Annotated in this window: 56 protein-coding genes (1 of these 56 cut by a window edge); 26 read left to right on the forward strand and 30 right to left on the reverse strand. The window is 68.8% G+C overall.

Translation table 11 applies throughout. From position 1 onward, the window contains the following. Nucleotides 1-571: the 3' end of a sulfate permease gene (sulP, locus tag AB0J62_RS24400; RefSeq protein WP_363875316.1), read on the forward strand. It extends 1,112 nt beyond the left edge of the window; only the last 571 of its 1,683 coding nucleotides appear in the window; its start codon lies beyond the left edge, outside the window; the stop codon is at nt 569-571. A gap of 43 nt (nt 572-614) precedes the next feature. Beyond that, nucleotides 615-794 (forward strand): hypothetical protein, encoded by a 180-nt coding sequence (locus AB0J62_RS24405; protein ID WP_363875319.1) that lies wholly within the window; start codon nt 615-617, stop codon nt 792-794. Here AB0J62_RS24405 and AB0J62_RS24410 read toward each other — a convergent pair. After that, a complete protein-coding gene (locus AB0J62_RS24410; RefSeq protein WP_363875322.1) occupies nt 791-1,705 on the reverse strand; it encodes an alpha/beta hydrolase in 915 nt (304 codons plus the stop codon). The two genes, AB0J62_RS24405 and AB0J62_RS24410, sit on opposite strands and share 4 nt — an antisense overlap. 113 nt (nt 1,706-1,818) lie before the next feature. Between AB0J62_RS24410 and AB0J62_RS24415 the strand changes: the two genes are divergently transcribed. From AB0J62_RS24415 to dhaK, 5 genes are all read left to right on the forward strand, one after another. Further along, the gene (locus tag AB0J62_RS24415; protein ID WP_134099693.1) at nt 1,819-2,379 is read left to right on the forward strand and encodes a DJ-1/PfpI family protein; all 561 of its coding nucleotides are present in this window, start codon (nt 1,819-1,821) and stop codon (nt 2,377-2,379) included. 81 nt (nt 2,380-2,460) lie between these two features. Further along, complete coding sequence (locus AB0J62_RS24420; protein ID WP_363875326.1) at nt 2,461-3,342, forward strand: class II fructose-bisphosphate aldolase; 882 nt, start codon at nt 2,461-2,463, stop codon at nt 3,340-3,342. After that, entirely contained in the window at nt 3,339-4,127 is a 789-nt protein-coding gene (locus AB0J62_RS24425) for an HAD-IA family hydrolase (protein ID WP_363875329.1), read from the forward strand. The genes AB0J62_RS24420 and AB0J62_RS24425 overlap by 4 nt, the downstream gene beginning before the upstream one ends. Beyond that, nucleotides 4,124-4,768 carry a dihydroxyacetone kinase subunit DhaL gene (gene dhaL / locus AB0J62_RS24430; RefSeq protein ID WP_363875332.1) on the forward strand — a complete coding sequence of 215 codons (645 nt, stop codon included), beginning with the start codon at nt 4,124-4,126 and terminating at the stop codon, nt 4,766-4,768. Before AB0J62_RS24425 ends, dhaL begins: the two co-directional genes overlap by 4 nt. Then, the gene (gene dhaK / locus AB0J62_RS24435) at nt 4,765-5,760 is read left to right on the forward strand and encodes a dihydroxyacetone kinase subunit DhaK (protein WP_363875335.1); all 996 of its coding nucleotides are present in this window, start codon (nt 4,765-4,767) and stop codon (nt 5,758-5,760) included. The genes dhaL and dhaK overlap by 4 nt, the downstream gene beginning before the upstream one ends. Here dhaK and AB0J62_RS24440 read toward each other — a convergent pair. Then, nucleotides 5,725-6,987, reverse strand: a complete 1,263-nt coding sequence (locus AB0J62_RS24440; protein WP_363875338.1) for a GAF domain-containing protein — start codon at nt 6,985-6,987, stop codon at nt 5,725-5,727. The genes dhaK and AB0J62_RS24440 overlap by 36 nt on opposite strands. Before the next feature lie 138 nt (nt 6,988-7,125). On the opposite strand from AB0J62_RS24440, the gene AB0J62_RS24445 reads away from it, so the two are divergent. After that, complete coding sequence (locus AB0J62_RS24445; protein ID WP_363875341.1) at nt 7,126-8,298, forward strand: heavy-metal-associated domain-containing protein; 1,173 nt, start codon at nt 7,126-7,128, stop codon at nt 8,296-8,298. Between the two features lies 1 nt (nt 8,299). Here the strand turns inward: AB0J62_RS24445 and AB0J62_RS24450 are convergent, their stop codons facing one another. Both AB0J62_RS24450 and AB0J62_RS24455 read right to left on the reverse strand, forming a co-directional pair. After that, nucleotides 8,300-10,465, reverse strand: a complete 2,166-nt coding sequence (locus AB0J62_RS24450; RefSeq protein ID WP_363875895.1) for a heavy metal translocating P-type ATPase — start codon at nt 10,463-10,465, stop codon at nt 8,300-8,302. Nucleotides 10,466-10,512: 47 nt separating this feature from the next. Beyond that, complete coding sequence (locus AB0J62_RS24455) at nt 10,513-12,510, reverse strand: cytochrome c oxidase assembly protein (protein ID WP_363875344.1); 1,998 nt, start codon at nt 12,508-12,510, stop codon at nt 10,513-10,515. Nucleotides 12,511-12,623: 113 nt separating this feature from the next. Here AB0J62_RS24455 and AB0J62_RS24460 point away from each other — a divergent pair, with 113 nt between their 5' ends. Next, entirely contained in the window at nt 12,624-13,136 is a 513-nt protein-coding gene (locus AB0J62_RS24460) for a DUF5134 domain-containing protein (RefSeq protein WP_363875348.1), read from the forward strand. Nucleotides 13,137-13,147: 11 nt separating this feature from the next. Here AB0J62_RS24460 and AB0J62_RS24465 read toward each other — a convergent pair whose 3' ends face one another. Beyond that, complete coding sequence (locus AB0J62_RS24465) at nt 13,148-14,482, reverse strand: NAD(P)/FAD-dependent oxidoreductase (RefSeq protein WP_363875351.1); 1,335 nt, start codon at nt 14,480-14,482, stop codon at nt 13,148-13,150. A 155-nt stretch (nt 14,483-14,637) separates the two neighbouring features. On the opposite strand from AB0J62_RS24465, the gene AB0J62_RS24470 reads away from it, so the two are divergent. Beyond that, complete coding sequence (locus AB0J62_RS24470; protein ID WP_363875354.1) at nt 14,638-16,107, forward strand: MFS transporter; 1,470 nt, start codon at nt 14,638-14,640, stop codon at nt 16,105-16,107. 19 nt (nt 16,108-16,126) lie between these two features. After that, nucleotides 16,127-16,864: an SDR family oxidoreductase gene (locus tag AB0J62_RS24475; protein WP_363875357.1), complete on the forward strand. Its 738-nt coding sequence runs from the start codon at nt 16,127-16,129 to the stop codon at nt 16,862-16,864. Here AB0J62_RS24475 and AB0J62_RS24480 read toward each other — a convergent pair. The 4 genes from AB0J62_RS24480 to AB0J62_RS24495 form a co-directional block, all read right to left on the reverse strand. After that, nucleotides 16,861-19,620, reverse strand: a complete 2,760-nt coding sequence (locus AB0J62_RS24480; protein ID WP_363875360.1) for an AAA family ATPase — start codon at nt 19,618-19,620, stop codon at nt 16,861-16,863. The two genes, AB0J62_RS24475 and AB0J62_RS24480, sit on opposite strands and share 4 nt — an antisense overlap. A gap of 98 nt (nt 19,621-19,718) precedes the next feature. Beyond that, nucleotides 19,719-20,390, reverse strand: coding sequence for an urease accessory protein UreD (locus tag AB0J62_RS24485; RefSeq protein ID WP_363875363.1), 672 nt, complete (start codon nt 20,388-20,390; stop codon nt 19,719-19,721). Next, nucleotides 20,374-21,081 (reverse strand): urease accessory protein UreG, encoded by a 708-nt coding sequence (gene ureG / locus AB0J62_RS24490; RefSeq protein WP_363875366.1) that lies wholly within the window; start codon nt 21,079-21,081, stop codon nt 20,374-20,376. The genes AB0J62_RS24485 and ureG overlap by 17 nt, the downstream gene beginning before the upstream one ends. Then, nucleotides 21,074-21,514 carry an urease accessory UreF family protein gene (locus AB0J62_RS24495; protein ID WP_363875897.1) on the reverse strand — a complete coding sequence of 147 codons (441 nt, stop codon included), beginning with the start codon at nt 21,512-21,514 and terminating at the stop codon, nt 21,074-21,076. Before AB0J62_RS24495 ends, ureG begins: the two co-directional genes overlap by 8 nt. Nucleotides 21,515-21,697: 183 nt before the next feature. Between AB0J62_RS24495 and AB0J62_RS24500 the strand changes: the two genes are divergently transcribed. Beyond that, nucleotides 21,698-21,859, forward strand: coding sequence for a hypothetical protein (locus tag AB0J62_RS24500; RefSeq protein ID WP_363875903.1), 162 nt, complete (start codon nt 21,698-21,700; stop codon nt 21,857-21,859). A gap of 44 nt (nt 21,860-21,903) precedes the next feature. On the opposite strand, the gene AB0J62_RS24505 is transcribed toward AB0J62_RS24500, so the two are convergent. From AB0J62_RS24505 to AB0J62_RS24525, 5 genes are all read right to left on the reverse strand, one after another. Further along, nucleotides 21,904-23,607: an urease subunit alpha gene (locus AB0J62_RS24505; RefSeq protein WP_363875369.1), complete on the reverse strand. Its 1,704-nt coding sequence runs from the start codon at nt 23,605-23,607 to the stop codon at nt 21,904-21,906. Further along, nucleotides 23,600-23,911, reverse strand: coding sequence for an urease subunit beta (ureB, locus tag AB0J62_RS24510; protein WP_363875372.1), 312 nt, complete (start codon nt 23,909-23,911; stop codon nt 23,600-23,602). Before ureB ends, AB0J62_RS24505 begins: the two co-directional genes overlap by 8 nt. Before the next feature lie 9 nt (nt 23,912-23,920). Next, nucleotides 23,921-24,223, reverse strand: a complete 303-nt coding sequence (locus AB0J62_RS24515; RefSeq protein ID WP_363875375.1) for an urease subunit gamma — start codon at nt 24,221-24,223, stop codon at nt 23,921-23,923. After that, nucleotides 24,220-25,881: a hypothetical protein gene (locus tag AB0J62_RS24520; RefSeq protein WP_363875378.1), complete on the reverse strand. Its 1,662-nt coding sequence runs from the start codon at nt 25,879-25,881 to the stop codon at nt 24,220-24,222. The genes AB0J62_RS24515 and AB0J62_RS24520 overlap by 4 nt, the downstream gene beginning before the upstream one ends. Nucleotides 25,882-25,982: 101 nt before the next feature. Further along, entirely contained in the window at nt 25,983-26,378 is a 396-nt protein-coding gene (locus AB0J62_RS24525) for a MarR family transcriptional regulator (RefSeq protein WP_363875381.1), read from the reverse strand. Between the two features lie 110 nt (nt 26,379-26,488). Here AB0J62_RS24525 and AB0J62_RS24530 point away from each other — a divergent pair, with 110 nt between their 5' ends. The 4 genes from AB0J62_RS24530 (at nt 26,489) to AB0J62_RS24545 (ending at nt 30,571) form a co-directional block, all read left to right on the forward strand. After that, nucleotides 26,489-27,535, forward strand: a complete 1,047-nt coding sequence (locus AB0J62_RS24530; protein WP_363875384.1) for a substrate-binding domain-containing protein — start codon at nt 26,489-26,491, stop codon at nt 27,533-27,535. A 71-nt stretch (nt 27,536-27,606) separates the two neighbouring features. Continuing rightward, complete coding sequence (gene lhgO / locus AB0J62_RS24535) at nt 27,607-28,803, forward strand: L-2-hydroxyglutarate oxidase (RefSeq protein WP_363875387.1); 1,197 nt, start codon at nt 27,607-27,609, stop codon at nt 28,801-28,803. 26 nt (nt 28,804-28,829) lie between these two features. Next, nucleotides 28,830-29,696 carry a P1 family peptidase gene (locus tag AB0J62_RS24540; protein WP_363875390.1) on the forward strand — a complete coding sequence of 289 codons (867 nt, stop codon included), beginning with the start codon at nt 28,830-28,832 and terminating at the stop codon, nt 29,694-29,696. A gap of 56 nt (nt 29,697-29,752) precedes the next feature. Further along, nucleotides 29,753-30,571, forward strand: a complete 819-nt coding sequence (locus AB0J62_RS24545) for an ACT domain-containing protein (RefSeq protein WP_363875393.1) — start codon at nt 29,753-29,755, stop codon at nt 30,569-30,571. On the opposite strand, the gene AB0J62_RS24550 is transcribed toward AB0J62_RS24545, so the two are convergent. From AB0J62_RS24550 to AB0J62_RS24560, 3 genes are read right to left on the reverse strand one after another with little or no spacing between them, the layout of a single operon-like run. Then, nucleotides 30,568-31,755 (reverse strand): acetate kinase, encoded by a 1,188-nt coding sequence (locus AB0J62_RS24550; RefSeq protein WP_363875396.1) that lies wholly within the window; start codon nt 31,753-31,755, stop codon nt 30,568-30,570. The genes AB0J62_RS24545 and AB0J62_RS24550 overlap by 4 nt on opposite strands. After that, entirely contained in the window at nt 31,752-33,827 is a 2,076-nt protein-coding gene (pta, locus tag AB0J62_RS24555) for a phosphate acetyltransferase (protein WP_363875399.1), read from the reverse strand. Before pta ends, AB0J62_RS24550 begins: the two co-directional genes overlap by 4 nt. A gap of 12 nt (nt 33,828-33,839) precedes the next feature. Then, complete coding sequence (locus AB0J62_RS24560) at nt 33,840-34,445, reverse strand: TetR/AcrR family transcriptional regulator (protein WP_363875402.1); 606 nt, start codon at nt 34,443-34,445, stop codon at nt 33,840-33,842. Nucleotides 34,446-34,536: 91 nt separating this feature from the next. On the opposite strand from AB0J62_RS24560, the gene AB0J62_RS24565 reads away from it, so the two are divergent. Continuing rightward, a complete protein-coding gene (locus AB0J62_RS24565; protein ID WP_363875405.1) occupies nt 34,537-35,286 on the forward strand; it encodes an SDR family oxidoreductase in 750 nt (249 codons plus the stop codon). Nucleotides 35,287-35,363: 77 nt separating this feature from the next. Here the strand turns inward: AB0J62_RS24565 and AB0J62_RS24570 are convergent, their stop codons facing one another. From AB0J62_RS24570 to AB0J62_RS24580, 3 genes are all read right to left on the reverse strand, one after another. Next, the gene (locus tag AB0J62_RS24570) at nt 35,364-35,753 is read right to left on the reverse strand and encodes a VOC family protein (protein WP_363875408.1); all 390 of its coding nucleotides are present in this window, start codon (nt 35,751-35,753) and stop codon (nt 35,364-35,366) included. A gap of 62 nt (nt 35,754-35,815) precedes the next feature. After that, nucleotides 35,816-36,550 (reverse strand): YafY family protein, encoded by a 735-nt coding sequence (locus AB0J62_RS24575; RefSeq protein ID WP_363875411.1) that lies wholly within the window; start codon nt 36,548-36,550, stop codon nt 35,816-35,818. A 74-nt stretch (nt 36,551-36,624) separates the two neighbouring features. Continuing rightward, entirely contained in the window at nt 36,625-37,251 is a 627-nt protein-coding gene (locus AB0J62_RS24580) for a VOC family protein (RefSeq protein ID WP_363875414.1), read from the reverse strand. A 126-nt stretch (nt 37,252-37,377) separates the two neighbouring features. Between AB0J62_RS24580 and AB0J62_RS24585 the strand changes: the two genes are divergently transcribed. Beyond that, nucleotides 37,378-39,090, forward strand: a complete 1,713-nt coding sequence (locus tag AB0J62_RS24585; protein WP_363875417.1) for a sodium:proton antiporter — start codon at nt 37,378-37,380, stop codon at nt 39,088-39,090. A 17-nt stretch (nt 39,091-39,107) separates the two neighbouring features. On the opposite strand, the gene AB0J62_RS24590 is transcribed toward AB0J62_RS24585, so the two are convergent. After that, entirely contained in the window at nt 39,108-40,508 is a 1,401-nt protein-coding gene (locus AB0J62_RS24590; RefSeq protein WP_363875420.1) for a sulfatase-like hydrolase/transferase, read from the reverse strand. Nucleotides 40,509-40,572: 64 nt separating this feature from the next. On the opposite strand from AB0J62_RS24590, the gene AB0J62_RS24595 reads away from it, so the two are divergent. The 3 genes from AB0J62_RS24595 to AB0J62_RS24605 are packed head-to-tail and all read left to right on the forward strand — an operon-like array spanning nt 40,573 to nt 44,737. Further along, complete coding sequence (locus AB0J62_RS24595; RefSeq protein ID WP_363875423.1) at nt 40,573-41,676, forward strand: ROK family transcriptional regulator; 1,104 nt, start codon at nt 40,573-40,575, stop codon at nt 41,674-41,676. Then, a complete protein-coding gene (locus AB0J62_RS24600) occupies nt 41,652-43,127 on the forward strand; it encodes a sulfatase-like hydrolase/transferase (protein WP_363875426.1) in 1,476 nt (491 codons plus the stop codon). Before AB0J62_RS24595 ends, AB0J62_RS24600 begins: the two co-directional genes overlap by 25 nt. Beyond that, complete coding sequence (locus tag AB0J62_RS24605) at nt 43,124-44,737, forward strand: alpha-L-arabinofuranosidase C-terminal domain-containing protein (protein WP_363875429.1); 1,614 nt, start codon at nt 43,124-43,126, stop codon at nt 44,735-44,737. The genes AB0J62_RS24600 and AB0J62_RS24605 overlap by 4 nt, the downstream gene beginning before the upstream one ends. On the opposite strand, the gene AB0J62_RS24610 is transcribed toward AB0J62_RS24605, so the two are convergent. From AB0J62_RS24610 to AB0J62_RS24630, 5 genes are all read right to left on the reverse strand, one after another. Next, the gene (locus tag AB0J62_RS24610; protein ID WP_363875432.1) at nt 44,727-45,296 is read right to left on the reverse strand and encodes a GNAT family N-acetyltransferase; all 570 of its coding nucleotides are present in this window, start codon (nt 45,294-45,296) and stop codon (nt 44,727-44,729) included. The two genes, AB0J62_RS24605 and AB0J62_RS24610, sit on opposite strands and share 11 nt — an antisense overlap. Further along, a complete protein-coding gene (locus AB0J62_RS24615; protein ID WP_363875435.1) occupies nt 45,293-46,891 on the reverse strand; it encodes a RecQ family ATP-dependent DNA helicase in 1,599 nt (532 codons plus the stop codon). The genes AB0J62_RS24610 and AB0J62_RS24615 overlap by 4 nt, the downstream gene beginning before the upstream one ends. Nucleotides 46,892-46,898: 7 nt before the next feature. Further along, nucleotides 46,899-47,546, reverse strand: a complete 648-nt coding sequence (locus tag AB0J62_RS24620; RefSeq protein WP_363875438.1) for a hypothetical protein — start codon at nt 47,544-47,546, stop codon at nt 46,899-46,901. Nucleotides 47,547-47,567: 21 nt separating this feature from the next. Next, a complete protein-coding gene (locus AB0J62_RS24625) occupies nt 47,568-48,143 on the reverse strand; it encodes a dihydrofolate reductase family protein (RefSeq protein WP_363875441.1) in 576 nt (191 codons plus the stop codon). A gap of 80 nt (nt 48,144-48,223) precedes the next feature. Next, nucleotides 48,224-48,955 carry a class I SAM-dependent methyltransferase gene (locus AB0J62_RS24630; RefSeq protein ID WP_363875444.1) on the reverse strand — a complete coding sequence of 244 codons (732 nt, stop codon included), beginning with the start codon at nt 48,953-48,955 and terminating at the stop codon, nt 48,224-48,226. A gap of 50 nt (nt 48,956-49,005) precedes the next feature. Here AB0J62_RS24630 and AB0J62_RS24635 point away from each other — a divergent pair, with 50 nt between their 5' ends. Then, on the forward strand, nt 49,006-49,566 hold the full coding sequence (locus AB0J62_RS24635; protein ID WP_363875447.1) for an HD domain-containing protein: 561 nt from the start codon (nt 49,006-49,008) through the stop codon (nt 49,564-49,566). 39 nt (nt 49,567-49,605) lie between these two features. Here the strand turns inward: AB0J62_RS24635 and AB0J62_RS24640 are convergent, their stop codons facing one another. Next, the gene (locus AB0J62_RS24640) at nt 49,606-50,253 is read right to left on the reverse strand and encodes a VOC family protein (protein ID WP_363875450.1); all 648 of its coding nucleotides are present in this window, start codon (nt 50,251-50,253) and stop codon (nt 49,606-49,608) included. Between the two features lie 177 nt (nt 50,254-50,430). Between AB0J62_RS24640 and AB0J62_RS24645 the strand changes: the two genes are divergently transcribed. Continuing rightward, complete coding sequence (locus AB0J62_RS24645) at nt 50,431-51,819, forward strand: alkaline phosphatase (protein ID WP_363875453.1); 1,389 nt, start codon at nt 50,431-50,433, stop codon at nt 51,817-51,819. Between the two features lie 96 nt (nt 51,820-51,915). Continuing rightward, a complete protein-coding gene (locus AB0J62_RS24650; protein ID WP_363875456.1) occupies nt 51,916-52,851 on the forward strand; it encodes a helix-turn-helix domain-containing protein in 936 nt (311 codons plus the stop codon). Here the strand turns inward: AB0J62_RS24650 and AB0J62_RS24655 are convergent. After that, complete coding sequence (locus tag AB0J62_RS24655; RefSeq protein ID WP_363875459.1) at nt 52,848-53,537, reverse strand: GAF and ANTAR domain-containing protein; 690 nt, start codon at nt 53,535-53,537, stop codon at nt 52,848-52,850. The two genes, AB0J62_RS24650 and AB0J62_RS24655, sit on opposite strands and share 4 nt — an antisense overlap. A gap of 170 nt (nt 53,538-53,707) precedes the next feature. Here AB0J62_RS24655 and AB0J62_RS24660 point away from each other — a divergent pair, with 170 nt between their 5' ends. After that, nucleotides 53,708-54,379, forward strand: coding sequence for a transglycosylase SLT domain-containing protein (locus AB0J62_RS24660; protein WP_363875462.1), 672 nt, complete (start codon nt 53,708-53,710; stop codon nt 54,377-54,379). 11 nt (nt 54,380-54,390) lie between these two features. Next, entirely contained in the window at nt 54,391-55,020 is a 630-nt protein-coding gene (locus AB0J62_RS24665) for a DUF1684 domain-containing protein (protein WP_363875466.1), read from the forward strand. On the opposite strand, the gene AB0J62_RS24670 is transcribed toward AB0J62_RS24665, so the two are convergent. Together AB0J62_RS24670 and AB0J62_RS24675 are read right to left on the reverse strand one after the other, a co-directional pair. After that, complete coding sequence (locus AB0J62_RS24670; protein WP_363875469.1) at nt 55,000-55,416, reverse strand: hypothetical protein; 417 nt, start codon at nt 55,414-55,416, stop codon at nt 55,000-55,002. The two genes, AB0J62_RS24665 and AB0J62_RS24670, sit on opposite strands and share 21 nt — an antisense overlap. 1 nt (nt 55,417) lies before the next feature. Further along, the gene (locus AB0J62_RS24675; RefSeq protein WP_363875472.1) at nt 55,418-55,927 is read right to left on the reverse strand and encodes a DUF2231 domain-containing protein; all 510 of its coding nucleotides are present in this window, start codon (nt 55,925-55,927) and stop codon (nt 55,418-55,420) included. Between the last annotated feature and the right edge of the window lie 86 nt (nt 55,928-56,013).

Raw genomic sequence — 56,013 nt, forward strand, 5'->3', positions numbered from 1 at the left:
GTTCCGCCGCATCGCCGCCTTCCGTCGCAGCGAGTTTTTGTTGGCAATGGCAACAACCGTCGGCGTGATCGCCCTCGACGTCCTGTACGGCGTACTCCTGGCCATCGCGCTGTCGGTCCTCGACGTACTGCGACGCGTCGCCCGGCCGCACGACGGCATCCTGGGATACGTACCGGGCATCGCCGGGATGCACGACGTCGACGACTACCCCGACGCGCGGCCGGTGCCAGGGCTCGTCGTCTATCGGTACGACTCGCCGCTCTTCTTCGCGAACGCCGACAATTTCCACCGGCGGGCGCTCGCGGCCGTGGACGATGCACCGACTCCGGCGCGATGGCTCCTGCTGAACACCGAGGCGAACATCCAGATCGACGTCACCGCGATCGACGCGCTGGACGCGTTGCGCGAGGAGCTGGAGTCGCGCGGCATCGTGCTGGCGCTGGCGAGGGTCAAGCAGGAGCTGCGCGACGACCTCGAATCGGCGGGCTTCCTCGATCGTTTAGGTCCTGGCCGCGTGTTCTACACCCTCCCGACCGCAGTCGACGCCTTCCGGGCAGAACAACCCGGCTAGCCTGGTTGCTGGATGCCTGACTCGGGAGGCAACGATGACTGTGATGACGAAAGCTGAGGTGCTGGCGATCATCCGCCGCGCTTACGGTCCTGGTGTTGCCGACTCCCTCGAGGACCGATTGCCGGAGCGGATCGACCCGGAGAACGACGCGGATGCCGAGTTCCTGACGACGCTCGGCTTGACCCGCGACGGACTGGCGAACGCCATGGGCGGGGAACTTTAGAGGAGGTCGCCGCAGAAGGAACGGATGGACCGATTGACCAACCGAGGACGTTCCCAGGGCAGAAAGTGTCCGGCGCCTTTGACCCAGAACGGGCCGACTCCTTCCGGGAAGGCCAGTGCGCAGCGTTCCTCGGCGTATTCGCCGACGGTGACCTGGTCCGCGCCGATCAGCACCAGGGCGCGTTGCCGCACCGGGCGATCGATCAGCTCCGGCGCTGACAGCGGCCGGGTGCCCATCAGCACCTCGTAGTCGGCGAACGACGCGCGCAGGCGGGCCGCGTCGCCGTACGGCTCGGTCAGGAACGCCAGGTCGTCCTCGTCGAAGGCGTCGGGCGGACACCAGAGGCGGTGCCCGTAGAACTCGCCGATGTAGCGCCGACGCCGTTCGGGGGTATCCAGCTCGGCGACCAATTCGTCGGCGTGGTGGCCCTGGCGGCGGTGGTAGTCGTAGACGGCCGGCTTGGGCCGGCCGGGCGGGATGCCGGCCGCCGCGAACGCGTCCGGCAGATCGGGCATCGAGTCGTCCAGGATCACCAGGCGGTCGACGCGCTCGGGGTGCCGGTTCGCCAGGTCGATCGAGATCATCGCGCCGAGATCGTGCCCGGCGACGACGGCACGCTCCCAGCCGAGTACGTCGAACAGCCCGGTCAGGTCGCTGTTGAACGCGTTGAAATCGTAGAAGTCGTCAGGCGCGAAATCGGAATCGCCGTAGCCGCGCAGGTCCGGGGCGACGACGTCGAACCCGGCCTCGGCCAGCGGGATCACATTGTGCGACCAGATCCGGCTCGTGCACGGGAACCCGTGGACCAGCAGCAGCGGTACGCCGCCCACGCCACGTCGCCGGACCGCGAGCCGATGCCCTGGACGTACCTCGATCCGCTCGGGTGCAACGACTTCAGCAGGAAGAACCATGCGTTCGGTCTACACGATCGCCCGGTCAAGCGGGCCTTGACCGGGCTTGACCGGGGTCGGCAGGGGGCAGAGGCTGGCTGGTGGACGGAGTGTCTTCGAGAAGGAGTGGCCTGATGGCGAAGGTACTGATTCTTACCGGCGACGCGGCGGAGGACCTGGAGGTGTTCTACCCCTATCAGCGCTTGCTGGAGGAGGGGTACGACGTCGACATCGCGGCGCCCGAGGTGAAGAAGCTGCAGTTCGTGGTGCATGACTTCGTGGACGGGTTCGACACGTACACCGAGAAGCTCGGGCACACCTGGCAGGCGGATGTCGCGTTCGCCGATGTGGATCCGGCGGAGTACGTCGCTGTCGTCATCCCGGGTGGTCGCGCCCCGGAGTACATCCGGAACGACGCGGACTGCCAGCGGATCGTGAAGCACTTCTACGGCGAGTCGAAGCCTGTCGCGCAGCTGTGCCACGGACCGCTCATCCCGGCGGCGGCCGGGGTGCTGAACGGCCGGAAGACGTCGGCGTACCCGGCGCTCGCACCGGACATCCGCGCCGGGGGAGCCGAGTGGGTCGATGGTGACGCGGTCGTGGACGGCACCGTCGTCTCCGGTCGCGCCTGGCCGGACCACCCGACCTGGATGCGCGCGTTCATGGCGATCCTCAAGGAGCACGCGCCGGCGTAATCGGCGGGGCCCCGACGACGCTGCAGCCTTTCTGCAGCGTTCCGAGGGGCAGGCTGGACGGAGCTACCGGGAGGAGTGAGCATGCCGGTCGCACCGTTGAAGGAACTCGTCGACGAGGCGTTGGCCAAGGGGTACGCCGTCCCCGCGATCAACATCGTCGACGAGTTGAGCCTGCGGGCCGTCGTCGACGCGGCCGTGGAACTGCGCTCGCCGTTGATCGTGCAGACGTCGGTGAAGACCGTGAAGTCGGTCGGGCGCGACGTCCTCAAGGCGATGTTCGACGCGACCGTCGGGCCCGAGCCGGTGCCGGTCGCGCTACACCTCGACCACTGCCCGGAGCGCGAGGTGATCAGCTCCTGCCTCGCGGCCGGCTGGAACTCCGTGCTGTTCGACGCCTCCGCGCTGCCGGTCGAGGAGAACCAGCGGCAGACCGTCGAGGTCGTCGCCGAGGCTCGTAGGTACGGCGCCCACGTGGAAGGGGAGATCGAGGGCATCACCGGCGTCGAGGACGGCGTCGGCTCCGACACCGAATCGGAACGCCAGTCCTTGGAGGTCGCCACGCGATTCGTGGAGACGACCGGGGTCGACGTGTTCGCGCCGGCCATCGGCAACGCCCACGGTATCTACCGCTCGACGCCTGAACTGGACTCGCAGCGGATCACCGACCTGGTCGCCGCGACCGGGATCCCGATGGCGCTGCACGGCGGATCCGGGCTGACGCCGGAGCAGTTCCGGGACCTGATCGGCCGGGGCTGCGCGAAGGTGAACATCTCCACGGCGCTCAAGGTCGCGTACATGAAGTCGTCGCTGAAGCATCTCGAGCAGGCCCGGGCGCAGGACAAGTGGGACCCGCCGACCTTGTTCCGGAACATCCACGCCGCGGTGAAGGCGATGGCCGTCGAATACATCGAGATCTTCGGCAGCGGCGGCCATAGCGGCGGCCCCAGCGGCGGACTCACATGACCGCGCTGATCTTCGACTGCGACGGGGTGCTCGGCGATACCGAACGCGACGGCCACCTGCCGGCGTTCAACGCGACGTTCGAGCACTTCGGCCTTCCGGTGCGCTGGTCGGTCGAGGACTACGGTCAGCTCCTGAAGATCGGCGGCGGCAAGGAACGCCTGGCCACGTTGCTCGACGATCCCGAGGTGGTGAAAGCAGCCGGCTCGCCGTCGACGGACGAGGAGCGGGCTCAGGTCGTCGCTGCTTGGCACCAGTACAAGACCAAGACGTTCACAGACCTCATCGCGGACGGAGTCGTTCCGCCGCGCCCCGGCGTACGGCGAATCATCACCGAGGCGCTCCGAGAGGGCTGGACCGTTGCCGTCGCGTCGACCTCGGCCGAGCCGTCGGTCCGTGCGGTGCTGACCGGAGCGGTCGGCGCCGAGGTCGCGGCGCGGGTGCCCGTGTTCGCGGGGGACGTCGTACCGCGGAAGAAGCCGGACCCGGCGGTGTACGAGCTGGCTGTGCACCAGCTCGCGCTGGTCCGGGATCACACGCTGGTCATCGAGGACTCGAGCAACGGGCTGCTCGCCGCGTCCGGAGCCGGACTGTCGACTGTCGTGACCGTCTCCGGCTACACGCGCGACGAGGACTTCAGCGGAGCGGCGCTGGTCGTCTCCAGCCTCGGCGATCCCGGTGGCGAACAGCTCGAGGTCCTCGCGGACCCCTGGAACATCGGCCCTGTCGGCGCGCTCACGCTGACCGAGCTCGCCGAACTGGCCGGTCGCAACGGAGGGCGAACATGAGTGACAGCTGGAGTGACGTCGACCTGGTGATGACCACGATCATCGACACCTGCCTCACCAACGAGAAGTACTTCGGTGACCTCGACTCGGTCGTCGGCGACGGCGACTTCGGGTACTCGCTGGCCCGCGGCTTCGAGAAACTCCAGGCGCAGTACGGCGAGCTGGACCGCACCGATATCGGCACGTTCCTGAAGAAGGTCGGGATGCTGGTGACGTCGCGGATCGGCGGGACCTCCGGACCGATCTGGGGAACGGGATTCCTGCGCGCCGGGATGACGGCGGGCGCGACGACGACCCTCGACGGTGCGGCCGTCGTCGCGATGCTCCGGGCCGCGATCGCGGGGATCATGGCCCGCGGCGGCGCCGAGCTCGGTGAGAAGACGCTCCTCGACGCGCTGGTCCCGATGACCGATGCCATCGAGGAGGCCCTCGCGGCCGGTGCGAGCAGCAACGAGGTCATGGACCGTGCGGCCGCGGCAGCCCGGTCGGCCGCCGACGCGACCATCGACCTGGTCGCCAAGCGCGGCCGGGCCGCCTACACCGGCGAGCGCAGCCGGGGATCGGTCGACGCCGGGGCCACCGCCGTCGCCGTGCTGATGGAGCAGATAGCAGAAAAGTGGAAGGCGAGGAACTCCGGATGAAGAAGTTCGTCAACGATCCCAAGAACTACGTGCCGGAGATGCTCCAGGGCATCGCACTGGCGAACCCCGAGACCTTGAGGTACGTCCCGGAGTACAACCTGATCATGCGCACCGACGCGCCGCGCGAGGACAAGGTCTCGATCATCCAGGGGTCCGGCTCCGGGCACGAGCCGGCACATGTGATGACCGTCGGCAAGGGCATGCTCGATGCCGCCTGTCCTGGTGACGTCTTCGCCGCACCGCCGATGGACTACGTGTACGAGACCACCAAGCTGCTCGCGTCGCCGAAGGGTGTGCTGCTCCTGGTGAACAACTACACCGGCGACCGGATGGCGTTCGACATGTCGCAGGAGCTCAGCGCCGCGGACGGCCTCAACGTGAAGACGCTGATCATCGACGACGACGTCGCGGTGAAGGACTCGACGTACACGGTCGGCCGGCGGGGTGTCGCGGGCAACTTCTTCGTGATGAAGGCGGTCGGCGCGGCCTCCGAGCAGGGCGCGGACCTGGACGAACTGGTCCGGATCGGCGAGAAGGTCAACTCGGTCACGCGCACGATGGGGATGGCGCTCACCGCGTGTACGCCGCCGGCCAAGGGCTCGCCGCTGTTCGAACTCGGGCCGGACGAGATGGAGATGGGTGTCGGCATCCACGGCGAACCGGGCCGGAGTCGCGAGCCCCTCGCGTCCGCGAACGACATCATCGACCAGATGCTCGAGGCGGTCCGCTCCGACCTCCCGTACGAGTCGGGCGACAATGTCGCGCTGATGATCAACGGCCTGGGAGGTACGCCGATCAGCGAGCTGTACCTGCTCTACGGCCGGGCGCACAAGGTGCTGACCGACCAGGGCATCAACATACGGCGCAACTACGTCGGGGAGTACTGCACGTCGTTGGACATGGCGGGCGCATCGGTGACGCTGGTGAAGCTCGACGACGAGATCGACAGCCTGTTGTCAGCGCCTGCGGAGATCGCGATCCGCGTGTTCTGACAAGCCGTAGTCCGCGCGCAACCGGCGTACTTCGGACTGGGTCGACGGCCATAGCGGGGAGGCCGGCGACAGCAGGGTCAGCTGGTGCTCCCAGGCGCTGAGGTCGTTCACGCCGGCGTACGAGCGGGTCCAGGCGACGACGAGATCGACGTCGTGGGTCCGCAGTACGTCGGCGCGCATGCGGTTCTCGAGCCGGTTCCGCGAGGCGACGACGCCGGGGGCATCGGACTGCGGGAGGAGCGGGCCCGCGTAGCGGCGCAGAGCCGACGAGAGCAGGTGGGAGTCGAGGTCGTCGGCCGTCTCGAGCCAGTCCGCGGCGATGTCGCGGCGGAACCTGTACGGACGGGAGTCGAGGACGTCCGCGCCGAGGAGTGCGCGAAGGCGGGTCATCTCGCCGCGCAGCGAGGAGCGGTGGTCGGCCTCGCCGTACAGCGCGTCGGAGAGCTCTTCGGCGGTGAGGCCTTCGGGGTGTTCGGCCAGCAGTACGACGATGTCGCTGTGACGCCGGCTGAGCCGGAGGTCGCGGTCGTCGACCCGTAGCTCGGCGTCCGGGCGGCCGAGGGCCGAGATCCGGATGCGATGGCCGGTGTGGCCGTTCAGTTTGCGAAGGACGGTCAGCCGCCCGAGCTCGGCCTCGGCCATCCGGGCGGCGGCCCGGACCAGAGCGAGCGACTGCGGTGAACTGGCGTCGGCGCCGCCGGTGATGTCGACGACGCCGAGGACGCGCTGCGTGTCCGGGTCGTAGATCGGGGCCGCCGCGCAAGACCACGGCTGCACCAGGACCGTGAAGTGTTCGGCCGATCGGATCTGGACGGGCGCGGTCACCTCGAGCGACGTACCGAGCGCGTTGGTGCCGACCTGCCGCTCGGCCCACCAGGCGCCCTCGCTGAAGTGGATGCCGTCGGCTGCACGCAGTACGTCGGGTCGGCCGCACACCCAGAGCAGGCGGCCGCCGCTGTCGCCGACCGCCATCACACAGTCGCTGTCCACGGCTGCTCGGCCGAGGACGTCGTACAGCATCGGGAAGACGGCCGACAGCGGATGTTCGGCCCGGTAGGTGGCCAGTTCGTTGCCTTGGAAGGCAAACGGTGCCGCCGTGTCGGCGTGCAGCCCCGCGGCGACCGAGCGGTCCCAGGACGCCGCGACGAGCCCGCGCACGGGCTGTTTCTCCCCACCCTCGACGAACTCTTCGTGTCGCCGGTGCAGCCATCGATCGATGGATTCCACCCTCCCAAGACAACTGCCGAACCCGGCGAAAGTCCAGACGCGCAGCGACGAGGATCCGACACGCGGAGTAATCGCGCGGGTCGGGGTTCGTTCCTAAACTGGGAGCGCGTGGATGACGGGTCGCCGGGGAGGTCGCGGATGGCGGGACTGCCGGGTGGCCGTTATGACCGCGCGGCCGCGGCCCGAGTGCTGGCCGAAGTCGCGGGTCCTGTTGCGTCCGGGCAGGCGAGTCTTGGTGGTCCGCGCCGGCTCGAGCCCGAGGTTGTGCCGCTCGACGGTCGGTTATCGGCGGCGCAGTTGGAGTACGTGCATAGCCGGATGCGGCCGTGTCCACCTGGCTTGGTGGTGAGCGCCGCCTCGAAGGTCAGCTGGCGAGACAGCGGCGGGGTTGCGAACGTCGCTCATTGTGGTCCGCTCGGGCCGATCGTGCCGGTGGTCGCCCGGGAGGCGACGCTGGCCATGTGGCAGGCGTTCGCAGGATCGGGTGCCGCGGCGTTGACGGATGACGATCGCGCGGTGATGGATGCGACGACGACCGACAAGGATCCGGTGGAGATCCTGCGGGTCGGGATCGATACGACGTCGCGGGCCCTGGTGCAGCACGCGTACCTTGCGGATCAGACGCCGTACCGGAGTGCCGCTGAGTTTGCGCGTGGGCTGCGGGACTCGGGGATCTTCTCGGTGGTGGCGAACACCTGGTTCTGGGGGCTGCAGTCGTCGACGTACCGGCGCGGGATGATCCCGGTGCGGCTGGTCGCGCAGGACGACGGGACCGTGCGGTACGCGGCGGAGACGGTCGAGGTACTGCGGGAGATGAAGCAGACCGCGATCGGGGACGCGCACGAGACGTTGCGCCGGGCAACGGTCGAGGAGGGGCTGACCGTCGGGGAGGCGCTGCGGAAGTACGACGTACTGCTCGGGCAGATCTCGCGGCAGTACGCGCTGCTGCCCGCGGGGGAGCAGCCGCGGTGCCTGGCCAACATGTCTGTGGGCGGGGTGCGGTTGCTGTCCGGGGTGGTGGACACGTTCGTGGAGACGTTCGTTCAGTTGCTCGAGTTGGTGGAGATTGGGGAGACCGGCATGGACCGTGTTGACGAGGCTGACCAGGTTGACGAGGTTTTCGAGGTACCGGACATGACGTGCTCGCACTGCACGAACACGATCACCGGGGTGCTGGAAGCGCTCGGGGTCCGGGTCGCGGGGATCGACCTCGACACGAAGGAGGTTGTGGCGGCGTTCCCGTCCGAGGAGGTTCGGGCGCAGAGCTTCGAGGCGATTCGCGGGCGCGGGTACACCGTCGTACCGCGGTGAGCTACTCGGTGTCGGGCTCGGTGCCGAAGTCGCGGAGGCGGAGGCTGTTGTACGTGACGAACAGCGACGAGAGGCTCATCGCGGCGGCCGCGATCAACGGGTTGAGCAGGCCCGCGGCGGCGATCGGCACGGCGGCCACGTTGTAGCCGAACGCCCAGATCAGGTTCCGGTGAATGGTCTGCCGCGTACGCCGAGCCAGCGCGATCGCGTCCGGGATCACCCGCAGGTCTTCGCGGACGAGAACGATGTCGGCCGACTTGAGCGCGATGTCGGTCCCGGTCACGACCGCCAGCCCGAGATCGGCAGTCGCCAGCGCAGCCGCGTCGTTGATCCCGTCCCCGACCATCGCGACCCGATGCCCGTCGGCCCGCAACCGCTCGATCACAGCCGCCTTGTCAGCAGGCAACACCCCCGCCCGCACATCCTCAATCCCCAACTCCGCAGCCACCCCCCGAGCCACAACCTCACTGTCCCCAGTCAACAAAACAGTCCGCAACCCCTGCCCATGCAACCCCTCAACCGCACCCCCCGCACTACCCCGCAACCGATCCGCAACCGAGAACCACCCCGCCACCCGCCCATCAACCCCCACATAAACAACCGACCCCTCGCCGCGTTCCTCCGCCTCCGGTGCGGTGATGCCTTCGGCTTCGAGCAGGGCGAGGTTCCCTGCTACCACGCGGTGGCCGTCTACTACGCCTACTGCGCCTTGGCCGGGGCGGACCTCGAAGTTGGTGACTGGTTGGGGTTCTACTCCGTCGGCGGCGGCTCGGCGTTCTACGGCTCGGGCTATGGGGTGTTCGGAGTTGTGTTCGATGGAGACGACGTAGCGGAGGAGTTCGGGGTCGATGTGGTCTACGACGAGTTCGCCGGTGGTGAGGGTGCCGGTCTTGTCGAGGACGATGGTGTCGATGACGCCGCTGGCCTCGAGGGCGTCCTGGCCCTTGATCAGGATGCCGAGGGTGGCGCCGCGGCCGATGCCGACCATGAGCGCGGTCGGCGTGGCCAGCCCGAGTGCGCACGGGCACGCGATGACGAGAACCGCGATACCTGTGCCGATCGCCTGCTGGAACGGCGCACCGGAGACGATCCACCCGACGGTGACGGCGATCGCGAGCGCGATGACCGCCGGCACGAACCACACGATGACCCGATCGACCGTGTGCTGGATGCGAGCCTTCCGCTCCTGCGCCTGCTCGGCGACAGCCGCCATCTGCGCGAGCTGCGTATGCGCACCGACCGCCGTCGCGGTCAGCACCAACCGCCCGTCCGTGCTGATCGTCCCGCCGATCACAGGATCTCCGGCCCGCACGCTGCGCGGCAGCGGCTCACCGGTCACGACGCTCGTGTCGACAGCCGCCGCGCCCTCGAGCACAGTCCCGTCGACCGGCACGATCTCGCCGGCCCTGACGACGACCACCTCGCCCTTGACCACCTGCCCGGTCGGTACGTCGACCTCCGCGCCATCTCGCAGTACCCGAGCCGTCGGCGTAGCCAACCGGCTCAGCGCACCGAACACATCAGCAGCACGCCGGCGCGACCTCGTCTCGAAGTACCGCCCCGCGAGCTGAAACACGGTCATGCCCGCCGCGACATCGAGATACAGCGCCCCGGTGTCGAGCGGGATCGACGCCAACCCCGGCCAATGACTGCCCGTGCTCGATGCCCCAGGCAACAACACCGACACCGCCGCCCAGCCGAACGACACGACGATGCCCAGCGAGACCAGCGTGTCCATGCTCACCGCGCGATGACGCAAGTTCCGGATCGTGGCGCGGTGGAAGGGGTACGCCGCCCACGTGACAACCGGCAGCGCCACGAGTAGCGAGACAATCTCCCAACCAGGAAAGCGCAGCGACGGTACTGCGGCCAGCACGATCGTTGCGTCCATCAACGGAATCGCGAGCAGGATCGCCACGATCAGCCGACGGCGCAGCGCGGTCACGCGCTTGATGGTCAGTTGCTCCGCGAGCTCGTCGGCGGACTCGGGATCGCGCACCGTCGCCTCGTACCCGGCCTTGTCCACCGCACTGGTCGCCCGGTCCGCGAGATCCGGTCCGGTCCCGGTGACGATCGCGCGCTCCGTCGCGTAGTTCACGCTGGCCGTCACACCGTCGAGCTTGTTCAGGGCTCGCTCGACACGGTTGGCACAGGCAGCACACGTCATCCCGCCGACCAGCAGCTCGACGGAACTCGTCTCGGTCCGGGTCAACGTCACCGAAGCTCCTTTGGCCGGTCCGCAGTTCGGTCGGCCGTTCGATCGGCAAGGCGCTCGAGCATCGCGTTGTAGGCGTCGTACGAATCGTCGAGCCCGCTGTCGAGGTGGCGATCGATGCGTTTGGCAAGCTTCCCGTCCTGGACCGCCCATTGCAACGCCAGCACGACGACGACGATCAGCAACGGGATCTCGCCGCCGGCCCACGCAATCCCACCCGCGGTGTGCTGAGTCGCCGCGAGATCGACCTTCCACGGCAGCTCGAGGTGCTGGTAGAACGAGTCGCCGATGATCGCGCCGTCAGACATCAGGATGACCCCGAAGAACGCGTGGAACGGCATCGCCGCGAACAGGAAACCGAGCTTCGCCAGCGATGGAAGCTTCCGCGGCGTCTGGTCGACTCCGATGACGAGCCCGAAGTACAGGCAACCGACCAGCAGGAAGTGGGCATTCATCAGTTGATGCGCCCAATGGAACTTCATCAGCGTGCCGAAGGCGTTGGTGAAGTACAGGCCGTAGTACGAGCCGATGTAGATGCCGAAGACAAGCAACGGGTGGTAGAGCGCCTTGAGCGGCCGGGAGTGCAGTACGGCGACGATCCACTCGTGCGGGCCGGGTTGTGCGTCCTTCGCCGCGGCAGGCAGGGCCTTGAGCGCGAGGGTGAGAGGTCCACCGAGTACGAGCGGAATCGGGATCAGCATGCTCAGCGCCATGTGCATCGCCATGTGGACCGCGAAACTTGCGCCGGAGTACTTCCCGATGCCCGAGCTGGTCACCACGACGATCAGCACCCAGCCGAGCGTCCAGGCGATGGTCCGGCCGACCGGCCACGACTCGCCACGGCGACGGATCCTGATGGCGCCGGCGAGATAGGCAGTGATGGCAGCGAGGGCTGCGGCCACGAAGAGCAGGTTCGGACGCCACTGGCTGACCAGCGTCGCGAACGCCGGCGGCTTGCTGAGGTCGAAACCGAAGAAGATCTGGCTGATCGACGTCGGCACGAAGAACTGGGGCGGGGGAATCCGGGTCATCGCGATGCCGCAGGCAACGAACGCCGCCGTGCCAGTGGTAAGGAGCACGGCGCCGCGCGGAAGCTTGCTGCGGGCAACGGAGTACAGGCCGGCGGCAACGAGTCCGAGCACGGCCAACCGGGCCAGCGTGAGCCAGCCGGTGGCCGAGGCGAAAGGCGATGAACCGGCCAGCTTGAACCACAGCAGAACGGCCTCGGTCACGACCAGCAGTGCGGCCCCGATCATCGCGACGCTACGCCAATGAGCGCGGTCGAAGACTCGGTTCCGGCGGCCAGTGGCAAGCCTGAGGGTCTGTACGACGGCCAGCCCGAGCAGCAGTTGCGCGACGACGGTCTGGTAGACGGCGGAGTCGCCTGCGAAGTCGTGCCGTGGGCCGACCAGCACCTGGCCCACGACGACCGGCGCGAGCGAGCCGACGAGCGCCGCCCAGAGCGCGATCAGGTACGCGACCCAGCGCACGGTCACCACGCTCGTGACGAGGACCACGATCGCCGCCAGGCAGGTGATCATCCAGGCGCGCCCGAAGTCGCCGGAGAACATCGCGAACCAGAGCGCGCTCGGGCTTGCGATCCGCCCGAGCGACAGGCCGTTCGAGTCGGCCGAGTCGAACGCGATCAGCAGGCCGGAGCTGATCACCCAGACGGCGGCAGCCCGGCGTACGACGATCGGCTCGAACCACTCCGCGATCTCCAACTGCCGGCGGGAACCCGACTCGCGCACCGGTCGCGCCTTGCCCGCGACAAGCGCCGACGCGAGCGCGCCGACCGTCACGAGCGAGGAGAGGTCGGCCACCGCACGGACGAAGGTCGTGACGAGCCCGGTCAGCCGTCCCGGGTAGTCGCGGGCGATCGGCAGATAGCTCGCCGAGCCCATCAGTGCGGTAGTGACCAGCGATGCGGCCAGAACGAGTACGCCGAGCAGGACGACGTACCCAATCAGCCACCGCCGGTGGCGCGTCGTACCCACGTCACTCCTGATCGATTGGTTGCCACAACCCCCAACCGGTGAATACGAGCGAGTTGTGGGAACAGTTCCCAGCAGCGGAACTTCTTTGCAACGGCTGGAGTTAGAGGGGCGTGGTGACTGGAGCCTGGACGATTGTCCTGACCGCGGTCTTCGCTGCGACGGGTCTGTACGGCGTTTGGCGGCTGAGCACGAGGCGCTGGCAGGGGATCGAGACCGTCGTCGACGTGAGCCATGCCTTGATGAGCCCGGCCATGCTCGTGATGCTGTGGTGGCCGATGGCGGCGACCGGCCAGTGGGCGCAGATGGCAGTCTTCAGCGGGCTCGCGGTCGCCTTCTTCTACCACCTGTCCGGCTTGGAGACCGTCCCCGAGCGCGCCGGTGCGATGGCTCACGCCGGCATGAACCTCGGCATGGTGTGGATGCTGGCGGCGATGCCCCGCCTGATGTCCGGCGAGGCCTGGACCACGCTGCTCAGCTGGTCCGCCGTCGGCCTCCTCGTCATCACCGCCATCTGGTGGGTCGTCCACGCCGCCCGCACCCCAGGCCACCGAGCCCTGTGCGGCTGCCACGGCCTCTCCTGCGCCGGTATGGCAACAATGCTCGCCCTGATGACACCAGCCCTCTGAGGCGGCGAAGCTCACTCGTTGGCTAGTTGGCGGAGAGCCTGGAGGAAGGATTCGGAGAAGGTGGGGAACGGCTGGATGACGTCGAGGAGGACGGGGATCGGGATCCTCGCGCGGATGGCGAGGGTAGCTTGCTGGAGCCATTCGCCGGCTTCGGGGCCGACCGCGTAGGCGCCGGTGATGACGGTTCCGTCGGAGACGAGGGTGAGGAAGCCCGGCTGCGTGTCGTAGGAGCGCAGGTACGTCGAGGTGCGCGGCACGCCGGACAACTGGATCGTGCTCGTGTACGGTCCCTCGGCATCACCCACCGACGCGGCCTGCGGATAGCTGTACACGACGCGCGGCACCGCCCGGTAGTCCGCGGTCCGCGGCCTGCCGAGAATGTTGCTCGCGGCAACGCGACCCTGGTACTCACCGACGTGGGTCAGCTGCCACAGGCCCGTGACGTCGCCGATCGCCCAGAGGTTGGTCCCGGCCGACAGTCTGTCGTCGACCGCGATACCCCGCGGATTCGCGACGATGCCGACGGTCTCCAGCCCGATGTCGTCGACGCGCGGCCGTCGGCCTGTCGCGACCAGGATCTGGTCGCCCTCGACCTGGGTCCCGTCGCTCAGCTCGATCACGTACGTCGCCCCGTCGAGGCGAGCGCGCTCCGCAGTGGTCCCCGTCCGTACGTCGACCTTGTCGGCCGTCAGCGCGACCGCGATCGCCTCGCCGACGGCCCGCGGTTCACGAGGCATCAGGTGGTCGTCGCGCTCGATCACCGTCACGGTTGATCCCATCCGCGCCAGCGCCTGACTCATCTCGATACCAGTCGCCCCACCGCCGAGGACGAGCAGCCGGTCCGGTACGTCGACCAGCCCGGTCACGTCCCGGTTCGTCCACACGCCAGGCAGCTCACGCAGCCCCGGAGCGGGCGGGATCACCGGATCGGCACCGCACGCGATCACGATGTGTTCGGCTGTGTGCGTCCGGTCGTCCACCGCGACCGTGTGCGGCCCCGCCAGCCGACCGTGGCCGCGGATAACCTCCAGGCCGACGCTCTTGGCCCACGACACCGCGCCGGCGTCGTCGTAGTTCGACACCATGAAGTCACGCCAGCCGAGTGCAGCGTGAGTGTCGAGCGATCCGGTGACGGCCTCCCGCGCCCCGGGAACGTCGAGAGCCTCGGCCAGCGCCTCGCCCGGTCGCAGCAGGGTCTTCGACGGGATGCAGGCCCAATAGGAGCACTCGCCACCGAGCAGTTCGCGCTCGACGATCGCAACGCTGGCACCGCCCTTGGTCAGCGCTGCCGCGCAGTGTTCTCCCGGAGCACCGGCTCCGAGGACGATCACGTCGTACTCACCCATCAGATTCGGGCTCCCTTCGAATGCATCCAGGCTCGCGCGGAGCACGCCGTGCGCGGGCCAGGGAGTGTCCCTGGTCTGGTGCGACCAGGGACCGGAACAGTGGCGCAACGCGGTCCGTCGGCTCGATCGTGGAGCAGACACGCCTGGGAGGTCGGATGAGTGAGCCTGCGGTGACCGGCTCGGGGCTGGTCGCGTTACGGGGGAGGGCCGGCGCTCTGCTTGTCGCCGCGACCGTGCTGGCGTCGATGGTCGGGTTCATCGACGCCTACATGATCAACGTCGCGATCCCGGCGATCGGCCGCGACCTGGAGATCGGTGTGAGCGAGCTCCAATGGGTGCTGACCGGGTACCTCGTCACCGTCGCGTCGCTGCTCCTGTTGGCCGGCGCCCTCGCCGACCATTTCGGCTGGCGGCGCATTCTCGTCGCCGGTCTGATCGTCATGCTGGTCGCGTCGCTGTGCTGCGCGGCGGCCCCTAACGGCGGCGCCCTGATCGCGGCGCGAGTGGTTCAAGGCGCCGGCGGGGCGCTCGTCGTACCGAGCAGTCTTGCGTTGCTGAACGGGACGCTTCAGTCGGCCGACCGCGCCAAGGGGATCGGTGTCTGGGCCGGTCTGTCGACCCTCGGTACGACGCTCGGCCCGTACGGCGGCGGCTGGTTGATCGACCACGGCTCGTGGCGGTACGTGTTCCTCCTGAATGTCCCGCTGATCGCGGCGGGATTGTGGGTCCTGCGCGGCGTACCGGAGGTTGCGCGTGAACGACGTCCCCTGTCGGTCGACGTCGCGGGTGCTTTGCTCACCGCGGTCGGGTTGGGCGGCGTGATCTACGCGTTGACGGCTGGACCGGCGTCAGGCTGGGCCAGTGCTCCGGTCCTGGTGTCGGCTGTCCTCGGCGTGGTCTGCCTGGTCGCACTGATTCCGGTGGAGAACAGACAGTCGGCGCCCATGCTGCGTACGGCGCTGTTCCGGATCCGGCAGTTCGTCGCGATCAACGCCGCGACCCTCCTCTTCTACGGCGCGTTGTCAGCCGCCAGCTACCTGGTTGTCCTGCAATGTCAGCTGCGCCTGGGCTACAGCGCCACCGAGGCGGGTGCGGCGCTGATTCCGGAGTCTGCTGTGTTCCTGCTGGTCTCGCCGTTCGTCGGCGGTCTGGTCGCACGGGTCGGCACGCGTTGGCCGATGGCCATCGGCATCCTGATCGTGGCCGGTGGGTTCGCCTGGCTGTCCGCTGCGCAGCCCGGCCAAAGCTATGTGCAGGCGATCCTCCCTGGCGCATTGTTGTGGGGTCTCGGCATCGGGTTGACGGTCGCTCCACTGACAGCCGGTGTGCTGGCAGCTGTCGACGATGCCGATCTGGGCGAGGCATCCGCGATCAACGATGCCGCGTCGCGCGTCGGCGGGGTGATTCTGATCGCGCTCGTTCCTGCGCTGCTGGGCGTGGGCAGCTCGGACGAGCTGGCCGGGCCGTTGGCGAACAGGTACCAGGCGGCCATGCTCGTGATGGCAGCGTTGAGCGTTGTCGCCGCGGTGATCACGATGGTGTTCGTCGCCCGCGGTCGCCCGTCCGCCGCTCAGCTTCCGGCGACACCTCGCGTGCACGGTTGCGCCGTACCGGTATCCAACTGATTCGAACTAGGAGAGCACGATGTCTGAGCCAACTACGAGTCTCGCCGGGCAGGTCGTGGTCGTGATGGGCGGCAGTGCCGGCATCGGGCTCGAGACCGCGAGGCTGGCCCGTGCGAACGGCGCACGGGTCATCATCACCGGACGTGACCGCGAGCGGCTCGAGAAGGCGGCCGTCGAAGTCGGTGCCGAGAGCGCGCTGACCGTCGACCTGGATGATTCGGCGGACGTCGAACGGGTGTTCGGCGAGCTGCCCGAGCAGCTCGACCACATCCTGATGGGCGGGAGCGGTCCGTTCTACGCGCCGCTCGCCGAGCTCGATCTGCAGGAAGCCGAGCGGTTCATCAACCAGCATCTGGTCGGCTCGTTGCGGATCGCCCGGTTGTGCATCGGCAGGGTTCGTGCGGGCGGGTCGCTGACGTTCATCAGCGGTACGGGCGCGCGGCGGCCGGGGGTCGGGCTGATGCTCGCTGCCATCGCGACGGCCGCGCAGTCCGCGATCGTGGCGAACGCGGCCGTCGAGATCGCCCCGGTCCGGGTGAACACGGTCGCCGCCGGCTTCGTCGACACGCCGCTGTCGGCGCGGCTGCTCGGAGACCAGCTCGAGGAGCGTCGCGCGCAGCTACGGGCCACCTTGCCGATCGGGCGAGTTGTCGGCCCCGAGGACGTGGCGGCGCTGGTCGTCCACCTGATGACGAACACGGCTCTGACCGGCGCGACGTACGACGTCGACGGCGGACAGCAGCTGATCCCGGGCTAGCCGGCTTCGGGGAGTGCGTCGCGGAGTTGGCGGCGGGAGCTGATCGAGAGCTTGTCGAAGATCTTCCGGAGGTGCCACTCGACTGTGCGGGGGCTGAGGAACAGGCGGGTGCCCACTTCGGGATTGGAGAGGCCGTCGCGGACGAGCAGGGCGATCTGGCGTTCCTGCGGGGTGAGCTCGTCGCCCGCGGTCGAGGCGGCCGCGCGCCGGCGTACCGTCTCGCCGGTCGCCTGGAGCTCGCGGCGGGCCCGGTCGGCGAAGGCGGTCATGCCGATCTCGGAGAACATCTCGTACGCCGTACGCAGCTCGGTCCGGGCGTCGCCGCGGCGCGTCTGCCGACGCAGCCATTCGCCGTACAGCAGGTGGGTGCGGGCGAGGTCCGGGCGCAGCCGGGTGCCGTTCAGGTGCTCGATCGCCTCCGAATACGCCTCCTCCGACTTGTGGACCAGCCCGCGGGCACGTGCTTCGACGCCGAGTCCCCAGGGTTCGTCCGTGCCGCGTGTCTTCTCCTGCAGGCGGGCGAGGGCGGCGGCCGCCTCGTCGAGGTGCCCGCTGTGTGCGGCGGCTTCGATCTGCTCGCTCAGCGCCCAGGAGGACACGAACAGTTCCGGTGTGTCCTCGGCGGCGAGAGTTGCCCAGGGCAACGCTTCGGCGTGGTGACCGAGTCCGTTCAGAACGACGGACTTCGCCCAGCGCGCGTACTGCGCCGCCGTACCCTGACCCTCGGCCGTCGTCCGCGCGATGGTGTCGTCGATCAACGGGAACGCGTCGTCCGGGCGTCCTTGCAGCGCGCTCAGCACGAGCGCGCCGTACGGCCCGATGTGGGTGCCGGTGGCCTCGCGTACGGCGTCTGCCTCGGCGCGGAGCGAGGTCGCTTCGGCGAAGTCTCCCGCCATCGCGAACACCTGCCCGAGCACGTTGACGCCGACCGCGAGTACGGCCAGCGCCCCGGCGCCTCGCGCTGTCTCCACCTGGCGGACGGATGCCGCCAGACAGGCTTCGATGTCCCACGCAGTCGCGGCCGCAGCCGTAGCCAGCCACCCCCAGCGCAGAATCTCCTCGGCCGAAACCTCCCCGTCGCCGAACGCGCGGGCAGCCCGCTTGAGCAACGGCACCGCCTCATCGCGCCCGGTCGCGAACAACAACGCGAACCCATCCAGCAACACATCAGAACTGCGCTCGGGCGCGTCGGGGCGCGGCGCGGCCATCGCGGCTTGGGAGACTTCGCGGAGGCCGGTGCCTGCCGCCAACTGGCCTGCGAAGAGCGCTGCGCTCCAGGCGTCGAGGTAGGTGTCACGGGCCAGGCGCGCGTCGAGGGGTTCGAGCGTGCGGGCGGCGCGCAGCAGCAGGCCAGGGGCGTCCCGGCCGCGCTGCTGGGCGAAGGCCGCCTCGGCGCGGAGCAGGTCGATCCGTGCGCGACCGAGATCGTCGAGCTGGCCCGCCTCCGCCGTCGCGAGCAGCTCCCAGGCGGTCCGGAACGCGCCGGCCTGCACGCTCGCCTGTGCTCCGGCGAGTGCGCGCTCGGTCCGGCGTACCGGATCACGCGTCAGGGCGACCGCCCGCTGCAGAAACGCCGCGGCCGCCGCGAACCCGCCGCGCGCCTGCGCGCGATCAGCGGACCGCTCCAGCTCGACGGCAACCGCCTCGTCGGGCCCGGTCGCGGCCGCAGCCAGATGCCAGGCCCGCCGGTCAGGATCAGCGACCGAATCCGTAGCGCCAGCGAGCGCCAGATGTACGGCGCGACGCTCCGTCACCGACGCCGACCCGTACAAGGCCGACCGCACCAGCGGATGGCGGAACGTCACCCGCTCACCCAAGCTCAACAGGCCGTCGATCTCCGCGAACGCGGCATCGATCCCGAGCTGATCGGCGGCCCGGCGTACCAGAACCGGATCGCCCACCGGCTCGGCCGCGGCGACCAGCAGCAGCCGTCGCGTCGGCGGCGGCAGCTCATCGGCCTGCCGCAGGAAGCTCTGCTCGATCCGCCCCGGCAACCCCTGCCCACCCAGCAGACCGAACCCGGCCGCCAACTGGGTCGCCGTCAGGCCCCGAGGCAACTGCAGCAACGCCAACGGGTTGCCACCGGTCTCGGCGACGATGCGGTCCCGGATCGGAGCGTCCAGCAGGAACTCGACCGCCGAGCCGAGTAACGCGCGCGCCTCGTCGTCCGGCAGCCCGTCGACCGCCAGGTCCGGGAGACCGTTCAGCTCCACACCGACCTCGCGCGCGCCGAACAACAGACCGACTGCCTCGTTCCCGATCCGGCGGGCGACGAACCCGAGGGTCTGAGCGGTCGCGGAGTCGAGCCACTGAGCGTCGTCGACGACGACCAGCACCGGCTGCTCGGCGGCGAGATCGGAGATCAGACTGAGTACGGCGAGCCCGACCATGAACCGATCCGGCGCGGGCCCGGGAGCAAGTCCGAAGACCGTCGCGAGCGCCCGGCGCTGCGGCTCAGGGATTCGCTTCATCCGGTCGAGCAGCGGCATACACAGCTGGTGCAGAGCAGCGAACACCAGCTCCATCTCCGACTGGACGCCGACCGCGCGCAGCAGCCGCAGATCCGGCGCCGAGTCGGTGGCGTAGTTCAGCAGTGCGGTCTTCCCGACACCGGCCTCTCCGCGGACGACGAGCACCTGGCTGCCGCCGTTACCGACATCGGCGAGTAGCTGGTCGAGTACGGCGCGTTCGGACCGGCGCCCGAGCAGCGCCGTCGGTTGTGGTCGTGCCGCCTCTGCTCCGCCGCCATGTTCCACCGTCCGTCCGCCCTCCCAGCGGTGAGACCACGACGAACTTCCGGAACGCCGCAGTTGCCGAACCGGTCCAGACTAAGTCCGCGGAGCCCCGCTGACCATCACACAGGCGTCTGGACGAGATCGCTCTCGTGTTGCTCGTGCAGCAGTTGCCGGGCGATCGAGCCGGATCCTTCGAGTTGGAGCGTGTGCGGCGTGTCCGGCAGGCGGAACCCGAGGGTGGTGACGGTATCGAGGCAACGGGCCGGTCCGAGGATCGCCCAGCCGCTGCGGGTCTCGGGGGACAGGTCGAGGTCTTCGGCGAGCAGGAGGTCGTCGTCGAGCCAGGCGCGGGTCGCCGTACGGAGTGTGCCGCCGACCTCGCCGTACCGTCCGAGGACGAGGGACTCGCGCAGCTGAGCGGTGCACCCGGTCTCGAGGCGTGCGGTCGTCGTGCGGGTGACGTCGGCGTCGGCGGAGACGACGAACGGTTCGGCGTACCACTGGAGGCTGGCGCCGTCGGTGAGGCGGATGTCTACGTCCCAGCGGGCGGAACCGCCGCGCATCGCGTAGGCGACAGTGCCGGCCGTCTCGACGATCTCGAGCCTTGTGGGACCGGAGACCGCGATCTCGATGCGTACTTCGTCGCCCGCGAGCAGGAGCGCGCCTGCCGCGACGAGGGCGACGCGGACCACGCCCGGCGGACCGTGCAGCCGCCGGGGCGACAGGTGGTCGGTCGTCAGCAGGCAGCGGTCGCGGACTGGGTCGGCCGTGACGTCAATGCGTGTGGACATGGGTGATCACGCTGCCGTCCTCGCCGATATGAGAGTGCGGCGCCATCGGACCGGGGTCGACCGGCGTGTGATCGCCGGTCCTCACGTGGGCCGTCATGTTCCGGACCCATTCCTTGAGCCTGGCGATCGAGGCGGGATCTTTTCGGGAGAGCGCGAGGACGGGTTTCCCGTCGCGGGCGGCCTCTGCGTCCTTCACCATCTGCTCGACGTCCACTTCGACGTACGGCGCGAGGTCGGTCTTGTTCACGACGAGCAGATCCGCCCGGGCGATCCCCGGTCCGCCCTTGCGCGCGACATCACCGCCGCCGGCGACATCGAGGACGAAGATCTGGGCGTCCACGAGCGCGGGGGAGAAGGTCGCGGTGAGGTTGTCGCCGCCGGACTCGACGAGCACGACGTCCAGCGGGGCGAAGTCGCGCTCGAGGTCCTCGACCGCGATCAGGTTCGGGGTGACGTCGTCGCGGATCGCGGTGTGCGGGCAGGCGCCGGTCTCGACGGCGCGGATCCGGGCCGGGTCGAGTACGCCGGCGGAGCGCAGCAGGCGGGCGTCCTCGTCGGTGTAGATGTCGTTGGTGATCACGCCCAGGCGGAGCTCGTCGGCGAGTTCGCGGCAGATCGTCGCGATGAGCGAGCTCTTGCCGGTGCCGACCGGGCCGGCGACACCTAGCCGGAAGGAGCGGGTCTCAGGCATGGAACAACCTCATTCTCTCGGTCGCGTGGTTCTGTGCGTGAATATCAATCAGCGGGGCGGCGTTGGCGGGGATCTTGTCGACGTCGGTCAGCGGCGCGACGTCGGCGACAAGCTCTTCGATGTCGTCGTGGAGGGCGGCGAGCCAGGTGGCGGCCTCGGCGGGGTCCACCGGCAGCAGCTTCAACGACGCGGAAACCACGGTCTGCGCATCGTCGTACGCACTAACCCGCGCCACCTGCTCCGCCGACATCCCCGTCACCGCCGCCACGACCCCCAACACAATCGGCCGCGCAACCTCCCGATCAGCCGGCAGATACTCGGTCACCCCCGGCCAAACCCGCCCCGCCAGCCGCAACAACAACCGCCCCTGCCGCCGAACCACCCCCCGCACCACATGCGAAGACGTCCGCCCAGCCCAAGCCCCCTCCACCACCCCCAACCCACCAAGCCCACCCGGCCTTCCACGCGGCCTTCCACCCGGCGGCTCGACCGCCTCGAGCCGGTCGGCGTCGAGTCGTGAGTTGGGGTTGTGATTCGGCAACCAGGCTTCACGACTCGGCGAAGGGGGTGTCGACCAATCCGCACGACTCGCTGGTGTGGCGGTGGTGAGGACTACGTGGCGGGCCAGGACGGCGACCGCGGCGTCGACGCGGGCGACTGTCCGGATCCGGTCGCGGGCGTAGGCCGGGACCTCGTACAGCTGCTTGCCATCGGCGCCCAGTCCGGCGCGCACGGCAGGCTCGAGGCCCGCCGACTGGGTGTGGCCGCCGGTCGGTAGGCGTCCGTCGGCGAGCATCAGCGCGACCAACTCCGCCGTACCCATCAGAACATCGCGTACAACTGGGCGAGCGGAAGCACCTCCGCGGGCGACGGCTCCACGAGCTCTCCATCGACCTCGATCGCGAAGGTCTCCGGATCGATCTCGATGCTCGGCAGCGCGCTGTTGTTCTTCATGTCCGCCTTGCCGACTTCCCGCGTCGGCCGTACGCCGAGCAGCCGCCGGCGCAACTGCAGCCGTTCGGCCAGCCCGTCCTCCAGCGCCGCGGGTGACACGAACGTGTACGAGAGATCCGCGCCGATCGCGTCGCCGAACGCCGGCCGCATCAGCACCGGCTGCGGCGTCGGGATCGACGCGTTCGGGTCGCCGAGCGCGGCCCACGCGATCGCGCCGCTCTTGATCACCAGGCTCGGGCGGACCCCGAAGTACCGCGGATCCCAGAGGGTGAGGTCCGCCAGCTTGCCGGCCTCCACCGAGCCGACCTCGTGGTCGATGCCGTGGGCAACAGCCGGGTTGATCGTGTACTTCGCGACGTACCGGCGTACCCGCTCGTTGTCGGCGGGAAGCTCGCCGGCGAGCGCGCCGCGGCGGTGCTTCATCACGTGCGCGACCTGCCAGGTGCGGGTGATCACCTCGCCGATCCGGCCCATCGCCTGCGCGTCCGACGAGGTGATCGAGAGCGCGCCGAGGTCGTGCAGGATGTCCTCCGCCGCGATCGTGGTGGCCCGGATCCGCGACTCCGCGAACGCGAGGTCCTCCGGGACGTCCGGGCTGAGATGGTGGCAGACCATCAGCATGTCGAGGTGCTCGGCGACCGTGTTCACGGTGTGCGGCAGGGTCGGGTTGGTGGATCCGGGAATGACGTGCGGGTACGCCGCGATCGAGAGAATGTCCGGCGCGTGACCACCGCCGGCGCCCTCGACGTGGAACGCGTGGATCGACCGGCCCGCGATCGCGCCGAGCGTCGACTCGACGTAACCGGCCTCGTTCAGGCTGTCCGCATGCAGCGCGACCTGCAGGCCCCACTCGTCCGCGGCGCGCAGTGCGGAGTCGATCGCGGCCGGCGTCGAGCCCCAATCCTCGTGGACCTTGTAGCCGGCCGCACCCGCGAGCGCCTGCTCCGCGAGGGCGTCCGCGCTGACCGTGTTGCCCTTGCCGAGCAGGAGGATGTTGAGCGGCACGGCGTCCAGCGCGCGATGCATCTGCTCGAGGTGCCACGCGCCGGGGGTGACCGTGGTCGCCTTGGAACCCTCGCTCGGCCCGGTCCCACCGCCGACGATCGTGGTGATCCCGGTTGCGAGGGCCTCGTGCAGCTGCGACGGGGAGAGCAGATGGACGTGCGAGTCGATCGCGCCGGCGGTGAGGATGCGACCCTCGCCTGCGATCACGTCGGTGGACGGGCCGATGCGAAGGTCGGGGTGTACGCCGTCCGCGATGTCCGGGTTCCCGGCACGACCCAGCGCGACGATGCGGCCGTCGCGAATCCCGACGTCGGCTCGCACGATGCCCCACCAGTCCACCACAAGCACGTTCGTGATCACGGTGTCCGGCGCACCCTTGGCCCGCGTCGCCGTACCCTGCGCCATCGACTCCCGAATCGACTTCCCGCCCCCGAACACCACCTCCTCGCCGCCGACGGTGAAGTCCTGCTCAACCTCCACCCACAAGTCGGTATCAGCCAACCGAACCTGATCCCCGACGGTAGGCCCGTACAACGCCGCATACGCCGCCCGCGAAATCTCAACCATCACGCTTCTCCTGAATCCCCGGCACCTGACGGTTACCTCTCAGTGCCACCAGATCCACCTCGCGTGACGCCCCGGGCTCGAAGCGCTGCGACGTCCCCGACGGTATGTCGAGCCGGAACCCACGCGCGGCCTCCCGGTCGAACGCGAGCGCGGTATTGGCATCAGGCAGATGCAGATGCGACCCGATCTGGATCGGCCGGTCACCCGTGTTCACGATCACCAAGCGCAACCGTTCTTCCTCCGACCGATCCGCATTCAACGTGATGGTCCCAGGACGAACGCGAATCTCACCCGGAGCACTCATATCTCTCCCTCAGATGATCGGATCATGAATGGTGACAAGCTTCCGGCCGTCCGGGAAGGTCGCTTCGACCTGTACGTCGTGCAGGAGTTCGGCTACCCCCGGCATCACCTGATCTCGAGTAAGCACCAGGCGGCCGCTCTCCATCAGGTCGGCGACGCGGGCACCCTCACGTGCCCTCTCGATCACCCACGTGCTCAGCAACGCCACCGCCTCCGGGTGGTTCAGCAGCACCCCCCGCGCCAGCCGGTCACGAGCAACTATGCCGGCCACGGAGAGCAGCAGCTTCTCAACATCAGCTGGAGTGAAGTTCACGATGGCAACGGTAAAACGTGGTCGGACACCTTGTCTGTGCTCAGGCATAGGGAGCAGACGGCGGCGGCGTGGGTTTGGCAGGCGGTCATGTCGGGGCGTTCGTAGTCCTGGCGGCAGACGTGGCAGGTGAGTACTTCGCCGGACGGGTTGCCGTGTTCGTCGTACATGGGGAGGTCGAGGCCGTCGTCGGGGCGGCGGAGGTAGTACTTGCCGCGGGTCATGATCGCGAGGACGGGCGGCAGGACCAGGGCCAGGCCGATCGCGACCAGTGGTGAGTACGGCTTGATCGTGTCGCCGAGGCCGCCGAAGAAGACCAGGATGGAGACACCCGCGGCCGCCGCCATCGAGACGAAGCCGACCGGGTTGACGGCGTACAGCATGCCGCGACGGAATTCGGGCGCCTTCGGCGACAGCTTCAGCAGGTACTTGTTGAAGACGATGTCGGAGGCAACGACCACGATCCACGCCATCCCGCAGTTCGCGTAGAACCCGAGGATGGTGTTGAGGAAGTCGAACATGTTCGCCTCCATCAGCACCAGCGCGATCACCAGGTTGAACCCGAGGAACACGAGCCGGCCGGGGTAGTGCCGGGTCAGCCGCGTGTACGAGTTCGTCCAGGCGAGCGAACCGGAGTACGCGTTGGTCACATTGATCTTGACCTGGCTGATGACCACGAGTACGACGGCCAGCGTCATCGCCAGCCATCCCGGCAGGAAGTCGCGGTAGATCTCCAGGAACTGGTGTACCGGCTGGTTCGCGATCGCGGTGCCGCCGTCGACTCGGGCGATGATGTAGACGGCGAGGAACAGCCCGATGATCTGCTTCAGCGCGCCGAAGATCACCCAGCCGGGGCCGGCGAGCAGTACGGCGGTCCACCAGCGGCGCGAGTTCTCGGGTGTCTTCGGCGGCATGAACCGCAGGTAGTCGATCTGTTCCGCGATCTGCGCGATCAGCGACAGGCAGACGCCGGCCGCGAGCAGCATCGATCCGAAGTCGGCGTCCGGGCCGTAGTCGAAGAACGTCGACACCGACGACGGGTGTGAGACGACCAGATAGCCGAAAGGCAGCACCATCAGGATCAGCCAGAGCGGCGTCGTCCACACCTGCAGCGTCGACAACACCTTCATCCCGTAGATCACCAGCGGGAAGATCACGAGTGTGGACACGGCGTACCCGAGCCAGAGCGGCACATGCAGCCCGAGGTTCAGGCCTTGCGCCATGATCGAGCCTTCGAGCGCGAAGAAGATGAACGTGAACGACGCGAAGATCACGTTCGTCACGACCGAGCCGTAGTACCCGAAGCCGCTGCCGCGGGTGATCAGGTCGAGGTCGATGTTGTACCGCGCGGCGTAGTACGCCAGCGGCAGGCCGGTCGCGAAGATGACCACCGCGAAGATCGCGATACCCCACAGCGCGTTGGTCGTCCCGTACGAGATGCCGATGTTCGCGCCGATCGCGAAGTCGGCGAGGTACGCGATCCCGCCGAGGGCCGAGACGGCGACGACACCGGTTGACCACTTGCGGTAGCTGCGCGGCGCGAACCGGAGGGTGTAGTCCTCCAAGGTCTCGCGGGTCGCGGTGTTCTGACCGGGAGAAGCGGGGCTGCCCTGACCGAGCGAGGGGTCGAGCGAGGGTTCGAGCGAGGGTTCAACAGTCATGGCGGAACTCCTGCGGCACCTTCGGGCGAGCGGTGCTCCGGCGTACCGGCGACGCTGCCGGCGGGGATGCACCCGAATGGAAGGAACCTAGGAACGCCGTGTTACCTGTGTGTTGCCGATCCGCTACGTTCGTGTATTTCCATCTGGAAGTAATCCGGGAGCTGGGCCTCGAGGGCGTGCTGCGCGGCGCCGAGGCGATCGGCGACGGTCGCGCCGACGGGGGAGAGGGCGGTGACGATGCGGCGCTTGTCGTCCGGTTGCACGCGGCGCAGCACGAGCCCGCGCTCGACCAGCTTGTCGACGTGCCGGGTCAGGCTCGCGGCCGGCAGTACGGCGGACTCCGCGAGCAGCGACATCGGCTGACCGGGCTCCTCGTGCAGCGCGGCCATGATCCGCCACTGCTCGATCGTCAGCCCGAATTCGTCGAGCAGCGGCGACAGGCCGAGCTCGATCTCCCGCTCGACCCGCTTCAGCAGCAGGAGCAGGCTCGACGCCATCCGCACCCCCTCGTCGGTTCAGGTGCTGGGAAATATAGCCGTTCGCTCGAAGTTCCGCCTCCGATTCGTTCACACTGAGGTCGCGCCCGTCCGGCGAGGAGGAGGTGATCGTGCGGCGTTCCGACGTACTGCCGATCGCCTTCGTGGTGCCGCTGCAGGGGCCGACCGGGATCTACGGGCCGTCCTGTCTCGCCTGCGGTCAGCTGGCCGTCGAGCAGTTGAACGCGCGCAACGGCATCGCCGGACGCCGGGTCGAGCTGGTTCAGGTCGATGCCGGTCGTTCCCCTGAGGTGGTCGCCGAGGAGGTCGGGCGGCTGGTCGACTCCGGACGGGTCGAGGCGGTGGCCGGGTGGCACATCTCCGCCGTACGCGTGGCGCTGACGCGACGGATCGGTGGACGGGTCGTGTACGCGTTCGCCGCGATGCACGAAGGGAGCGACGACACGCCTGGGGTGTTCATGCTCGGCGAGCGTCCGGTCAACCAGTTGTTGCCGGCGGCCCGCTGGCTCCGTGAACATCACGGCGCCCGGCGATGGGTTGTCGTCGGCAACGACTACGTGTATCCGCGGGTCACCGGATCCGTTGCGCAGGAGGCGTTGGACATCGTCGCGTCGGCTTATGTTGCCCTCGGCACCTCCGACTTCACCGAGGTGATCAACGGGCTCAAGGCAACAAAAGCGGACGGCGTGATCATGTTGCTGATGGGGCAGGACGCGGTCCACTTCAACCGTCAGTTCGCCCGCGCCGGGTTGAGCGAGGACCTGCTCCGCCTCAGCACGGCGATCGAGGAGAACACGCTGCTCGGCGCCGGCCCCGGCGCGAACCACGGTGTTTACGCGGCCGCGGCGTACTTCGACGGTCTGTCGACGGTGGAGAGCAGCGAGTTCGCCCAGCAGTACTACACCCGCTTCGGCCCGTTCGCGCCCGCGCTCAACGCGGTCGGCGAATCCTGCTACGAGGCCATCCGCTTCCTCGCCCGCCTCGGCGAGATCAGCGGCTCGATCGAAATGTCCGCCGCCCTCCCCACCGGCCACTTCTACGACAGCCCCCGCGGCTTACTCCGCCTCGACGGCAACCTCGTCGACCAGGACGTCTACCTCGCCGCCGCCGACGGCCTCGAATTCCGCATCGAGGAACAAATCGCCCACACGCACTAACCTCGAAGCCGGGGCCTCAGCCGGGCTCCCGATGGATGTATTTCTGGCGACCGGAGGGACCTCTTTACAGCGTGACGAGATCAGCGGTGGTGGTTGGTGGGGGGATTGTCGGGCTGGCGGTGGCGCGTGCCCTGCAGCAGCGTGACCCTGGTACGCCGGTTGTCGTGCTGGAGAAGGAGCCGTCGGTCGGCGCGCATCAGACCGGGCACAACTCCGGCGTCGTGCACTCCGGCCTGTACTACCGGCCCGGCTCGCTCAAGGCGCGGTTCGCCGTAGCCGGTGGGGCGGCGCTGAAGGAGTACTGCGAGGAGAAGGGCATCCCGCTCGATGTCCCCGGCAAGCTGGTCGTGGCGACGTCCGAGGCCGAGTTGCCGCAGCTCGACCGGCTGTTCGGCATCGGCCAGGAGAACGGCGTACCGGTTCGCCGGCTGACCCTCGGCGAGGTGGCCGAACGTGAACCGCACCTCCGCGTCAAGGGCGCGCTGGCCGTCGACTCCACCGGCCGCGTGGACTTCAAACTGGTTGCCGCCGCGCTCGCTGAGGACGTCAAAGCCGCGGGCGGAGAGATTCGTACCGGAATCTCGGTGACCTCGGTCGAGAATGCGGGCTCGACCGCCCGCGTGCGAACGACGGACGAGGTGATCGAGGCCGATCGCGTCGCCGTCTGCGCCGGACTGCACAGCGACCGGCTCGCGCGTGCGTCGGGCCTTGAGCCGGGAGTGCGCATCCTGCCGTTCCGCGGCGAGTTCAGCGAGATCGTTCCGGAGCGCGACTTCCTGGTGAAGGGCCTGGTCTATCCGGTGCCCGACCCCGACCTGCCGTTCCTCGGGGTCCACCTGACCCGCGGTATCGACGGAGGCGTCCACGTCGGCCCCAACGCCGTACCCGCACTGTCGCGCGAAGGCTACAGCTGGTCGAAGATCGCCCCGAAGGACGTCTGGGAGGCCGCTGCGTACCGAGGCACGTGGCGCCTGGCCCGCCGGTACGCGCGGACCGGCGCGAAGGAGATCGTCCGCTCCCTCACCGGCCGCGCCCTGGTCCGGGAGGCCCGTCGCATGCTCCCCGAGCTCGAGGTCAAGGACGTACGCCGCTCCGGCGCCGGCGTCCGCGCCCAGGCCGTCACCCGCGAGGGGAAACTCGTCGACGACTTCCTGTTCCTCCGCGACGGCCGCGCCCTGCACGTCCTCAACGCACCCTCACCCGCCGCAACCGCCTGCCTGGTGATCGGCATCCGCATCGCCGAGGAGCTGTCCGCCGACCGCGCTTGACCGCCTGATGTGCGAAGTTGGGTGTCATGGCGACGTTCGCGATACCCGGGGTCCGGGTCGGGCATTGGAGCGACTTCGACGGCCGCACCGGCTGCACGGTGGTTGATCTACCGGAAGGAACGGTCGCGTCGTACGAGGCGCGTGGCGGTGCGCCGGCGTCGCGGGAGCTGGAGCTGCTCGAGCCCGGCAAAGCTGTCAGCACGATCGACGGAGTCGTACTGACCGGCGGATCAGCGTTCGGACTGGCGGCCGCGGACGGTGTCATGCGGTACTACCGCGAACTCGGTCGCGGCGTGATGACGCCCGCGGGCGCAGTACCGATCGTGCCGACCTTGGCGCTCTTCGACCTCACCGCCGGCGATCCGTCGGCGGCGCCCGACGGAGACGCCGGTTATGCGGCGGCCCAGGCATGCAAGGGCGAGCAGATCCTGCAGGGTCAGGTCGGAGCCGGGGCCGGGGCGTACGTCGGTCATTGGCGCGGGCCGGACGGTCGGCGGCCCGGCGGGCTCGGGTACGCCGAACACCGGCTCGGCGAGCTCGTGGTCGCCTGCCTGGCCGTGGTGAACGCCTTCGGCGACATCGACGACGGCAGGGCGAGCGTGTCGTTCGATGCCGTCCGGGTGCTGGCGCAGCCGTTCGAGTTCAGCGAGAGCCGGGCGCACACGACGATCGGGATCGTCGTCACGAACGCCCGCCTCGACAAGGTCGGCTGCCGGGTCGTTGCCCAGGGCGCGCATGACGGCCTGGCGAGGGCGATCACTCCACCGCACACCCAGTTCGACGGCGACGGATTCGTTGCGGCTTCGACCGGGCAGGTCGAGGCTCACACCGACATAGTCCGGCTGCTGGCCCTCGCCTGTGTCACCGACGCCGTACGCAGCGTCGCGGGCTGAGAAAACGTCATACCGGGGCAACAGCGGGGCAACGTTGGTCAGCAACGCTGTGGCGTATGGATTCGTTGCGTACGACGCTCACCGGCGGGACAGCCTGTGACGTGTGTGGACGGCTGCCTCACCCCCGGCGGCTGCGGTTGACATTGGCGAAGCTCGTCGCGGTTGCTCCGGTCGAGCTGGCGCTGCACGCGGTCGTGCTTGCCGCGCATCCGCCGTATGTGGTGTCGGTTGTCGTGCTGGCGAGTGTGACGACCGCTTTGGTGATCTGGGTGGTCGAGCCGTCGACGATGCGTTTGCTCCGGTCGTGGCTGCATGCTCCGAAGGCGCTCCCGCGACAGGGGATCGGCACGTTGTGGCGGATCCGGGTGACACTCGACGATCGGGCGGGTTCGCTGGAGAGCATCACTCGCCGGCTCGCGGACCTGGACGCCAACATCCTCGGCCTGCACGTTCACCCGATCGACGACGGAGTTCGAGACGAGTTGGTCGTCGCGACGCCGGACGCGATCACCGCCGCGGACCTGGAGTCGGCGGTCGAGGCGGGTGGCGGTCGCAGTACCCACGTCTGGCCGACGACCGCGTTGGCGCTCGTCGACGGTCAAACCCGGGCGTTGAGCTTGTCGGCGCGGGTCGTCGCGGACCCGGCCGAACTCCCGCACGTGGTCGCCGAACTGCTCGGCGCTCAGCTCGTCACGGACCGGGCCACGCTGGCCGGACAACTTCCAGGCGACGTCCTGAAGGTGCCCTCACCCTGGACAGGCCTGTTCGCCTTCCATCGGCCGGGCGAGCCTTTCACCCCGGCCGAGTCCGCCCGCGCACACCGCCTCGCGGAACTCGCCGAAGCAGCCCTCACCATCGCCCCGGCTCGACGCTAGCCCTGGTGTACGACGGTCAGGGCTTCGCGGGCGATCTGCCATTCCTCGTTGGTGGGGATGACAAGGACGGCGACCGGGCTGTCGTCGGTCGACGCGAAGGTTTCGGAGCCGGCGTTGCGGTCGGGGTCGAGGTGGATGCCGAAGGCGTCCAATCCGCCAACGGCGGCAGCGCGGACTTCGGCGGAGTGCTGACCGACGCCGGCGGTGAAGACGATCGCGTCGACGGTCCCCAGTACGGCGTAATACGCGCCGATGTATTTCTTGATCCGTTGGCAGTAGATGTCGAACGCCAGCTGAGCCCGCTCGTCCCCGGCTGCACGGCGCCGGGCGATCTCGCGGAAGTCGTTCACACCGGTCAGACCCTTGAGGCCGGACTCCGAGTTCAACGTGTAGTCCGTCTCCTCGGCCGTACGTCCCGCGACCCGGGCGAGAAGTCCGTGGATCGCCGGATCGATGTCGCCCGAGCGGGTGCCCATCACGAGACCTTCCAGCGGCGTGAGGCCCATCGACGTGTCCACCGATTGCCCGCCGCGGATCGCCGCGGCGGAGCAACCGTTGCCCAGGTGCAGCACGATCACGTTGATCTCGTCCGGCGAGCGACCGAGCAGCCGCGCCGCCTCGGCCGAAACGAAAGCGTGCGACGTACCGTGGAACCCGTACCGGCGGACGCCGTACTTCTCCTGCCACTCATAAGGCACCGCATAGGTGTAGGCGTACGACGGCAGCGTCTGGTGGAACGCGGTGTCGAACACGGCGACATGCGGCAGATCCGGCAGTAGCCGCCGCGCGACCTTGATGCCCTCGAGGTTGGCCGGATTGTGCAGCGGAGCGAGCGGGACGAGTTCCGTCACCGCCGCGATCAGCTCGTCGTCGATGAGCGCCGGCGCCGCGAACCGGTCGCCGCCATGCACGACCCGGTGTCCGACCGCCACGATGTCCACGTCGGCAAGCGCGGGCCCTTGCGTCTCGAACGCCCGTACGGCGGCCTCGAGTGCGGCCTCGTGGTTGGCGATCGGCTGATCGTCGTTCCACTCGCCCTTCGGCCCGTGATGCACGTGGTGGCTGCTTTCCTCGCCGATCTGCTCCACGAGGCCCGTCGCGGCGGCCTCACCCGAGGCCGAGTCGACGAGGCTGTACTTGAGCGAGGACGATCCGGCGTTGATGACCAACACGTGCTCGATCACTTCGCGCCGCCTTGCTGGGCCTGGATCGCGGTGATCGCGACCGTGTTGATGATGTCCCGCACAGTTGCCCCTCGCGACAGGTCGTTGACCGGTTTGCGCAGCCCTTGCAGGACCGGGCCGACCGCGACCGCGTTGGCCGAGCGCTGCACCGCCTTGTACGTGTTGTTGCCGGTGTTGAGGTCCGGGAAGATGAAGACCGTCGCGCGGCCGGCCACGGGGGAGTCCGGAAGCTTGGTGCGAGCCACGGCGCTGTCGATCGCGGCGTCGTACTGGATCGGTCCCTCGACCGGCAGTTGCGGCATCCGTTCGCGCACGATATTCGTTGCCTTCGACACCTTTTCGACGTCGGTCCCGGTGCCGGAGCTGCCGGTGGAGTACGACAGCATCGCGACCCGCGCCTCGACGCCGAACGCGACCGCGGTCTCGGCGGACGAGATCGCGATGTCCGCCAGCTGCTCGGCGTTCGGATCCGGGTTCACCGCGCAGTCGCCGTACACGAGGACCCGGTCCTGCAGGCACATGAAGAACACCGACGAGACGACCGACGTGTCGGGCACGGTCTTGACCACCTCGAGCGCCGGCCGGATCGTGTGTGCGGTGGTGTGGACGGCGCCTGAGACCATCCCGTCCGCGAGTCCCAGCTGGACCATCATCGTGCCGAAGTACGACACGTCCCGGACCAGCTCGCGCGCCCGGTCGAGGTCGACGCCGCGATGCTGTCGCAGCCGGTGGTACTCCGCCGCGAATCGCTCGGTCAGCTCGCTGTGCTCCGGATGTACGACGGTCGCCGCGGACACGTCCACGCCGAGCGACGCGGCCTTCGCGCTGATCGTCGTCGGATCGCCGAGCAGGGTGAGGTCGGCGACACCCCGTCGCAGCAGGACGTCGGCGGCGCGAAGGATCCGCTCCTCCTCGCCCTCCGGCAGCACGATGTGCCGGCGGTCGGAGACCGCGCGATCGACCAGTTGATGCTCGAACATGAGCGGCGTCACGGCACTGCTCCGCGCGAGCGCGAGCTGGTCGAGCAGGGCTTGCCCGTCGACGTACTGGTCGAAGAGAGCGAGCGCGGTGTCGATCTTGCGCGGCGCATCCTTGGTCAAACGGCCGCGAACCGCGGTGAGCCTGGTCGAGACCGCTTGCGTGCCGAGGTCGGTCTCGATGATCGGCAGCGTGACGCCGAGCCCCTCGATCAGGCGTTGCACCTGCGGCGGCAGCTCGAATCCACCGTTGAGGATGACGGTCGAGATCTGCGGGAAGTTGCGGGAGGCGTGCGCCATCAGTACGCCGAGGACGACCTCCGGCCGGTCGCCCGCCGTCACGACCGCCGCGCCCTCGAACAACCGGTCGAGCACGTTCGGCATCGTCATGCCGGCGATCATCAGGCCGGTGACCTCGCGGTTCAGCAGTTGCGGGTCACCGCTCACCAGCCGGCCGTCGATGGGAGGCAGCAGGTCGGCGACCAGCGGCTGGTTCAGCAGCGGCTCCTCCGGGATCGCGAACACCGGCGCGCCGACGCCGTCCAGCGCGGCGACGAGCGGTCCGCCGTCACTCGCGCGGTTGACGATGACCGCGAACAGCGAGCCGTGATTCGCGGCGAGCTCGGCCGCGGCCAGGTCGGCGATCGTGCGTACGTCGTGGGGCGTACGGGTGAAGCCGTTGAGCACCAGCAGGACCGGCGCGCCGAGGTTGGCCGCGATCTTTGCATTGAACGAGAACTCGGTCGGAGTGCCGACGTCGGTGTAGTCGCTGCCGACGACGAGCACAGCATCGGCGTGCTCGGCGACCGCGTGGTACCGCTGCACGATAGTGTCGAGCGCGGCGTCCGGGTCGTTGTGCACCTCTTCGTAGGTGACCCCGACGCCATCGTCGTACGAGTGCGTGACCGCGTCCTGTGAGATCAGGAGGTCGAGCACGTAGTCGCGACCGCCGTGGGTCGCGGTGTCGGCGCGGACGATCGGCCGGAACACAGCCACGCGCCCGACCCGCCGCGACAGCTGTTGAAGAACTCCGAGAGCCACCGTCGACTTCCCGGTCGTTCCCTCGACCGATGCGACGTACACGCTGCTGCCCATGGGTGAACCCTACTAACGGGTCAAGGCGTGCAGATGGTCGATCATCGTGTCGACCGCGATCCGCAGTGGAGCGGGATCACGGCGTACCTGGCTCAGCAGCAGGCCGCCCTGCACGGCTGCCAGCATCGCGACGGCGAGCTCGGCCGGATCCGCGTCCGCGGCGAGCTCGCCACGCTCCTGCATCTGGACCAGGCCCTCGCGGATCAGCCCTTCCCACTGCGCGAACGCTCCGGCGAGCTGGATCCGGGCGACCGGGTCGCTCTCGGACAGATCACTGGCCAGCGAACCGAGCGGGCAGCCGCCGGCGCACTGCACGTCGGTGAGGATGCCGACCATCAGATCCCGCCAGTTCGCCAGCGAGTCGATGCTGTCGAGACTGCCCAGCCCGCTGTGCTGGATCTCCAGGACCTGCGCGGTCTGCTGCTCGATAACTGCCGACACCAGCGCGTCCTTGCCGGGGAAGTAGTGGTAGAGCTGCGACGGGCTGACGCCGGCGGCTGCCTGGATGTCCTCGATCGTGGTGCGGGCGACGCCCTGCTCGATCATCAGCCGGGCCGCGGCCGCGACGATCCGGTCGCGGGTCGCCTGGCCCTTCCTCGTCAGCCGCTGGGTCGTCATGCCTCCACCGTAGCGATTTTGGAGTTGATACTCCAATATCTCCGGCGAACTATTGGAGCAATCACTCCAACAACCTGGATGGGGAACGGATATGACGCAGGACTTCGCCGGCCGGACCGCGCTCGTGACCGGTGGCAACAGCGGGATCGGCCGGGCGGTGGCCGACCAGCTCGCACGGCGTGGCGCGCATGTCGTGATCAGCGGGCGGGACGTCGCGCGCGGGACGAAGGCGGTCGAGGAGATCCGGGCCGCCGGCGGTACGGCGGACTTCGTCCGGGCCGATCTGGCCCGGCTCGACGAGGTGCGGTCGCTGGCGAAGCAGGCGATCGAGCTCGGCGGCGGGCACGTCGACGTACTGATCAACAACGCCGGGATCTTCCCGTTCGGGCCGACGGCCGAGACGGTGGACAGCGACTTCGACGCGGTGTACGCCGTGAACGTGCGCGCGCCGTTCTACCTGGTCGCCGAGCTCGCTCCGTTGATGGCGGCCCGCGGATCCGGCGCGATCGTGAACGTCACCACCATGGTTGCGTACTTCGGGATGGCCGGCATGGCAGCGTACGGCTCGAGCAAGGCGGCCGTGGAGCTGCTGACCAGGGCCTGGGCGGCGGAGTTCGGCGCGGCCGGTGTCCGGGTGAACGCCGTCAGCCCCGGACCGACGCGCACCGAGGGCACCGCCGTGATGGGTGAGAACCTCGACGGCCTGGCCGGCACCACCCCGCTGCAGCGCGTGGGCCGTCCGGAGGAAGTTGCCGCCGGCATCGTCTTCCTGGCCTCGGACGAAGCCTCCCTGATCCACGGCGCGACCCTCCCGGTCGACGGCGGCCGCCTCGCGGTCTGACGACCGCGACACGATCCGCGCCGGCGCCGGCTGCACACGCCGGCGCCGGCGCGGATCTCGCTCCTCAGGACCTGGCGTTACGCGGCAGGTGGGGTGAAGATGCCGAACTGGTTGCCGGACGGGTCCCGCAGGTAGGCGAAGGCCGGGGTGCCGGGGGCGGGGTCGGTGTTCTTGCTGACGAGCGTGCCGCCGAGCTGTTCTGCCTGGGCGCAGGTGGCTTCGAGGTCGGTGACAAGGATGTAGAAGACGGCGTGGTTGGGCAGTTGGCCGCCGGTGCCGAAGATGCCGCCCATCGGCTGCTGGGCGCCGGCGGCGGTGATGTTGCGGTAGTCCAGGCCGCCCGAGGTGAGGCTGCCGGACGACTCGAACGTCCAGTCGAACAGGCTGCCGTAGAACTTCTGCGCACCGTCCGGGTCGTCGCTCGCGACCTCGAACCAGGCCAGCGTGCCGGCGGCGGGATTCGTCATGGGATCTCTCCTTCGTCGAACTGTTTCGGTAGAACCCACGGTTCCAGCGGTTCGCGACAGCCCTATGTCGGAGTTGGAAAAAGATCCTCGGGATGCAAGGCAGCGGCCGGCAGTTTGGTCTCGAAGCCGTCGACGTGCAGGTCGCCGGTCGCCTGCGGTCGGTGCGGCAGGATCGGCGTGCGCTCGGCCTTCGTGATGCGGTCCATCCGGAAGACCCGGTCCTCCTGGCGCAGATGGCACCAGGCCGTCAGGTAGGAGCCCTTCGGACCGACGACCCAGTGTTGAGGCTCGACCTCGCGGACGGTTTCCACACCGTCGCCATTGGTGTAGAAGATGCGCAGCACCTGGTTGTCGCGGACGGCGCGCCAGATCTGCTCGGCGACGTCGCCGTCCGGATCAGGCGTCGGCCGGACCAGGAGCCGGACCTTCGCGGCCGCCGCCCGCGCCTCGTCAAGGGCCTGCTTCGGCATGGCAGCGACGATCTTCTGCAGGGCCGTCCGGGAGTCGCGGGCGAACAGCACGTGGTCGCTGCCGCTCAGTGCGACAGCGACCGCCATCGCCTCCCGGGCGGTGAAGTTGAGCGGCGGCAGGCTCATCGACCGGTCCACGCTGTACCCGCCCGTGCGGCCCTGCTTCGTCGCCAGCGGCACCCCGGCCTGACCGAGCGCGCTCAGATCGCGCTCGATCGTCCTCACACTGACCTCGAAACGGGCGGCCAGCTGCCGCGCCGTACGCCCCCTCGGTCCCGCTGCCCGTAGTTCCTCGGCGAGGGCGTACAGCCGATCGATCCGGTTCATACGGGCAGGCTAAGGACCTCCATGGACAGTTCCGTGCCAGTCCGGGGCCAGTTCTGGGCCAGTTCTGGCCCGGGCTACTGCGGAAGCTCGGTGCCGGTGCCTTCGGCGAACATGTAGGCGGCGTACCAGGCGGGCCAGTTCTCGTCGGCCTGACCGGTGCGGGCCTCGTGCTCGCCGTGCGCCGCGGCCGCGCGCTTAAGGGCGGCCTCGAGGTCCTCGACCTTCATGTACGTCGTCTCCTCGACCCGGCCGGGCAGCCGCGTCGTGACCTCCTGCAGCAGCCAGGTGTTGCCGTCGGGGTCGCTGAACGTCGCGAACGAGCTGTAGCTGGCGTCCTGGTCTGCCCGCCCGTCCACGCGTCCGCTCCCGTCGGTGACCTCGAACTGCGCACCCGGCGCGGCGGGGTGGAAGACCTCGCTGACCTTGGCGCCGTGCGACAGCAGCTCGGACCGGGCCGCCTGGACGTCGCTGACGACCAGGTAGAGCCCCTGCGCCGTGCCGGGGGTGGCCGAGGTGATGTTCGTGCCGAACTGGACCGACGCCGGCGAGCCCGGCGGCGTGAACTGGACGACGCGGAACCCGTTGTCGAACGCGAAGTCGGCATCGAGCCGCCACCCGAGCCCGGTGTAGAACTCCTTCGACCGGTCGGTGTCCGCAACCGGGATGACGACGGCCTCGAGCTTCAGGTCGGTGCTGCTCATGACTTCCTCCAGAGATGTTCTCGGTTCGTTGACACCTAATCTGCCGCCCCGGACCTGGTATGACACCAGTGAGAATCCCTGGTCATTACCCTGGCGGGCCGGTCGCGGGACCTAGACTGCCATCGCGTGGACCACCAGTTCGTTCTGATTGCCGGTGCGGGGCTCGCGATCATGATCGCGGCATCGGTGTTCGCGCGGCGGACGGGGGTGGCGGCCCCGTTGCTGCTGGTCGCGCTGGGGATCGGCGCGAGCTACCTGCCGAGTACGCCGACGATCCACCTCGAGCCCGAGATCATCCTCGCAGGCGTCCTCCCGCCGCTGCTGTACGCGTCGGCGGTCCAGCTGCCGGTTCTCGACGTACGGCGGAACTTCGCGCTGATCTCGTGGTTGTCGGTCGTGATGGTGATCGCGTCCGCACTGGCGATCGGGGCGCTGGTGCACGCGCTGTTCCCGAGCATCTCGTTCGCGCTCGCGACCGCGCTCGGCGCCGTGGTGAGCCCGACCGACGCGGTGGCAGCGACGGCGATCGGGCACCGGGTCGGGCTGCCGCCACGGCTGATGACCGTCCTCGAAGGTGAGAGTCTCGTCAACGACGCGTCGGCGCTCGTCGTTCTGCGGACAGCGGTCGCCGCGCTCGCCGTGACGACGCATTTCAGCCTCGGCCACACGGTCCTCGACTTCATCTGGGCCGTCGTCGGCGCGGTCGTGATCGGGCTGGTCGTCGGTCTGCTCACTGCCCTGCTGCGCCAGCGGCTCGACGATCCGGTGCTGAACACGACGATCTCGTTCGCCGTACCGTTCCTTGCGTACTTCCCGGCCGAGGAGGTGCACGCGTCCGGCGTACTCGCCGTGGTGATGGCCGGTCTCCTGACCGGCGCGGTGGGCAGCCGGAGGTTCAGCGCGCGTGATCGGCAGACCCAGGCGACGACCTGGACGACGATCAGCTTCATTCTGGAGAGCGGCGTCTTCCTCGCGATGGGCTACCAGCTGCCGGAGCTCGTCAACGACGCCCGCGCGGAGACGACGGTCGGTGAGATCACGGGGCTCGTGCTGCTGGTCGTGGGTCTGCTGGTCGTCCTGCGGTTCCTCGGGCTGACGTTCCCGCTGTTGCAGTACCGGTTCGGCTCGAGCGATCGCACCGAGCAGACGCGGGCCAGGCTGAGCCAGTTCGAGGAACACCTCGACGCGATGGAGCCGTCGGGGGAGCGGGAGGAGACTCGCCTCGCCTGGGCGCGTAAACGACTGGCCCGCGGTCAGGCGGATGCGGATTTCGAGGAACGCGAACCAATCACGGCCCGCGGCATGCTGGTGCTGGCCTGGGCCGGGATGCGCGGCGTCGTGACGGTTGCTGCCGTCCAGACCATTCCGGCCGGTACGCCGCACCGCGCGACCGTCGTACTCGCCGCGTTCATCGTCGCGCTGATCACGCTCGTCGGCTTCGGGCTCTCGCTGCCCGCGGTGATTGCGCGGATGCGGTTCCGGCCGGAGAGCGACGAGGAGAAGCGCGACTCCGTGATGGCGCTGATGCGGCGGATCGGCGAGGCCGCGATCGACGCGCTCGGACCGCTGGAGGAGCAGACCGTCGACGGCGAACCGATCGATCCCGAAGCGGTCACCGCGCTGAGGGAACGGATCCTTCCTCGCTTGGTGTCCGGCAGCCGGCAGCTCCGGGAGACCAGGCCGGACACGCGCGAACAGATGGCCGTCCTGCAGCGACGGTACCTGGACGCGATGCGCGAGGCTCTCGAGGCGGAGCGGAGCATCGGCGCCTACAGCTCAGACACGTATCGCTTCGTCGAAGGCTTCCTCGACACGTTCGAGCAGCGCTTCACCACCTAACAGGTGGCGCCATCGAGTTACCAGTCGGCGACGCGTTCCTGACTGCGGTCCTCGGTGGCGACCAGGACGTCGAGCAGGAACTCTTGCAGGTCGGTGCGGATGTCGCGGTGCAAGAGATCGTCCCAGAGGTTCTGCTGCTCGTCGGGGTCGGCGCTCAGGTCGTACAGCTCGCCGGTGCGCTCGCGGGAGGTCGCGTGTTGGACGACGACCTTCCACTGGTCCCGGCGAAGCATGGTGAGATGAACGGGTGGATCGTACGGATGGCCGCTGTTGCGGTACTCGCTCAGCGCCCAGCCGCGACCGTTCGACCGATTAGTGGCCAAGGGCAACAGATCTTGACCCTGACCGCGAGGCTGCAGTCCGGCAGCGGTGAGGATGGTCGGGGCAAGATCGATCCATTGGACCAGCTCGGGGCAGCGGATGCCGGGATCCAACCGGGAGGGCCAGCGGAGGATGAGCGGGACGCGGACCGCCTGCTCGTACATCATCGGCCCTTTGAGCATCAGCCGGTGGTCGCCGAGCATCTCACCGTGGTCGCTGGTAAAGATCACGAGAGTGTCGTCGCTGAGCCCCTCCGCGTCGAGCGCATCGAGGATGCGGCCGACCTCGTCGTCCACCAGCGTGACCATCGCGTAGTACGCGGCCTTGACCTCTTGCAGTTCTTCGGAGGAGTACGACGTGTAGCCGCGCGCGTGTCCGGCGTACGACGCCTTCGAGGCCTCGGTCTGGATGGGCGGCTTGCCGGCGAGGTCGTCGGGGATGGGGCGGGTGAGTTGCTTCGCGCGGTAACGGCGTACGTAGTCGTCGGGGGCGCCGAAGCCGTGGTGGGGGTCGAAGAAGTTCGCGATGAACAGGAACGGCTTGTCGCGATCGCGGGAGCGGGTGAGGAAGTCGATGGTCTGGTTGCCGATCCACCGGCTGTAGTGCAGGTCGGTCGGGAGCGTGTCGTAGTCGACCTCCGTGTCCTCGGCGCCGGCCAGGTCGGGGCGGAGGGTGTGGAGCCACCGGTGATATTGGTTCTCCGAGGAGCCCGGGTACGGATCGTGCGCCCAGCGGAAGACGCGGAAGCCGTCGTCGAGGCGCTTCTCGGACCGTCCGCCGAAGCAGGCGTTCAGGTGGAACTTGCCGACGAGACCGCAGTCGTAGCCGGCGTCGGCCAGGTCCTTGCTGAACAGCCGCTCGTGGTCGGGGAGGCCGACGCCGTTCGCCCAGAGGCCGTGGGCGTGGACGTACCGGCCGGTCATCAGGCTCGCCCGGGACGGGGCGCAGACGGGGCTCTGGACGTAGCAGTTCTCGAAGAGCACGCCCTGCGCGGCGAGGCGGTCGAGGTTCGGAGTCTCGATCTCGTTGTTGCCGTAGGCACCAAGCGCGGAGAACCGCTGCTGGTCGGTGCAGATGAGCAGGACGTTGGGCGGCATGGGGTGGAGTCTATTAAATTCGGACTGTTGACAAAAATACGCCACACCGTCCAGAGTCGATGCCGTGGGAACCAAGCCCTCCGGCCCGCTCCGGCTCCTCCGCGAGACACACGAAGACCGGGTCCTCACCGCCCTGCGCAACCAAGGGCCGCTGACCCGAGCCCAGCTGGCCGACCGGACGAGCCTGTCCCGCGCGACCCTGTCCTCGATTGTCCAAACCCTCCTCGCCAAGCAGGCGGTCACCGAGGCGGGCCTGGAGGACGCTGCCGAGGTACGTGGGCGGGGGCGGCCGGTTTCGGTGCTGACGCTGAACCCGGCGGGCGGGCTCGCGGTGGGGATGGACCTGGGGCACCGGCGGATCCAGGTGACGGTGGCCAACGTCGCACACGAGATTGTCGCGTCCGACGGGATCGCCTGTGCGGAACGGACGCCTTGGACGCAGCGGGTCAAGCTCGCGGTCGACCTGGTCGACGAGCTGACGAACCGGTACGAGATCTCGCTGACCTCACTCGCCGGACTTGGAGTAGGCATCGTGGGCCCAGTACCGTCCGACCGGGCCGGCGTGGTGCGTGACAGCCTTGCCGCACGGTTCGGCGTACCGGTGTTTGTGGACAACAACACTCGGCTGGCGGCGCTCGCGGAGGCTACTTGGGGTGCGGGGGCCGGGATGGGGAGCGTGCTGTATCTGCGCCTCTCGTACGGCGTGGGTGGTGGGCTTGTGCTTGGCGGTCGCCTGCTGGCGGGGGCTGGGGGAGCGGCCGGTGAGTTGGGGCATATCAGCGTGGACCGGGACGGACCGCGATGCTCGTGTGGCGGTCGCGGGTGTCTCGAACTGCATCTCTCGAACCTCCTCGACGAGTACGGCGGCTTCGACAACCTCACCCCGGACGCGATCGCAGACGTCGCAACCCGGACAGGCGAGGTCCTGGCGGCCGCGTGCAACACGGTCAACCCCGAGCTGGTTGTCATCGGCGGGGAGCTGACCGGCGTCGCCCTATTGCGTCCGCTCCGACGGGCGCTTCGCGATTACACCCACACACAGGTCCACCACTCGCTGCGCGTCAAGCCAGCAGAGCTCGGGTACGACGCGGCCGCTCGCGGCGGGATCGCCCTCGTGCTCACCAACCCACCCGAGGAGGCCGAGTGGCGAAGAACATCCTGTTCCTGATGACCGACCAGCACCGCGTCGACACATTAGGGTGCTACGGCAACCAAATCTGCGAGACCCCGCACCTCGACGCGCTCGCCGCGGCCGGCACCCACTTCACCAACGGCTTCACCCCGACAGCGATCTGTACGCCGGCCCGCGCCACGCTGCAAACCGGCGTACTCCCGTACCGGCACACGCTGCTCGCGAACTACGAACGCAACGTCGGCTACCGCGAAGAACTCGACGACACCTTCCCTGTCTTCTCCCACTACCTCGCCGACTACCAACTGGGCCACGTCGGCAAGTGGCACGTCGGCAAGGACAAAGGCCCACGCGACTTCGGCTACGACGGCGAGCACTACCCCGGCTGGGGCAACGCCGTCGATCACCCCGACTACCTCAGCTACCTGGCCGAGCATGGGTATCCGCACTTCAGCGTCCGCAACCCGGTCCGCGGCACCTTCGCAAACGGTGAACCGGGCAACCTTCTCGCCGGCATCCTCGAGCAGCCCGTGGGAGCGACGTTCGAGTACTTCCTCGCTGAGCGCACCATCGCGCAACTCCGCCGCTTCGCCGCCGACGGCCGTCCGTTCTACCTCACCTGCAACTGGTTCGGCCCCCACCTTCCGTACCTGCTGCCCCAGGCCTACTACTTCCGGTACGACGCCGCCCGCGTCGAGCTCCCCGCCTCCGTAGCCGAGACGTTCGCCGGCAAACCACGCGTCCAGCAGCACTACTCGTCGCACTGGACGTACGACAGCATCGGCCCGGACCGCTGGCGTGAACTCGTCGCGGCGTACTGGGGCTACGTCACGCTCATCGACGAGCAGATCGGCCGCATCCTCGCAGTCGTCGACGAACTCGGCCTCACCGACGACACCGCCGTACTGTTCACCGCAGACCACGGCGAGTTCACCGGCGCGCATCGCCTGCACGACAAGGGCCCGGCGATGTACGACGACATCTATCGCGTCCCGCTGATCGCCAAGGTCCCCGGTCTACCGGCCGGGCGCGTTGAGGACTCCTTCGCGACCCTGACCGACCTGACGCCGACGTTCCTGGAGTTGGCCGACGTCGTACCGCTTGCGCACTACCAAGGGCGCTCGCTGCTGCCATTGATCAAGGGTGAGCGACCGGACGACTGGCCGACCGAGGTGGTCGCCGAATTCCACGGCCACCACTTCCCGTACCCGCAGCGGATGATCCGCACCGACCGCTACAAGCTCGTCGTCAACCCGGCCGACGTCAACGAGCTGTACGACCTCTCGACCGATCCGGACGAGCTCCACAACCGCTACCAGCATCCCGAGCTCGCCGCAGTACGCCGTGAGCTGACGACCCGCCTGTACGACGTACTCCGGGACCGTGGCGACAACTTCTACCACTGGATGACGTCGATGTTCGAGGTCGGCGGCAAGAGCTACGACACCGCGCTCAGCGCACTCGATCAGGAGGCACCTCGCCCGTGACCCAGCCCGTCGTGACCCGGCCCGTCGTGACCCAGCCCACCGAGATCAACATCCGCCGCGACCAGCGTCACTCGATCGATCCGATGATCTACGGCCACTTCCTGGAGTCCGCCTTCTTCGGCAACATCCAGGGCGGCGTCTTCGACGAGGGCTCGCCACTGGCCTACGGCGGCGACGACGTACGCAGCGGCCTGCGGACGGATGTGATCAAGCTCTGCCAGGAGCTCGGGCTCCCGGTCGTGCGTTGGCCCGGCGGCAACTTCACGTCGGCGTACCACTGGGAGGACGGGATCGGCCCGCGCGCGGCACGCCCGCGACGGCTCGAGCTGGCGTGGGGCTCGGAGGAGGACAACCGCTTCGGGACCGACGAGTTCCTGACCTGGTGCGCCGAGGTCGGCACCGAGCCGTACCTCGCACACAGTTGCCGCGATGTCGACGAGGCTGTGCGCTGGGTCGAGTACACGAACTACAGCGGCGACACGGAGTACACCCGCAAACGCGGGCGCGAGCCGTACGGCGTGAAGTACTGGGGTCTGGGCAACGAAGTGTACGGCGACTGGCAGATGGGCCACCGGACCGCCGAGGCGTACGCCGCCGACGCCGCCGAGCACGCCCGCTTCATGCGAGCCGTCGATCCCGGCCTGAAGCTCGTTGCCGTCGGAAATCCTGACCAGCAGTGGACCAGGATCGTGCTCGATGCCATCGGCAACCAGATCGACTACCTGTCGTTCCACCTCTACGGCGCGACGACCCAGCTGGTCGACGGCGCGGCGGAGTACGACGAGATCGTTGCCCAGTCGCTCTATTTCGAGCAGCAGATCGTCGAGTACTCCGACCTGGTCGCCGACGTCGCACGACGTCCGATCGGTCTCGCGCTGGACGAGTGGAACATCCGCCACGTCGAACCCGCGAGCTGGCCCGTCCCGCGCCCCTCGGACGACGGCGGGATCGTGGCGCGTGAGGTGGACGGCCTGCCGACGTACCCGGCGGATCGGGTCAACCGGTGGAGCCCGCGCACCCTCGCCGACGCGCTGTTCTACGCCGGTGTCTTCCACGCGCTGCATCGCGCCGCCGGTCGTGAGATCCCAGTCACGATGGCCAACACCGTCAACCTGCTCAACGCCAACGGCGTGATCGTCGCCCGGCCGGGTGGTGTCGTGCGAGCGGCGACGTACCACGTGTGGGATCTGTACCAGAACCACCTCGGCCCGATCGCGGTCGCTGCCGACGTACGTTCGCCCGGCCGGTTCGCCGCAGTACGTCAAGGCGACGAGCGCGACCGCCGAGGCGACTTCCGCAGCCGCCCGGCGACCGTTCCCGACCTGGACGTCTCCGCGACGACAGACGGCCGCGCGCTCCAGCTCGCCGTCATCAACCGCCACCGGGACACGGCGATCCGCGCCGACTTGACCCTCGACGGTCGTCGAGACACCCTGCCGGCGCGGGCCACCGTGAAGCAGCTAACTGCGGACGATGTGCTCGCTTCCAACACGCTGAGCAACCCGGACGCCGTCGTACTCCGCGACCTCGGCGTGCTGGAGCTGCCGGAGCCGACCTACGAGTTCCCGCCCCACAGCATCACGCTGCTGTCGTTCGCGCTCAGTGGATGACGAGGCGCATCAGGATGCGGGGGTGGCCGGCCAGGGTGGAGGTGGTGTCGGCGGACTTGGTGAAGCCGGCCCGTTCGAAGTTCTTGCGGATGCCGGCGTACGCCATCGTCAGGTCGACCTTGCTGTCGCCGTTGTCCAGGGGATAGGCCTCGACGACCGGGGCGTCGTTCGCACGGGCGAAGTCGACGGCGCCGGCGATCAGGGCGTGGGAGATGCCCTGACCGCGATGACCCGGCCGGACCCGGATGCACCAGAGCGACCACACCGGGAGGTCGTCGACGTGCGGGATCTTCCGGTTGCGGGCGAAGGTCGTCGTCGCGCGCGGCGCGATCGCGGCCCAGCCGACCGGGGTGTCCCCGTCGTACGCGAGGACTCCGGGCGCGGGCCGCTGCTTGCATAGCTCCGCGACGTAGTCGGCGCGCGCTTGGCCCTTCAGCGTGTTGTTCAGCTTGGACGGGATGCGGTAGCTCAGGCAGAAGCAGACCGTCGAGGTCGGCGACTTGGGGCCGATGACCGCGCGGACGTCCTCGAAGACAGTGGCCGGACGGACGTCGATCATTCGGCCACCAACAGCTGGTTGTGGATCATGAACGCAGTACGGAGTTCCTTGTAGCCGACGCGGTCGAACAGGACGGTCATCGTCGTACCGTCGTAGTGCTCGACCAGACCGGCGCCGAACGTCCGGTGCCTGACGCGGCTGCCGATCGGGAACGGCTCCTCCTCGGGCGGCGCCGCCGTCCGTCCGGCCAGATCGTTGTCGCAGTTGCCGCACGGGCCCTCGTAGTGCTCGCCGAAATAGCTCAGCAGCCACTCGCGCCGGCAGCCGCCGTACTCCGCGTACGTCGACATCATCTCGACTCGGGACCGCGCTACCTCGCGCCGGTCGTGCTCGACCGCGGACGCGGCCGCGACGGCCTTGTCGACGTCGACGCGGCGGGCCAGGTGGAACTGGTGGCCGATGGCAACGACCCGGGCGTCGGTGAGCCGGCCGAGCGCACGCTCGACGCGAGCTGCGCTGAGCTGGGTCGCGGCGGTGAGCTCGGCGATGTTCGCGGGCCGGTGCTCGTGGATGGCGGTCGCGACCGCGAGGAGGTCCTCGTCAGTGACGCCGCCGGAGGCGAAGAAACGGTTCAGGCCGAGGTCGGCGTGCCGGAAGAACAGCTCGATATCGGCCGGTTCGCCGTCGCGGCCCGCGCGGCCGATCTCCTGGTAGTAGGCGTCGATCGAGGCCGGTGCCTCGGCGTGACTGACCCAGCGGATGTCGGGCTTGTCGATCCCCATCCCGAACGCGATCGTGGCCACGACGACGCGGCAGTCACCGGCGAGAAACGTGTCCTGGACCTCGCGGCGCTGCTTGGCCGACAGCCCGGCGTGGTACGGATGCGCGGATACGCCCGCGGTGTTGAGATCCGACGCGAGCTCCTCGGCGTGGCGGTGCGTGGCGACGTACACGATGCCCGGGCCGCGGGACGACCGGACATGACTGAGCAGCCGGCGGTTCTTGGTGTCGTCGTCGGCGAACGCGAACACGGCCAGGTTGAGGTTCGGCCGGTCGAATCCGCCGACCACGACCGCCGGATCGTCCAGCTCGAGGCGATGCGCGATCTGCTTGCGGACCGGCGGGGCGGCCGTCGCGGTCAGCGCGAGCACCGGAGGCCGTCCCATCGCCTTGATCGCGGCCGCCAGCCGGAGGTAGTCGGGCCGGAAGTCCTCGCCCCACTCGCTGACCAGATGCGCCTCGTCCACCGCGACCAACCGAGGCCGGGACTTGGCCAGCAGTTCCAGTACATCGGCATGCGTCAACTGCTCCGGCGACATCAGCACGAACCCCGGCCGCCCGTCCATGAGCAGCTCACGAGCCGCACGCCCGCCGGCGCGATCGGTCGCGTTCAGCTCGGCAACCTCGACTCCGGCAGGATGCTTCGCCAGGGCCCGCAACTGATCGCGCTGCAACGCCACCAGCGGGCTGACGACCACAGTCACCCCGCCGAGAGCCAGGCCCGCGAGCTGATAGATCGCCGTCTTGCCGGTCCCGGTGGCGAGCACGGCCAACGTGTCCCGCCCGTCGAGCACCGCTCGAACGGCGTCCTCCTGCCCCGGCCGCAGCGACTCGTACCCCAGCCATTCGCGAGCGAGCGCGACGATGTCCCTCACGCACACATCATGCCTCGCCGCGCTGGACCGCCCGCCAGCGCCAGAGGTACATCCCGGCCAGCGTCCGCTGCGGCCGCCACGCCTGCCCCAACTTCTCGACCTCGGCGGGCTTGGGCAGCACCGGCAGCTTGTACGCCGCCTCGATGGTCCGCCGGATCTCGAGGTCGCCGACCGCGAGCACATCCGGCCGAAGCAGGTGGAAGATCAGGAAGATCTCCGCCGTCCATCGCCCGATCCCTTTGATCGCGGTGAGCTGAGCGACCACCTCGTCATCCGGAAGGTCCGGCAGCCGCTCCAGCTCCAGCTCACCCGAGATCACATGCTCCGCGAGCGACCGCAACGAGGCAGTCTTCGCATGGGACAACCCCACCGCGGTCCGCAGCGCGTCCGGTTCGTCGGCCAGCAACTCCTCCGGCGTCGGCGTACGCCCGCCGTACCGCTCGACAATCCGCCGGAAGATCGCCTGAGCGGCCACATTCGAGATGTTCTGCCCGACGATCGCCCGCACCAGCACGCCGTAATGCTCACCCGGCAGATCCGGAACGCCGGTGTCCCGGCTCTCCGACAACAGCACCCCCAGTGCCCCGACAACTTGATCGATCACCCCACCAAGCACCGAGTCAGCCCGCCGCAGGTAATCCTCAGGGGTCGTCATCCGTGAACCGTAGTACAGAGGTCAGTGGTTCACGGTGTAGACGAGTTTCTGGATGCCGTTGGGGTAGGAGGCGCTGTCCGTGAGGGTGAGGGGCTGCTTGTCGCGGTCGGCGTCGCTGAAGAGGCGTTTGCCGGCGCCGAGGAGGACCGGGAAGACGAGAAGGTGGTAGCGGTCGATGAGGCCGGCGTCGGACAGGTTGCGGTTGAGGGTGGCGCTGCCGTTGACGATGATCGGGCCGCCCTCGGTCTCCTTCAGCGCGGCGACGTCGTCGAGTGAGCGCAGGATGGTGGTCTCGCCCCAGTTCGTCACCAGGTCGCTGTCCTGCAGCGTGGTCGATACGACGTACTTCGGCATCGCGTTGTAGCCGGCGAACTCGACCGTCATCCCCGGCCAGACCGGCGCGAACGACTGGTAGCTGATCCGGCCGAGCAGCAGTGCGGTCGCCTCGTCCTGCTCGGTGCCCTTGAGCTCGTACGCCGCCTCGTCGAACGGGATGTCCTTGAACGTCCAGCCCGAGTTCCGGTAGCCCGGCTCGCCGCCGGGACCCTCGACGACACCATCGAGAGAGACGAACGCGGTGGTGATGAGAGTACGCATCAGATGCTCCTTGTTCGGTTGGTTATGCCTGTGCGTCGAGCAGGGCCCGGTGGATGCGACACGTCAGGATGTGACGCCCGTCACTCGGCCGCGATGATCCATGCAGCCGAATCGAAGAGGACGCCGTCGCCCGTGTCGTGCGCAGCGAGCGTCGCGCGCAGAGCCGCCTCCGCCCGCTCGGCAGCGGCTGGGTCGAGCTCTGCGAGAAGCGACTGAGGCTCCCGAAGCCGGAGGACATTCGCGTACGCCGCCTCGACGTCGGCCCCGTAGAACAGTGGCTCATGGACCGCGGTGAAGGTCGGTGCAGCGAACCCTGCGGACGTCAGAATGTCCCGCGTCGTGTCCTCGGCACCGAGCGCGAACGCCGACTCGTCACGGAACGTCCCGCCGATGGCTTCCGGAATCACCCGCGCCCACTCGTTCTCCGCACGCGGCTGCCAGACCAGCACAACCAGCCGGCCACCCGGACGCAGCGCACGCCGCAGATTGGTGAACGCACCAACCAAATCATCGAAGAACATCACGCCGAACCGGCTGATGCACACGTCGAAGGACTCCGGCTCGAACTCGTGCGTCGCGGCGTCGGCCAGCAGATAGTCGACGTTCCGCACCGGCTGGCTGCGGGCGTGCTCGAGCATCCGCTCCGAGACGTCGACACCAAGCACACTGCCTCGCCCGGCATCAGCCGCAGCGTCCCGCGTGGTCTGCCCACCGCCGCAACCGACGTCGAGCACCCGATCCCCGTCGCGTACGCCGCACGCGTCGCGAAACCGCGAGCGATAGAACCGCATCTCCGCGTCGTAGTCGAACATTGCCCAAGGCTAAGGGCGGCCGTTCACCTGGGTTGCCTACGCTCCACGGCATGTCGATCAGAACCGTCGATGACCTGATGAACCTGCTCGGGGACTGCGAGGACGCATGGGACATGCCCGACCGGAGCGGCGATCCGGTGGACATCCTCGATCACGACCGCCAATGCGCCGAGCTGTTGCGCCGCGACTTCCCGGACGACGAGGAGTTGCAGGTCGCGGGGCTCGTGCACGACATCGGGCACCTGCTGCGGCCGGGCGACGATGCGGGTCATGGCCGGCACGGCGCGGACGCAGTACGAGGTTTGCTGGGGGAGCGGGTCGCGCGGCTCGTCGAGCTGCACGTGGTCGCCAAGCGGTACCTGGTGGCGACGGACGCGGTTCACGCCGAGCGGTTGTCCGCGTCGAGTCGCCGTACGTTGGTCGCCCAGGGTGGCGCGCTGTCAGAGGACCAGATCCGGGCCTTCCGGGGCGATCCTGAGTTCGCCGCAGCGGTCGCCTTGCGGCGGGCCGACGATGCCGGGAAGGTCGTCGGCCTCGAGGTCGCGCCGCTCGAGTCGTGGCGCCCGGTCGTCGAGCGAGTCGTCGAGCGAGTCGCCGAGGGGAATCGTTGAGCGGGCTGTCGAGCAGACTGTCGAGCGGGTCGCGCGCGGTTAGGCGGCGGGCAGGAACACGACGCGGTTGCCGTCCGGGTCCTGCGTGTCGGCGCCGGGCTCCGCGGCGGTCAGGCCGAGGTGGTCGATGGAGGACGCGGCGTCCGGCACGAGTTTGACCGCGTCGGCGCCGATCCGGAACGTGTCATCGGCGACGCGTTCCATGCCGAGCTGAGTGCCGTAGAACTCGATCGCCGCGTCGAGATCGGGCGCGGCCACGGCGACGTACGACAGACCGTGCACCGGACCGGCGGTGATCGGCGGCACGCGGAACTCCTCCGAGCGCTGCAGCAGCTCGACCCGTACGCCGTTCGGATCGGACAGGAACGCGAGCCGGCCCTGGCCGCTGCCCGCGACCCGGGGCGACGAGATCTCGCCGTACCCGAGCGCGATCAGCCGCGCATAGTCGCCGTCGAGGTCGTCGGTCATGAAGCCGACATGGTTGAGCCCGTACGTCGCGTCCGGGTCGGACTGCTCGGGGTGGAGCAGCTCGACCAGGCCGGTGGCGATCTGGATATGCACCCGGTGAACGCGTGAGTTCGACATGAACAACCGGTCGACCACCTCCGCGCCGAGACCGTCGTAGAACGACAAGCTCGCCTCGAGATCCCGCACCGGGCCGCCGACGTGGTTCAGCTCATAGATCACCAGGCCACTCTAGCAAGCGCTTTCCGATCCCGTCGCCACTCAGCGTCCTCTCAGCTGTACGCCAGGTGGCGTCATCTGGTGGTCACGTCCTGGCCACCTCACGTCCGGTGGCGACCCCTAGGTTCCAGCTGTCTTGACCTACCAGAAAGGCCCGGAATGATCAGGAAAAAGGCATTCGTGGCCGCCTTCGCGGCGGCCTCGGTGATTGCTGCGGCAGGAATGGCCTCGGCCGCCGCCAGCGGGGCGTTCGACACGGCCCGCGGCGACGACTCAGCTGCCGAGTCCGCGTCGCACCAGCCCCAGCGCGGGCCGAAGAACGTGATCTTCTTCCTCGGTGACGGTATGGGCACCCAGGAGATCACCGCGGCGCGCTACTACCAGGGCGTCCAGAACAAGCTCAACGTCGACCGGGCCCGCTACACCGGCTTCGACACGACCTGGTCGGTGAAGCCCGCCGCCAAGCCGCCGTACAAGCCGGACTACGACCCCGACTCGGCCTCCACCGGCTCGAGCTGGGCGACCGGCAAGAAGACGATCGACGAGCGGATCTCGCAGGGTCCGAGCAGCGCCGACAACGTCCCGGGCACGAACTACCAGACCGTCCTGGAGTTGGCGCAGAAGCGCGGCCTCAAGGTCGGCGACGTCTCCACCGCCGAGATCACCGACGCCACGCCGGCGGTGCTCGCCTCGCACATGTCGCTGCGCGGGTGCCCGGGCCCGGCCGACATGACCGCCTGCCCCAAGGAGACCAAGGCGGCCGGCGGCCTCGGCTCGATCGCGGAGCAGGAGGTCGACCACAAGGTCGACGTACTGCTCGGCGGCGGTCGCGCCCGGTTCGAGCAGAAGATCGCCGGCGGTCCGTACGCCGGGAAGACCGTCGTCGACCAGGCCAAGGCGAAGGGCATCCAGTACGTCACGGACGCCGCCGGTCTGAAGTCGGTCAACGCCGGCAAGCCTGTGCTCGGCCTGTTCAACAGCAGCAACATGTCGCTGGAGTGGAGCGGCCCGACCGCGTCCCTCGGCAAGGGCAACGCGGCGCAGTCCTGCAAGGAGAACCAGCGCCCGTCGAACGAGCCGAGCCTGTCGGACATGACGTCGAAGGCGATCAGCCTGCTGGAGAACAAGAAGGGCTTCTTCCTGCAGGTCGAGGGCGCCTCGATCGACAAGCAGGACCACGCCACCAACGCCTGCGGCCAGATCGGTGAGACTGTCGCGTTCGACCGGGCGATCGGTGTCGCGCTGAACTACCAGAAGACGCACCCGGACACGCTGGTCGTTGTCACCGCGGACCACGCGCACACCAGCCAGATCGTCGGCGAGGACGCCTCCGGCTCGGGTCTGCCGACCGGCTGGTCGACCAACCTGACCACCAAGGACGGCCAGACGCTGACCCTGACCTACGGCACCGCCGGTTTCGGCGGCGACGGCAAGGCCCCGGTGGCCGTGCCGCCGAGCCAGCAGCACACCGGTGCGGTCGTCCCGGTCTGGGCCAACGGCCCGGGCGCCGAGGCGGTTCTCGGCACCAACGACCACACGCATCTGTTCGACGTCCTCCAGGGCAGGTAACACCCGTTTGAAGCAAACGTGTGGCCTCCGTTTCTCACCGAAGCGGGGGCCACACGTGAGTGGTGCGGTGTCCATGGTGCCGTGCACTATGGGGCGATGGATTCCCTGCGATTCGAGAGCCGGGACCTGGCGAGGACCGAGGAGTTCCTCAACCGGGCCTACACCAAGATGCAGATCGGCGGCACCGCGAAGGACGCGAGCACCCGGATCTCCCGGGCCGCCGCGGACTCGATCAGCATCGACCGGCTCGAGATCGGTTTCGAGATGAGCTACGACGCCGACCCGCTCGGCAAGATCTGCCTGTGCGAGGTGGTCTCCGGCAGCATCGAGGACCACGCCACCGACGGCTGGAAGGACGAGTTCCGCCCAGGGGACCTGGTCTCGTTCGCCCCTCCGGAGCGACCGTTCTCCGGCAAGGTCTGCCGGTCGTCGTACAGCATCACGATGTTCGACCCGGCGCTGCTCACCCGCGTCGCGGGCGCCGGCCGGAAGGATGATTCGCCGGTCCGCCTCCTGTCTCACCGGCCGTACTCACGCCCGGCTGCGCGTCAGCTGTCCAGGACGATCGCCTACCTCGGTGATCAGCTGTCCGACCCCGCCGTACACGCCTCGGCGTTGGTGCGCGCGTCGGTCTCGCAGTTGCTCGCCTCGAGTGTGCTTGCGGCCTTCCCGAACACCGCGATGGCCGAACGCGACAGCGCCGACCCGCGGCCCAGCACCGTCCGGCGGGCGGTGGCCTTCATGGAGCTGAACCTCGACCAGGCCATCACGATCGGCGACATCGCGGCCGCGGCCGGTGTCACCGTCCGGGCGGTGCAGACGGCGTTCCAGCGGCACGTCGGCGCGACGCCGCTCGCCGAGCTCCGCCGGCTCCGGTTGGCCGAGGTCCGTTCGGAGTTGCTGGCCGCGGATCCGGCCGAGCGCACCGTCGCCGAGATCGCGGTCCGTTGGGGCTTCCACCATCACGGCCGGATGGCAGCGGCGTACCTCGAGCAGTACGGCGAGCTGCCCAGCACCACGCTGGCGCGCTAAGGCAGCTTGCGGGTGTCGATGAGCTGTTGCGCGACGTCCCGCAGCTTGGTGTTGGTGTCCTGCGAGTAGCGCTTCAGTACGGCGAAGGCCCGGTCGCCGTCGATGTCGAAGCGTTCCATCAGGATGCCCATCGCCTGCCCGACGAGCTTCCGGGCGTCGATCGCCTGCGCCATGGTCTCCTCATGGCGGGCGGACGCCAGCGCGACCGAGGCATGCCGGGCCAGGATGTGCGCGACCGCTTCGTCATCGGCCGCGAACGCGTCCGGATCCGGGCTGTACAGCCCGAGCACGCCGACCGTCCGGCTGGTGGCCAGCGGTACGTCGAGAACGCTGCGGACGCCGAGGGTCGCGACCTTCGCGGCCCACTCCGGCCAGCGAACGTCGGCGAGCGTGTCCCGGATCAGCACCGGCCGCCGTTCCCGCATCGCGGTCACCAGCGGCCCGTTCTGCTTGCCGAGCTGGAGTTCGTAGACCTCGGCGACCACCGGGTCGGTCACCGCAGCGATCTCCGGCCGCGAACCGCGGGCAGTCAGGGCGATGCCGGCGTAGGTGCACCTGAGCGCCTGGAGAGCGAACTGGACGACTGCGTCGATGGTCTCCTCGACCCCGGTGGCGTCGTGCAACTCGACCGCAAGATGGGCGAACGCCGAGGCGGCGCTCTCCTCGGTCGGGTCGATCAGCGTCATTTACGTCGTCCTCCACTAAGACGGCAGAGGGTGGCCCCCCTCCGGACCACCCGGCTGCCGTGGACACATCATGCGGCCCTTCTGCCCGCCTCGGCGCCGTTCTGCCCGAGTTGGTGCAAAAGTTGCGTTCCTTGGACACCCGGACTTCGCCGTACGGCTAAATTGGGGGCGTGCAGGTGGCGAAACGCTGGTCATGGGTGGCGGTCGGGGTTCTTCTGGTGGGGGTGTGGGCGGCCTGCTCGGACAACGGCACCAAGACCGCCTCCACGCCGAAGACCCAGCCGGCGGCCACGAAGCCGAAGCCGACGCCCACCACAACGACGAACACAGCGACGACCACGAAGCCGTGGTACGACGACTACGATCCGGCCCGGTTCGCTCCCGAGGTCCGTCGTTACGCGCAGCAGGCGGGGATCAACCCACAGTTGCTGATGGCAATCTTGTACAACGAGGACTACAAGCCGCACGACCCGAAGTTCGAACGCCAGTGGGCCGAGGTCGACTCGGACCCGGCGTTCGGGATCGCGAACATGCACCGCCCGGCGTTCGATGAGACCAAGCGCGGGCGCGACTTCGCCAAGCGGAAGTGGGAGGAGCTGCCGGACAATCCCGCGCTCGCGATCGAGGCGGCCGCCTGGCACCTGCACGACCTGGCGAAACGGCTGCCGAGCAAGCGCGCGGACCTCTACACGAAGGACGAATTGCTTGCCCTCGGCTACAACGCCGGCGGCGGCAACATGCGGATCTTCGCCCGCGGCCGCAAGGCCGGCTCGCAAGCCCAGTCGTACCTGGACCGCCTGCACGGCAATTGGGCGAAGTCCGCCGAAGCCCTCAACAGCTGACTGGAGACATCGTGGAATTCGCCGCACCCGCACTGGCTGTCGCCGATTGGCGCCGGCGCGTGTTTGCGCTCTACCAATCCGTCCGCGCCGAGAGCGATCCGGCCGCGGCCCACGCGCTGTGGCGAGCCGGGCGGGACGACCTGCTCATGCATCATCCCGCTTCACCGGTGCCAGAAGACGAACGTGCGACGTACGGCGGCGCGCCGGTGGGGGAGTACCGGCCTGAGTTCAGGTTCGACGCGGCGATCGACACGGACGTGAAACGGGACCGGTGGGAGTTCGAGTCGGCCACCGACGGCGTGATCCCGTTCTCGCTGATCGGCGTCCTGCACCTGCCGGCGGTCGGGGACCTCGACGTGTGGTGGCTCGAGTCGTACGGCGGCGGCATCTTCGTCCCGCTGAAGGACGCGCTCGCCGGCAGGTCGACGTACGGCGGCGGCCGCTATCTGATCGACACCGTCAAGGGCGCGGACCTGGGCGGCGATCTGCGCGCCGGCCGGCTCGTCGTCGACCTGAACTTCGCGTACAACCCGTCCTGCGCCTACAGCCCCGAATGGACCTGCCCACTCGCCCCGGCAACCAACAAGGTCGATGTCGAGCTGCCGGTGGGCGAGCTGACCTCAGCTCCCGCCGACCTCTAGCGCGGTCAGCAGGACCAGTACGACGGTGACCACGGCGAACAACCCGTGCCCGCCGACGATCGCGACCGGGAAGTGTCCCTCGGCAGGAGCGTCCGCGGCGGCCGCGGTCCGGGTCCGGTACGTCGGCAACCACCGGCGGAACATGGCCAGACCGAGCAGAGCCACCGGAACCAGCAGGACGAACGCGATCCAGGCCAGCGTGTCGTTGTCGACGATCACGTAGACGATCCACAGCACGAGCCCGATCGCGGCCAGGGCGAAGTGGCTGAAGATCAGTGCGGGCCGGAAGCGGCTCGTGCTGGGCTTCTTCGGACCGCCCTTGCTGATCCACGCGAACAGCAGGTAGAACCCGCCGAGCGCGGTGATCAGCCAGGTGATGAGTGCTGCGATACCCATGTCAGCTCCTCGGTTCGAATCCTTCGGCCTGGTCGCGTTCCTCGACCACGCGGACGCCGTACCGGAACGCCAGCTTGCCCCCGAGATAGCCCGATACCGCCAGGGCTGCCAAACTGACGGCCGACAGTACGATCGGCCCGATCGCGACCTGGTCGTCGTCGCCGCGGCGCCACAGCGCGTTGCCGGCGTAGGCCGCCGTGATCGCGACGTTGAGAACCAGATGGATCAACCCGACCCGGAACGCCGGTGTGCCGGACGGGATCGTGAAGAAGTCGAGCAGGCCGACGCTCGCGGCGGCCAGCGCGCCGACGATGCCGATCACGATCAGCCAGACCGACGACTTCACCAGGTACGACGCGTCCGGCGCCGCGCGTGAACCGAGGTCGAACACGAAGCTCGCCACCCAGGCGCCGATCGGAACCGTCACCAGGATCGGGTGGAACGGGTGCCCGTACGGCCCGGTGAGCAGGCCGCTGACGGGGTGTTTCGCCGCCGTCTGCCGTTCGGACATCGAGCCTCCTTTTCACCAATTGAGTTTGGTCTTATTAACGGCGTACGGTCAAGATCTCGCTTCGCACCGACGGACATTTCCGTTAT

Source organism: Kribbella sp. NPDC049584 (assembly GCF_040675555.1).
GTDB lineage: Bacteria > Actinomycetota > Actinomycetes > Propionibacteriales > Kribbellaceae > Kribbella.

Coding starts and splice junctions, on each gene's coding strand:
- AB0J62_RS24590 (WP_363875420.1), bottom strand. CDS start 40,508: ATGCCGCCCAACGTCCTGCTCATCTGCACCGACCAGCAGCGGTTCTCC.
- AB0J62_RS24565 (WP_363875405.1), top strand. CDS start 34,537: ATGACGCAGGACTTCGCCGGCCGGACCGCGCTCGTGACCGGTGGCAAC.
- AB0J62_RS24425 (WP_363875329.1), top strand. CDS start 3,339: ATGACCGCGCTGATCTTCGACTGCGACGGGGTGCTCGGCGATACCGAA.
- AB0J62_RS24570 (WP_363875408.1), bottom strand. CDS start 35,753: ATGACGAATCCCGCCGCCGGCACGCTGGCCTGGTTCGAGGTCGCGAGC.
- AB0J62_RS24445 (WP_363875341.1), top strand. CDS start 7,126: ATGGCGGGACTGCCGGGTGGCCGTTATGACCGCGCGGCCGCGGCCCGA.
- AB0J62_RS24540 (WP_363875390.1), top strand. CDS start 28,830: ATGGCGACGTTCGCGATACCCGGGGTCCGGGTCGGGCATTGGAGCGAC.
- pta (WP_363875399.1), bottom strand. CDS start 33,827: ATGGGCAGCAGCGTGTACGTCGCATCGGTCGAGGGAACGACCGGGAAG.
- dhaK (WP_363875335.1), top strand. CDS start 4,765: ATGAAGAAGTTCGTCAACGATCCCAAGAACTACGTGCCGGAGATGCTC.
- AB0J62_RS24525 (WP_363875381.1), bottom strand. CDS start 26,378: ATGGCGTCGAGCCTGCTCCTGCTGCTGAAGCGGGTCGAGCGGGAGATC.
- AB0J62_RS24545 (WP_363875393.1), top strand. CDS start 29,753: ATGGATTCGTTGCGTACGACGCTCACCGGCGGGACAGCCTGTGACGTG.
- AB0J62_RS24420 (WP_363875326.1), top strand. CDS start 2,461: ATGCCGGTCGCACCGTTGAAGGAACTCGTCGACGAGGCGTTGGCCAAG.
- AB0J62_RS24575 (WP_363875411.1), bottom strand. CDS start 36,550: ATGAACCGGATCGATCGGCTGTACGCCCTCGCCGAGGAACTACGGGCA.
- AB0J62_RS24410 (WP_363875322.1), bottom strand. CDS start 1,705: ATGGTTCTTCCTGCTGAAGTCGTTGCACCCGAGCGGATCGAGGTACGT.
- AB0J62_RS24630 (WP_363875444.1), bottom strand. CDS start 48,955: ATGTTCGACTACGACGCGGAGATGCGGTTCTATCGCTCGCGGTTTCGC.
- AB0J62_RS24610 (WP_363875432.1), bottom strand. CDS start 45,296: ATGATCGACGTCCGTCCGGCCACTGTCTTCGAGGACGTCCGCGCGGTC.
- AB0J62_RS24485 (WP_363875363.1), bottom strand. CDS start 20,390: ATGTCCACACGCATTGACGTCACGGCCGACCCAGTCCGCGACCGCTGC.
- dhaL (WP_363875332.1), top strand. CDS start 4,124: ATGAGTGACAGCTGGAGTGACGTCGACCTGGTGATGACCACGATCATC.
- AB0J62_RS24475 (WP_363875357.1), top strand. CDS start 16,127: ATGTCTGAGCCAACTACGAGTCTCGCCGGGCAGGTCGTGGTCGTGATG.
- AB0J62_RS24505 (WP_363875369.1), bottom strand. CDS start 23,607: ATGGTTGAGATTTCGCGGGCGGCGTATGCGGCGTTGTACGGGCCTACC.
- ureB (WP_363875372.1), bottom strand. CDS start 23,911: ATGAGTGCTCCGGGTGAGATTCGCGTTCGTCCTGGGACCATCACGTTG.
- AB0J62_RS24675 (WP_363875472.1), bottom strand. CDS start 55,927: ATGTCCGAACGGCAGACGGCGGCGAAACACCCCGTCAGCGGCCTGCTC.
- AB0J62_RS24405 (WP_363875319.1), top strand. CDS start 615: ATGACGAAAGCTGAGGTGCTGGCGATCATCCGCCGCGCTTACGGTCCT.
- AB0J62_RS24655 (WP_363875459.1), bottom strand. CDS start 53,537: ATGACGCTGATCGACCCGACCGAGGAGAGCGCCGCCTCGGCGTTCGCC.
- AB0J62_RS24560 (WP_363875402.1), bottom strand. CDS start 34,445: ATGACGACCCAGCGGCTGACGAGGAAGGGCCAGGCGACCCGCGACCGG.
- AB0J62_RS24465 (WP_363875351.1), bottom strand. CDS start 14,482: ATGGGTGAGTACGACGTGATCGTCCTCGGAGCCGGTGCTCCGGGAGAA.
- AB0J62_RS24520 (WP_363875378.1), bottom strand. CDS start 25,881: ATGACTGTTGAACCCTCGCTCGAACCCTCGCTCGACCCCTCGCTCGGT.
- AB0J62_RS24670 (WP_363875469.1), bottom strand. CDS start 55,416: ATGGGTATCGCAGCACTCATCACCTGGCTGATCACCGCGCTCGGCGGG.
- AB0J62_RS24415 (WP_134099693.1), top strand. CDS start 1,819: ATGGCGAAGGTACTGATTCTTACCGGCGACGCGGCGGAGGACCTGGAG.
- AB0J62_RS24580 (WP_363875414.1), bottom strand. CDS start 37,251: ATGAGCAGCACCGACCTGAAGCTCGAGGCCGTCGTCATCCCGGTTGCG.
- AB0J62_RS24650 (WP_363875456.1), top strand. CDS start 51,916: ATGGATTCCCTGCGATTCGAGAGCCGGGACCTGGCGAGGACCGAGGAG.
- ureG (WP_363875366.1), bottom strand. CDS start 21,081: ATGCCTGAGACCCGCTCCTTCCGGCTAGGTGTCGCCGGCCCGGTCGGC.
- AB0J62_RS24470 (WP_363875354.1), top strand. CDS start 14,638: ATGAGTGAGCCTGCGGTGACCGGCTCGGGGCTGGTCGCGTTACGGGGG.
- AB0J62_RS24635 (WP_363875447.1), top strand. CDS start 49,006: ATGTCGATCAGAACCGTCGATGACCTGATGAACCTGCTCGGGGACTGC.
- AB0J62_RS24620 (WP_363875438.1), bottom strand. CDS start 47,546: ATGACGACCCCTGAGGATTACCTGCGGCGGGCTGACTCGGTGCTTGGT.
- AB0J62_RS24450 (WP_363875895.1), bottom strand. CDS start 10,465: ATGACGTGTGCTGCCTGTGCCAACCGTGTCGAGCGAGCCCTGAACAAG.
- AB0J62_RS24625 (WP_363875441.1), bottom strand. CDS start 48,143: ATGCGTACTCTCATCACCACCGCGTTCGTCTCTCTCGATGGTGTCGTC.